Below are 51,627 nucleotides of genomic sequence, written 5' to 3' on the forward strand. Positions count from 1 at the left end.
CGTTCGGCAACTGGCACGTGGAGACCACGGACGTGACGCTCCAGCTACGGGTGACCAAGTCCGGGGAGGCGCAGGTGCACCGGGCCGTCGCCGCCCGGCCGGCCGCCGAGCCAGGCGGGCACGACCGGGCCAAGGAGTGGCTGCTGGACCCGGGCGACGAGATCTTCACCGAGATCGGCGGCTCGGCGGCGAAACGCCGGCAGGTGGACGCGTTCCTGCGGGCGCTGGCGGCGACCCTGCCGGACGACCTCACCGGGCCGCTGCGGGTGGTCGACCTGGGCTGTGGCAACGCGTACCTGACCTTCGCCGCGTACCGGTACCTGTCCCAGCGGGGCCTTCAGGTACAGCTGGTCGGCGTCGACGTGCGGGAGGACCAGCGGCAGCGCAACACCGAGCTGGCCGGGCGGCTGGGCTGGACCGACCGGGTGACCTTCGTGGCCGGCACCATCGCCGACGCGGTGGTCGACCCCGCTCCCGACCTGGTGCTGGCCCTGCACGCGTGCGACACCGCCACCGACGAGGCCCTGGCCCGGGCGGTGCGCTGGGACGCCCGCTGGGTGCTCGCTGCGCCGTGCTGCCACCACGACCTCGCCGCCCAGCTACGCGCCCGGCCGACCCCGGCCCCGTACGACCTGCTGACCCGGCAGGGCATCCTGCGTGAGCGCTTCGCGGACGTGCTGACCGACTCGCTGCGGGCGGCGCTGCTGCGGCTGCACGGGTATCGGACCGAGGTGGTCGAGTTCGTCGACTCCCGGCACACACCCCGGAACCTGCTGATCCGGGCGCGCCGGGCAGGTGGCCCGCCGACGGCCGAGCAGCGGGCGGACTACCGGGCGCTGGTCGACCAGTGGCAGGTCACCCCGCGCCTGGAGACGCTGCTCGCCGCGCCCCCGACCGGCTGACCCGCCCCGGCCATCGCCGCGCCGGTCCCTGCACCGGCCCGGTCGGCGCTGCCCCGGTCGGAGCCGGGTCGCCCAGCATCGGCCCACTCGGCGCTGCCCGGCTCGGTGCCGGGTCACACGCGGCGGGTCGCTCAGCGGCGACGGTCGCCGTTGCCGCCCCGGTCCCGTCCCGGGGCCCGCTCGTTGCCGCCGCTCCGGTCGAACAGCGTGACCCGGTCCCCCCGCCCCCGGCCGGCGGGGCGCTCGGCGTTTGACGTGACCGTCGGGAACGGCACCACCTTGGCCGGGGTCTGCGCGTTTCCGGCGGCGGCGAAGGCGTTCCAGGAGATGTCGACCAACTGCCGCTTGAGCTCGGCGTGCCGCACCGCCGCGTTGCGTTGCAGGGCCAGCCGCGCGCCGAGCACCACGCCGACCAGCGTCGTGGTGGTCGCGCCCGTGGCGGCGAGGACGTGCGCTCCGGTGACCCGAGCGGAGCCGAGCACCAGGACCAGGAGCCAGCCCCAGAAGCCGGCGGCGAGGACGCCGGCCTTGGTCACGAAGAAGAGACTGACCGCACCCGGGCAGTACGGCACCGGACGTCTCGGCTCGGTCATGTTGCTCCTCATCGCGCGTTCGGCGGGTGCGGACGGCCACGGACGGTGGGCGGACGAGCATCGAGCTTAGTTGACGTACGGCAACCACCCGCAGCCCCGATACCCTTCCCGTGGGAACGTTCCCACTCGACGGGAAAGAACGTGAGCCATATTCGCAGGTGGCCGGCCCGAGACTGCGCCGATCGGGACGAACGGGGCGGGTGGGCGCTTGCTTCCGCCGCCGGTGGTACTACCCTCATGGAGCACCGTCCGGGTGCTCCGGCCGGAAGGAAGACCGCGCAGGGATGGCTTCGCCCGAGGTTTCGCCACAGATGGCGTTCGCGCGCTTCGTCCGACGTGCCATCGACGACGCCCGCGAGGAACGGGGCTGGACCGTCAGCGACCTGGCATCGCACACCGGGGTGGGTCGGTCCACCGTCTTCCGCTGGCTCGCCGGCGACTGGCAGGACTACCCCGAGCTCGCGAAGGTGCGCGGCTTCTGCGCGGCGCTCGAACTGCCGGTGGCGGCGGCCTTCCGGGCCCTGGGGCTGCCCGACTCGGGGCCCGTCCCGCGTCGGCGTGGCGACGAGGGGCAGGTCGAGGCCGACGTACGGGTCATCCTCCAGCGGCTCGCCGACCCGGCCGTGCCGGCCGAGGAGAAGCACCACATACGCGACCTGCTCCGTTACCTGGCCCGCCGCCCGATCCGCCGCGCCGGCTGACCGCCCCGGCCCCCTGTTCCGGCCGACCACCCCGGCTTGCTGTCCCGGCGGGCGGCGCGGCAGGGTCAGGGCACGGTCAGGGTGAACTCGGCCGTCCGCACCACGCCCGCCACCTGGAAGTCGAGGTAGAGCCGGTAGCGACCCGGCCCCGGCACGGTCACCTGGAAGCTGACCCCCGCCGTGGCCGGCCCCGCCTCCGGGTGCACGTGCAGGTAACCCAGGTCGCCCTCGCGCAACGCCACCAGGTGCCCATACGCGCCCAGGTAGCGCTCCAGCGTCGGGGCGGTGCCATCGGCGGCGCGCACCTCGAACCGCAGCGGCCGGGTCACGCCGACCCCGGGCTCGCCCGACCAGCTCACCGCGAAGCCGCCCACCGTGGCGGTGCGGGCCGCCGCCGGCAGCGGTCGGGGCGCGTACCGACCCGGGACGGCCAGGTCGGTGCCCAATGTCCGGGCGCTCTGCCCGCCGTCGTCAGTGACCAGCGTGAAGTCGGCGTACGCCCGCCAGACGCCCGGCTCCGGCAGGGTGAGCGGGACAGTCCAGGTGCCGTCCGTCGCCATCGTCGGGTGCAGGTGCTGGTACCCGGTGAGGTCCCGGCGGACCACGATCAGGTGCATCGGCTTGTCGTGCACGACCGCGAACCGGGTCACCGGCCGGCCCTGTGCGTCCCGCACCTGAAATCGGAACTCGCCGGCCCGGCCAGCGGCGAAGTCGGCCGACAGCGGGGCCAGCGTCCAGCCCCCGGAGCTGACCGCGAGGCCGCCGACGTCCGTCCCGTCGCCCCCGTCCGCGGTGCCGCCGTGGTCGTGCGCCCCTACGCCCGGCGCGTGGGTGTGGTCCGCGCCGGCCGGGGTCAGCGCGTACCCGTCGGCCGCCGGGGGCGGGTTGAGCCGCCCGAGGCCGAACCCGAGCAGCACCGCGAGCACCAGCCCGCCGACCACCAGCGCGAGCCGCAACGTGCCCCGGTCGACCAGCACCCCTGGCCGCTGCGGCTCCCCGGCGTCGGGTCGCTGATCGGTCATGGGCCCACGGTACCGCCGAGCCCGGCCGGGCCTGGCCAGCGGCTGCGCGGCGTGGCACCGATCGCAATCCGCCCCGCCTGGGAACTTTGTCAGCAGGGGCCCCCTGTTAACGCATTCTGTTGTACAAGGGGCCCCTGCTAACGCGCGGCGGCGGCCGAACGGCGGGCGCGACGGGTCAGCCGGCGACGGCCAGGGCCAGGGGAAGCACGTCGGGTACGCCGGCCCGGCGCAGCAGCCGGGTCACCATGGTCAGCGTCCAGCCCGTGTCGACCAGGTCGTCGACGAGCAGCACCGGGCCATCCAGCCCGGCGAGCGCGCCGGCCAGCCCGTCCGGCACGGCGAAGGCGTCGTGCAGCGCGCGTACCCGCTGGGCGCTGTTGCCGCGCGGGCCGTCCGCGCCGTCGGGCCCGGCGGGTACCACCTGGCCGAGCAGCGGCAGCCGCCCCACCGCGGCGATTCGCTCCGCGAGCGAGCCGACCAGTTCCGGCCGCCGCCGGGAGCCGACCGCGACCACGCCGACCGGGCGGCGCGGCCACGGGTCGTCGCCGTGGGCCCATGCCTTGAGCACCTCGACGACCGCGCCGGCCACGTCGTCGGGGACCGGCCGGTCCGCCGCGCCGGGGCCGACCAGCTCGCGCAGCCGGCCGCCCCAGCCCAGGTCCGACAGCCGCCCCACGGCCCGACCGGTTAGGGCCTGCTCCGTCGGGGGAATCCGGCCCTTGAGGGGTACGCCCACCGCGTCCAGCCCGGTGGGCCACAGCCTCTTCGGCGCGATCTCCACGCCGGGGCGGCCGAGGAAGCCCTGCGCGGCGCCCAGCGCCGGCCCGGACACCTCTGCGGTGAACATCGGAGCGGCGCACCGGTCACACCGGCCGCAGTCGTCCGCCCCGACGTCGTCGAGGCACTCCCGCAGGTACCGCATGCGGCAGCCGGGCGTGGTCGCGTACTCCCGCATGGCCTGCTGCTCGGCGGTGCGCGCCTGGGCGACGCGGCGCAACCGGGCCTCGTCGTAGACCCAGGGCTCGCCCGTGGCGAGCCAGCCGCCGCGCACCCGGCGGACCGCGCCGTCCACGTCGAGCACCTTGAGCATCAGTTCGAGGCGGGCCCGGCGCAGGTCGACGATCGGCTCCAGGGCCTGTGTCGACAGCGGCCGGTCGGTACGCAGGGCGGCCAGCACCGCGCGCACCTGCTCCTCGGGCGGGAACGCGAGCGAGGCGAAGTACCGCCAGATGGCCGCGTCCTCGACGCCGGGCAGCAGCAGCACCTCGGCGTGCTCGACGGCGCGGCCGGCGCGGCCGACCTGCTGGTAGTACGCGATCGGCGACGGTGGCGCGCCGAGGTGCACCACGAAACCGAGGTCGGGCTTGTCGAAGCCCATGCCGAGCGCACTCGTCGCGACCAGCGCCTTGATCTTGTTGTCGAGCAGGTCCTGCTCGGCGGCCCGCCGGTCGGCGTCCTCGGCCTGCCCCGTGTACGAGGCGACCGGGTACCCCCGGGAGCGCAGGAACTCGGCCGTCTCCCCGGCCGCCGCCACGGTCAGCGTGTAGACGATCCCGGAGCCGGGGAGCCGGTCCAGGTGGTCGGCGAGCCAGCCGAGCCGGTGCGCGGGGCTGGGCAGGTCGAGCACCCCCAGGCGCAGGGACTCCCGGTCCAGGGTCCCGCGCAGCACGAGGGCGTCGCCGAGCTGCTCGGCGACGTCGGCGGTGACCCGGGCGTTCGCGGTGGCCGTGGTGGCGAGCACCGGCGTACGCTCCGGCAGGTTGCCGAGGAACGTGCGCAGCCGCCGGTAGTCGGGCCGGAAGTCGTGCCCCCAGTCGGATACGCAGTGCGCCTCGTCGACGACCAGCAGCCCGGTGGTCGCGGCCAGCCTCGGCAGCACGGCGTCCCGGAAGTCCGGGTTGTTGAGCCGCTCCGGGCTGATCAGCAGGACGTCCACCGCGCCGTCGTGGATCTCGGCGGTGATCGCGTCCCACTCGTCGAGGTTGGCCGAGTTGATGGTGCGGGCCCGGATACCGGCGCGGGCGGCGGACTCGACCTGGTTACGCATGAGCGCCAGCAGCGGCGACACGATCACCGTCGGACCGGCGTCGGCGGGGCCACCGAGCGCGCCGCGCGCGCCCCGCTCGTCGTGTCCGCCCTGCTCGTCGCGGTCCCGCAGCAGCGCGGTGGCCACGAAGTAGACCGCCGACTTGCCCCACCCGGTGCGCTGCACGCAGAGCACCCGACGCCGGTCGACCACCAGCGCCTCGATGGCCCGCCACTGGTCCTCCCGCAGCCGGGCGTGGTCGCCGGCCAGCCGACGCAGCACCGCCTCGGCCCGCTCCCGTACCGCCACCCGCCCCTGCTGATCCACCCACCATTCCTACCAGCACCCCGCCCCCGCCGTGTCGATCAAGAGGTCCGGCGGGTGGGGAGGAGGCGGGCCAGGGGGGTGAGGCGGGAGCGCAGGCTGGCCAGGCCGCCGGGGAAGAAGTAGACGGCCAGGATGAAGACCGTGCCGAGGACGAACAGGGGCTGGGACAGGGGCCGGCTCAGGAACGCCGGCAGGGACTCCACGGCGTCGCTGGCACCGAACGCGGTGAGACGGTGGTCCAGGTACGTGTAGAGGACGCCACCCAGCACCGGGCCCCAGCGGGTGCCGGGGCCGCCGAGCACCACCATGACCAGCAGCGACAGGGTCAGCTCGCTGGAGGTGATGTGCGGGGACGCGCCGCCGACGATCAGGCAGTAGACCACTCCCCCGCCCGCCGCCAGCCCGCCGGCCAGCGTGAACGCGACCAGCTTGAACCGGTACGGGTCGAGCCCGAGCACCCCGACGCGCCGCTCGTCGTCGCGCAGCCCGGCGAGCACCCGCCCGGTCGGCGACCCGGACACCCGGTGCACCACGAGGACCACCAGGGTCAGGTACGCCAGCGCCAGCCAGTACAGGTTTACCGTGTTGGCCACCCCCACCAGCCCGGCGGGCAGCCCGGACACGTCCAGCGGCAGTCCCTCCTCGCCGCCGGTCAGCCCGCCGAAGTCCCGGGCCACCAGGATCGCCCCGACCTGCGCGAAGGCCAGGGTGACCATGGCGAACGCGATCCCGGCGGTGCGCAGCGCCACCGCGCCGAGCAGCCCGGCCAGGATCGTCCCGCCGGTGATCGTGAGCAGCGCGGCCTGCCACAGCGGCAGTCCGGCCCGGGTGACCAGGATGTCGGTGCCGTACACGCCGGCGGCGAAATAGAGGGCGTGCCCGAAGGAGAGCATCCCGGTGCGGCCGAACAGCAGGTCGTAGCCGGCGGCCAGGCCGCCGAAGACGAGGCAGACGGCGAGCAGTTGCAGGGTACCGGGCGAGTTCAGCGGCCCCTCGAAGATCCCGGGCAGTTCCAGGGTCGAGTACGGCAGGACCGCCGCCACCGCCAGCGCCGCCAGCGGCAGGTACGGCCGCAGCCCGTGCCAGCCCCGCCGGTGCGGCGTCAGCTCGTCCGGCACCCGCGCCGCCGGGGCCTCGACCATCGAGTCGGTCATGCGTGAGCCACCTTTCCGGCGATGCCCTGGGGGCGCAGCAGCAGCACCACGGCCAGCAGCGCGACGACGCACAGGTCGCCGACGCCGGACGCGCCGTAGTAGTTGACGAACTGTTGCAGCAGGCCGACGGCGACCGCCGCGTACGCGGAGCCGATTACGGAGCCCATGCCGCCGATCACCACCACGATGAAGGCGAAGATCAGCAGCGAGCCGCCCTGGCCGGGCGAGACGGTGCCGAAGTAGACGCCCCCGAGCGCCCCGGCCAGCGCGGCGGCGGCCCCGCCGATCGCGAAGACCAGGGTGAACGCCTTGCGCACGTCGATGCCCAGCGCGGTGACCATCTCGCGGTTCTCCACGCCGGCCCGGATGATCAGCCCGTACCGGGTCCAGCGCAGGAACGCCAGCAGCGCGCCCAGCACCACGGCCGCGGCGACGATCAGCAGCAGCCCGCCGTTGGGCACCTGCGCGCCGAGGATCCCGGTGACCCCCCGCGACCACTGCGGACGGGGGAACGGCCGGGCGTCCGCGCCCCAGGTGGCCTGGAGCAGCGCCACCCCGGCCAGCGACAGGCCGACGGTGACCAGCACCTGCTCGATGGTGCGCGAGTACAGCGGCCGGATCAGCACCAGCTCGACCAGCACCGCGACGAGGGTGCCGGCGGCCACCCCGAAGGCGACCGCGAGCACGAAGCCGAGCCCCTCCGGGCCGGCCCCGGGCAGGTTGCCCGCCGCCCACCACGTCCCGTACGCGCCGACGCCGAGGAACAGGCCGTGGGCGAAGTTCAGCACGTCGGCGAGGCCGAAGACCAGCGACAGCCCGGACGCGACGAGAAAGTACAGCGCCGCCAGGCCGAGCCCGGTCAGCGCCAGCAGGACGATCGTGTTCACGCGCGCACCTCCGGGGAGCCCACGCCCAGCAGGGACCGGGTCAGCTCCGCCGAGCCCAGCAGCTCGCCCGCGCCACCGGCCCAGGCGACCCGGCCGGCGGAGAGCACCACCGCGTCGGTGGCGAGCCGGCGGACCACGGCGAGGTTCTGCTCGACCAGCAGCACCGGCACCGACTCCGCGACCCGCTCCAGCACCTCGGCCACCTCGGTCACCACCTTCGGCGCCAACCCCTTGGTCGGCTCGTCGACCAGCAGCAGCCGGTTGTCGTTGAGCAGCACCCGGCCGATGGCGAGCATCTGCTGCTGCCCGCCGGAGAGCGAGCCGGCCCGTTGCCGTCCGCGCCGGTCCAGCTCCGGGAAGAGCGCGAAGACCCGGTCGTACGCCGGGGTGGTGCCCCGCCGCTCGGCGAGCCGCAGGTTCTCGGCGACGGTGAGCCCGGCGAACACGTCCCGGTCCTCCGGCACGTAGCCGAGCCCGTCGCGGACCAGCCGGTGGGTGGGGCGGTCGAGCAGGTCCCGCCCGCCCATCCGCACGGTGCCGCGCGCCTCGCCGCCCCGGGGCGTCAGGCCCAGGACGGCGCGCAGGCTGGTGGTCTTGCCGACGCCGTTGCGCCCGAGCAGCACGGTCACGCCGGTCGGCGCGACGGTGAACGACACCCCCTGGAGGATGTGCAGCCCGGCGATGCGCACCGACAGGTCCTCCACCGACAGGATCGGTTCCGTCACAGCGCCGCCTTGCGTTCGCGACTGCGGGGCTCGCAAACCCGGCTCATTCCTCGCGCTCACAGTGCCTCCCCCAGGTACGCCTCCTGGACGGTGGCGTCGGCCATCACGGTCGCCGGGGTGTCGCAGGCCAGCAGCGCGCCGTGGTGCATCACGGCGATCCGATCGGCCAGGTCGAGGATGACGTCCATGTGGTGCTCCACCATGAGCACGGACCGGCCGCTGTCGCCGGTCAGCGACCGGATCACCGCGACCAGTTCGGGCACGTCCTCGGCGCTGACGCCGGCCATCGGCTCGTCGAGCAGCATCACCCGGGGCTCCCCGGCGAGCAGGAGGGCGATTTCCAGCTTGCGCTTCTCGCCGTGGGCGAGGGTGCCGGCGAGCGCCGTACCCCGGTGGCGCAGGCCGACCCGGTCGAGCGCCGCGTCGGCGGCGGCGGCGACCCCACGGTCGGCCGCCGCCCGCCGCCACAGCTTCATCGAGCCACCCCGGTGCGCCTGTACGGCGAGCCGGACGTTCTCCCGCACCGTCAGCGAGCCGAACACCGACGACGACTGGAAGGTACGCCCCAGGCCGCGCCGGGCCCGCCGGTGCGGCGGCAGGGCGGTGACGTCCTCGCCGTCCAGCAGGATCTGACCCCCGGTCGGCGGGCGCAGGCCGGTGATCAGGTTGAACAGGGAAGTCTTGCCGGCGCCGTTCGGCCCGATCACGCCGAGGAACTCGCCGGGCGCCAGGTCGAGGTGCACGTCGTCGACGATGGCGACCTCACCGATCCGCCAGGTCAGGGCGCGGGTGGCGAGCACGGGTCAGCCCTTCATCTGGCCGACCGGCGGCGCGGTCTCGTCGCCGGTCAGGCTCTTCTGGGTGGTCGCCGTGTACGCGCTGCCGCTGCCGGCCAGCTTCGCCTGGAACATCGGCTGGAGCAGGGCGTGGTCCTCGGCGCGGATCGTCATCGGGCCCTTGACGCCCTCGAAGCTCCAGCCCTCCAGCCCGGCGATCATCTTGTCCACGTCGTCGCCGCCCTGCTCGACCGCACGGACGACCATCTGCGCGGCGGCGAAGCCGTCCGGGTGGAACAGGTCGAGGGTGCCGCCGGGGATCTTCGCCTTGGCGGCCTTCGCGGCCTCGGTGTCGGCGGCGCCGTCGAACCAGTGCGACAGGAAGGAGATCTTGGCACCGGCCGCGCCGAACGTGGGCCACGAGGCGCGGATGTCCAGGCCCGTCACGACCGTGGTAGCGGAGAGCACGCCTTGCTGGTCGAGGGTCTGCCACATCGCGGGGGCGGTGGTGCCCGCCCAGGCGACGAAGAGCAGATCGGGCTTGGCGGCGGAGATCTGGCTGGCGAACGGGGTGAACTCGGTGGCGCTGGCCGGCGCGCGGACGCTGCTCACGGTGGCCCCGGCACCGCCGATCACGGCCTTCACGGCGGCCTCGTTGGCGTCGCCGAACGCGCCGTCCTGGGCGAACACGACGACCTTCTTGCCGGTCGGGTCGCCGATGAACGACTTCGCGGTCACCACGTCCTGGTACGACTGCCGCCCCGAGCGGAACGTGTACCGGTTCGCCCCGGTCACGGCGTCGGTGGCGGCCGGGCCGGAGACGAACAGGACCTTGTTCTGGGCGGCGATCGGGGCCACCTGGAGGGCCACGCCCGACGAGGTCGAGCCGGCGATGATCTTCGTGCCCTTGCCGATCAGGTCCTTGGCCGCCGACACCGCCTTCGCCGGATCGCCCGCGTCGTCGACCTCGGTGACCTCGATGGCCCGGTCGCCGACCTTGCCGGTGCCCCTGGTGGCGAAGTCGAGGCCGGCCCTGAACCCCTCGATGTACTGCTTGCCGTAGCTGGCCAGGGCTCCCGACTGGGAGTAGACCAGGCCGACCCTGACCGGGGCGGCGCCGTCGCCGCCACCGGAGGCGGTGTCCTGCGGGCTGCCACAGGCCGTGGCGACGAGCGCCGCGGCCATCATCGTGGCGGCGGAGAGGAACACCCGCCGCGTCGTCCGGACCGTCATTGCGACTCCACGTGAGGACTCGGAGGAAGGGAACGTCATGTGTCGGATCACGCTAGAAGTGACGTCACCCACGAGCCATGTGGTCGAAACACATAAGTATCGATGACGGGGTGTCCCACCAGGACAGCCGCGCCACCGGGGTCGGGCCGTCCCGCATGTGCGGTGGGCCGCGTACCCACGGGGTCGACCCGCCCGTGTGTCGCCGCCCGCCACCGCCGGCGGGCCGGCTGCGCGTCCTCCCGGCTCACCGCACCCCGACACGCGGGGGTCCTTCCGAACAGGGCCGGCAGGCCAGCGCGCCGCCTATGGAGCTGCCCCGTCTGCGCCTCCCCCCGCCCCACTGACACCCCTACCTCCCCGACATGGCGGGCGGGACGGTCCGTTCAACCCAGCGCGGCCCGCCCCCCGTCGGGGGCGGGCCGCACCATGCTGGCTGGGTCAGCGGCGGGGCAGGCCCGCGCGGGCGGCGACGGCGGTGTCCGGCTGGTCGGCGAAGACGCCGTCCAGGCCGAGGCCGTAGAACAGCTCGAACTCGGCGGTGATGTCGCCCCGGGCGTTCGGGTCGGTGCCGATGCGGAAGTCGGCCGGGAGGAACTGGTTCTCGACCCGGAACGTCCAGGCGTGCACGACCAGCTTCAGCCGGTGGGCGTCCCGGATCAGGGTGGTGGGGGCGAGCAGCTTGCCGGCGGCGTCCCGGGGGACGATGAGGTTCTTGTTCGCGCCGACGCCGTCGGCGTACCCGGCGATCCACTCAAGGCCGGCGGCGGTGGCCAGATCGGCGTACGTGCGCGGGTCGCCGGCGAGGGTGAAGTCGTAGGGGCGGCCGGAGGCGTCGAGAAGCTGGGCCAGCTTGACGTCGGTCAGCTTGTCCAGCTTGCGCAGGTTGGCCGTCTCGAACGACTGGATGATCACCGGGTCGCTGCGGTGGGTGAGCTTGTTCGCCTTGAGCACGGCGACGAGGCGCTCCTCCAGGGGCAGCCCGATCGAGGCGAAGTAGCTCGGGTGCTTGGTCTCGGGGTAGATGCCGATCGTGCGGCCCCGGGCCTTGCCCTCGGTGCGGGCCAGGTCGATGACCTCCTGGAGGGTGGGCACCGACAGCTTCCCGTCGAACACGGTGTTGGCGACCCGCACCTGGGGCAGCCGCTCCTTGGCCCGCAGGGTCCTGAGCTCCGCGAGGGTGAAGTCCTCGGTGAACCAGCCGGTCACCGGCACCCCGTCGATGGTCTTGGTGGCCCTGCGCCCGGCGAACTCGGGGTGGGCCGCCACGTCGGTCGTACCGGAGATCTCGTTCTCGTGCCGGGCCACGAGCTGGCCGTCCTTCGTCGGGACCAGGTCCGGCTCGATGTAGTCGGCGCCCATCCGGATCGCCAGCCGGTACGCCTCCAGGGTGTGCTCGGGCCGGTAGCCGCTCGCGCCCCGGTGGCCGATGACGAGCGGCCGGTCGGCGGCCCGGGACCGGTCCGAGGCGGCCTCCGGGGCGGCCTCCGGCTTCGCCGAGGCGCTCATGGCCGGCACCGCCACGGCCGCCGCGAGCAGCGCGCCGGCCAGGCCGAGGGCGGAAAGGGTACGTCGCAACGCCGTCTCCTGTCGTCGAGGGATCGCGCTCAGCAGACCGGGGTCGGTTGACGGACAGATGGCCGTTTCGGCACCGCCGGCCGGCGGGGAACGGAAGATTGTCTGGTGCACCGGTTTCTCCGTCACCCCGTACGGCTGGTGCCGTTCGGGTTCCTGGCGGCGATCCTGCTCGGCACCGTCCTGCTGATGCTGCCTGCCTCGACGAGCGAGCACCGGCTCACCCCGTTCACCACGGCGTTCTTCACGGCCACCTCGGCGGTCTCCGTCACCGGCCTGTCCGTGGTCGACACCCCGACGTACTGGAACGGGTTCGGACTGGTGATGATCACCGTGCTGACCCAGGTCGGCGGGTTCGGCATCCTCAGCGGCGCGACCCTGGTGGTGCTCGTGGTCGCCCGGCAGCTCGGGTTGCGCAACCGGCTGCTGGTGCAGGCCGAGACCGCCGAGTTCGGCATCGGCGACGTACGCGGGCTGCTGCTGCGCATCGCGGGGACCGTCGCCGTCTGCGAGCTGGCGATGACCGCCGTGCTCGCCGGCCGGTTCTGGCTCGGCTACGACTACCCGCCCGGCCGGGCCCTCTGGTACGGCGTATTCCACGCGGTGCAGGGGTTCAACAACGGCGGCTTCGCGCTGTTTTCCGACAGTCTGATCGGGTTCGCCCGGGACCCGTTCGTCTGCCTGCCGATCGCGTTCGGCACGATCGTCGGCGGGCTGGGCTTCCCCGCGCTGTTCGAGGCGGCCCGGGAGTGGCGGTGCCCCGGTCGCTGGGCGATCGCCACCAAGCTCACCATGTGGGGCAGCGCGGTGCTGCTGGCCATCGGCTTCCTCGGCCTGCTCGCCGCCGAGTGGCCCGACGCGCGCACCATAGGCGGGTACGACGTCGCCGGCAAGGTGCTGGCCACCTTCACCCAGAGCGCGGTGATCCGCACCGGCGGGTTCGCCGTCCTCGACCCGGCGGGGCTCGACGAGGAGAGCGTCCCGCTGCTGGTCGCGCTGATGTTCATCGGCGGCGGCAGCGCCAGCACCGCGGGCGGGATCAAGGTCGCCACGTTCTTCCTGCTCGGTTTCGCGATCTGGGCGGAGCTACGCGGCGAGCCGGACGTCTCGGTGGGCCGGCGGCGGGTGTCCACCGCGAGCCTGCGGCAGGCCCTGACCGTCGCCCTGCTCAGCGTCGCGCTGGTGGTCGGCGGCACGGTCGTCCTGCTGCTGCTGACGGAGGGACTGCCCTACCACCGGGCGCTGTTCGAGGTGACCTCCGCGTTCAGCACCACCGGGCTGTCCACGGGCATCGCGTCGGCCGTCGCCGAGCCGGGCCAGCTCGTGCTGACCGCGCTCATGTACGTCGGTCGGGTCGGGCCGCTCACCCTCGGGTCGGCTATCGCGTTGAACACCCGACGACGGCTGTACCGATACCCGGAGGAGCAACCCATTGTCGGCTAGGAGCAGGGACGACGGGGGCATCGCGGTGATCGGGCTGGGACGCTTCGGCTGCCACCTGGCCACCTCGCTGACCCAGCTCGGCCACGAGGTGCTGGCCATCGACCGCAGCGGCGAGCGCGTGCAGCGCTGGTCGCCGTACCTGGACCGGGTGGTGCAGGCGGACGCGACCGAGGAGGGGGCGCTGCGGCAGCTCGGCGTGACGGACTTCCCACGGGTGGTCGTGGCGATCGGCGCGTCGTTGGAGGCCAGCGTGCTGAGCGTCCTGGCGCTGGCCGAGCTGGGCGTGCCGCAGATCTGGGCGCGGGCCAACTCGGAGAAGCACGCGAAGATCCTCGGCTCGGTCGGCGCCCAGCACGTGATCTTCCCGGAGGCGGAGACCGGGGAGCGGGTGGCGCACCTGATCGTCAGCAAGATGCTGGACTTCATCGAGTTCGGCGACGACTTCGCCATCGCCAAGGTGCGGGTGCCGGACGCGCTGGTCGGGCGACCCCTGCGCGAGCTGGCCCCGGAGGGCCGCTACGGGGTGATGGTGGTCGGGGCGAAGCTGCCCGGCGAGCGGTTCCGGTACGCCTCCCCGGGCACCGTCCTCGTCCCGGGCAGCATGCTGATCGTGGAGGGAAGCATCGCCCAGGTGCAACGCTTCTCCGCGCTGAGCTGACCGCCGGGCCGAGCGTCCACCGCAGCGCCCGAGCCGAGCGGCGGCCCAACGCCGAGCCGTACGGCGTCCCAGCGCCCGAGCCGTACGGCGTCCCGAGCAGCGAGCCGAACGTCGGTCACTTCCCCTTGCCCTGCTTGCCGCCCCTGCCGGGCTTCTCGGGCTTGTCCGGCTGAGCCTTCGAGCCACCGCCCGAACCGCTGCCGCCCGAGGAGCCGGCCTTCGCCACCGTCGCCTTCTTCGTGCTGGGCTTCGCCGGGGCCTTGGCCGTCGGCTTGGTGGTGGGCACCGTGCCGGCGACACCGGAGACCCGTACGCGGCACTCGGCGTCGCCGAGACGGAACTCCAGCGGCAACGGGTTCGTGCCGGTGTACCGGCCGGTCAGGGCGACCTTCCGGGCCGCGCCAGGTGCCAGCGCGGGCTGCCCGGCGGCGGGCCGCACCTCGACCGTGCGGCCCTGCTGGCGTACCGCCGGATCGGTCTTCGTCACGGTCTGCTGGCCGGGGAAGGCGAAGCTCATCGTCCAGTCGCGCAACTCCCGCCCGGAGGTGTTGGTGAGGGTCAGCTCGGCGATGAAGTCCTTCCCGGAGTCCTTGCGCAGCGCGTAGTCGACTGCGCAGGGCGGCGGCCCGGTGAGCCCCATCCGGGCCTCGGTGGGCCGGTCGATGCCGCCGCTGGCCGGGCTGCGGGAGGTCACCCCCCACATCGTCGCGATCACCGCGATCAGCCCGGCAGCCGCCACCCCCGCCTCGACCCTGCGCCGCCGCGCCACCGCCCGCCGGCTGCGGGTACGGCCGGGAAAGGGCAACATCCCGGTCTCCGTCGACCAGGGCAGGATCGTGGTGCCGGCGTTGGCGAGCACGGCCGGGTCGAGCTGGGCCGGGTCGACCGCGCCCGGCGCGGAGGGCACCGGCACCGTGGCGTGCATCCCGGCCGCCTCGGCGAGGGTACTGGCCACCTCGGCGGTGGCCGGGCGGTCCTCGGGGCGTTTGGCCAGGCAGCGGCGCACCAGGTCGGCCACCTCGGCGGGCAGCCCGGGTACCTCGGGCATCGGCTCGGGCTCGGCGTACATGTGGGCGCGCAGCATCTGGGTGGTGGTGCTCGCCTGCCAGGGCAGCCGGCCGGTGAGCATCCGGTAGAGCAGCAGGCCGAGGGCGTACACGTCGGTGGCCGGGGAGACCTGGCCGTTGTCCAACCGCTCCGGGGCGAGGTAGGCGGGGGTGCCGAGCAGCGTGCCCTCCGCGCCCTTCTCGCTCTCCCCGGCCAGCGCCGAGATACCGAAGTCGACGACCTTCACGCCGGTGGAGGTGAGCATGACGTTGCCCGGGGTCACGTCGCGGTGCACCACGCCCCGGGCGTGCGCGGTGGCCAGCGCCGAGCTGACCTCCGCGCCGACTGTCACCGCTTCCCGCCAGGACAGCGTCCCGCTGCGGCCGAGCCGGGCGCTGAGCGGGCCGCCGTGGACCAGTTCCATGACGACGTACGGGACGGTCAGCCCGACCTGCTCGGACTCGCCGTAGTCGTACACGTTGGTGATGTTGGGGTGGCAGAGCCGCGCGGCGGCCTGCGCCTCGGCGCGGAGCCGGTGCCGGAACGCCCGGTCGCTGGCCAGCCGGGAGGCGAGCACCTTCACCGCGACCTGCCGGCCCAGCACCTCGTCGTAGCCGCGCCACACGACGGACATGCCGCCCGCGCCGAGTTGCTCGATGAGCCGGTACCGCTCACCGAGCAGCTGCGCGCCGTTACGGACCGCTCCACCCATGGTCGGAGGTTTTGCCCGACGCGACCGGTCCTAACCCCCGGGGGTCGGAATCGGTCAGCGATTCACCCGTTCAGGCGGTCGCGAGCAGTTGGTCCACAGGGGCGTAGTCGTCGGTGAGCACCAGCGCGTCCCCGACGAAGGAGGCCAGCGCCTCTCCGTAGAGCACGATCGCCACCTCGGGCAGGGCGGTGGTCCGCTGCGCCAGCGGGGCCAGCGGAAGCGGCGCGTCGGAGGCGACGATGAGGAAGTTGGCCCCGGTCCGGCCGGCGACCGCGTCGGGCGGGGCGACCAGGGCGACATGCCGGAACGCGGCGGCGACGGTGGCCACCTCGCTGCGGACGAACCGGCCGGGCGGGTAGTCGATGACGTTCTGCACGTAGATCCCGCCGGGGCGGAGCACCCGGTTGATCTCGACGGCCATCTCCCGGGTGGCGAGGTGCCACGGCACGACGAGGTGCCCGAACGCGTCGCCGACCACCAGGTCCCGGCTGTCGGTTGCCTCCGCGCCGAGCAGCACCCGGGCGTCGCCGACCTCGACACGCAGGTCCGGCCCCGGGCGTACGCCCAGCTCCCGGCGGTCCAGCTCGACGAGGCCGCCGTCGATCTCGAAGACGGCGTTGTCGGTGCCCGGCCGGGTGGCGGTCAGGTAGCGCGGCACGGTGAACCCGCCGCCGCCCAGGTGCAGGGCGTCCAGGCGCTGCCCGGCGGGGGCGGCCACGTCGGCCGCCGCGCCGATCCACTGGGTGTACGCGTACTCCAGATGGGTGGGATCGGCCAGGTCGACGTACGAGTGCTGGGCGGAGTTGAGCAGCAGCGTCCGCCCGGACGGCCGGTCGGAATCGGTCTCCACCGACGCGCAGTGGTACGCCGTCTCCACGTCGCACGGGTTCGGGGCGACGGTCGTCAGCCCCGCCCCGGCCAGCCCGAGCACCGCGAGGACGGCCTTCGCCCGGCCCGGACCGGGCAGTCCCGCCCGCCCGTGCCGGTGCAGGTACGCGCCGAGCCCCAGCCCGGTGCCACCGAGCAGCACCGCCAGGGCGAGCAGGATGAGGCTGCTGGGCAGCGCGGCGACGAGCACGAAGCCGGTCAGCAGGGTGGCCGTGATGCCGCCCAGCGTGCCGATGCCGGAGAGCCGGCCGACGATCTGCCCGGTGCGGCGCAGGTCGGCGAGCTGAAGCTTGACGACCAGCGGGGTGACCGCCGCGAGCAGCGCCGCCGGCACGAACACGGCGAGCGCGGTGAGCAGCAGGACGGCGCTGGCCGCCCCGCCGCGCAGCACCTCGCCCGCGTACCGGACGACCGGGAGGGTGATCGCGGTGGCGATGCCGGCCAGCACCAGCGCCGGGGCGATCAGGGTGCGCGGGTCCCGCCGGTCGGCCAGCCAGCCGCCGGTCCACGCCCCGTACGCGATGGCGCCCAGCGCGATGCCGATGACGGAGCTGGTCACCTCAAGGGTGACCCCGACGTACGGGCCGACGAGGCGCAGCGAGACGGTCTCCAGCACGAGCACCGCCCCGCTGGAGAAGAAGACCAGGAACGCGGCCAGACCGTTGGGCAGGGCACCGGCGGGCGTTGGCGCGGGCCGCGCCTGCTCCACGGTGACGGGCGACGATGAGCTGCTCACCGTCGCGATGGTACGCAGCGAACCTGGCCCCCGGGTCAGTACATCGAGAGATGAACGTGGTTCGTGTGGTCGGCGGCGGGGCTGCCACTGCCGCTGTACGCCCGCCAACCGGTGTTCGGCATCCAGATCTGCCGATACCAGATCACGTAGAGCACGCCGAGCCGGCTCGCGTTGTTCTTCAGGTAGTTGGCCAGGCTGTCGCCGTACGCCTTGTCCCCGCCGGTGGCCGTCTCGTCCTTGAAGCCGCTGGTGGCGGCGGAGAAGTCGCAGGCCCGCCCCTTGGGGTGCTCGCCGCTGCCGCCGCTGCGGTAGCAGGAGACGTACCGCTTGTAGCCGGCGGCCTTGGCCTGCTGAAGGGCGTGCAGGGTGCGCGGGGTGATGCAGCCGGAGGTGGTCGGGTCGTCGACCGAGCAGGACTCGGACGGCCAGCTACCGTCGGGGTTGCGCGGGGCCGGCTTGGCCGAGGCGGAGCCGCCACCGAACCCGGAGCCGCTGCCCGAGCTGACCGCCGCGAGCGCCGTCTCGGCCTCCCGCTTCTTCTTGGCCAGCGCCGCGAGCTGTTTCTGCTGCTCCCGAACCTCGGCGTCGATGGCGATCTTGGCCCGGTTCGCCTCCTCCCGGGTCGCGACCATCTCGCGCAACCGGCGGCTGTCCCGCTGGGCCATCACGTCCAGCTCGCCCGCGCGTTGCAGGAACGCCTCCGGGGAGACCGACTGGATGAGCAGCGCCGGTGCGGTCATCCGCCCCAACCGGTACGACTGCGCGGCCACCTCGCCGACCTGCGCGGTCAGCCCCGCCAGCCGGGACTCGACGGTCTTGAGCTCGGTGGTGAGCAACTGTTGCCGGCGCTTGGAGTTGTCCAGCTTCGCCTTGGCCTCGATGTGCCCCTTGGCGGCGGACTCCAGCGCCTCGCGGAGCTTCTTCGTCCCGCCCTCGTTGGGTTCGGCGGCGGCGGGCACGGCCCCGACGCCGAGCAGCAGCGCCACGGCCACGAGCAGCGCGGTCAACGGCCCCCGGCCGCGACGCCGGATGAGGCTGGTCCTGGACACGGCGGCGTCCCTTCCCTCGACCACCGGCTTCCGGTGGTACGCGGCGCGGCGGCCCCCGCCGGCGCCGGGCGGCGGCCTGCTGGCGGAGACCGCCGGTCAGGATACCGGACCGGGGGCGACGGACAAGGCCCGCGACCTGGCTACGCGTCAATGTCGACGATGCGTCACCGGACGGTCGCGCACCGGCCCGGCGGCGCGGCGGTCAGCCGTGGATCAGGGCCTCACGGGCCTCGGCCCACACCTGCTCGTTCGCGGCGACCAGCAGCCCCGGCCCCTGGTCGGCGGGGTGGTACTCACCGCCGTCGAACCGGCGGGCCACGCCGCCGGCCTCCCGGACCAGCAGCACCCCCGGGGCGTGATCCCAGGGCAGGGTACGCCAGAACAGCACGAACTCCTGGGCACCGACGAGCAGGTCGAGGTACTCCCGGCCGGCGCAGTGTTGGCCGGGCAGCAGCTCGCCGATCCGCTCCCCGCCGGCCTCGGCACGCCGCCGGTGCTCCGGCGGCAGGAACTGGGTCATCGCGGTGCCGCGCAGCGCGCCGAGCGGCGGTGCCTCCTCGGCGGTGCGCACCGGGTCGCCGTTCACGGCGGTCCCACGGCCCGCGCGGGCGACGGCGAGCGTCCCGGCGAGCGGGTCGAGCACCCACGCGCCGACCTGTTCCCCGTCGGTGAGCAGCGCCACCATCAGCGCGAACGGGCGCTTCCCGGCGGCGAAGTTGGCGGTGCCGTCGACTGGGTCGACCAGCCACACGTCCCCGCCGCCGCGCAGGTGCCCGAGCAGGGCCGGGTCGTCGGCGACGGCCTCTTCGCCGACCACCACGGAGCCGGGGCGCAACCGGCGCAGCCCGGCGCTGATCAGCTCCTCGGCCCGCCGGTCGGCGACGGTCACCAGCTCACCGGGGGCCTTCTCCGTCACGTCGGCGTCGTCGAGCGTCTGGAACAGGGGCAGCACGACGTCCGTCGCGGCGCGGTGGAGCAGCTCGGCGACGTCGTCGGCCAGGGTGTCGGTCATGTCAGCCACGCGGCGGCAACTTCACCACGCTGACGAAGAACTCGTCGATCTGCCGGACCACCGAGATGAACCGCTCGAAGTCGACCGGCTTGGTCACGTACGCGTTCGCGTGCAGCTGGTAGCTGCGCAGGATGTCCTCGTCGGCCTGGGAGGTGGTGAGCACCACCACCGGAATGCGGCAGAGCTGCTCGTCCTGCTTGATCTCCTCCAGCACCTCCCGGCCGTCGCGCCGGGGAAGGTTCAGGTCGAGCAGGATCAGGTCCGGCGTCACGGCGTCCGTGTACTGGCCCTCCCGACGCAGGTACGCCAGCGCCTCCGCGCCGTCGGAGACGACGGTCAGCCGGTTGCGGAGCTTGTGCTCCTCGAACGCCTCCTGGGTCATCAACACGTCACCCGGGTCGTCCTCGACCAGCAGGACCTCGATCGGACTATTGCCGTCCGCTGGCGCGGTCATCCCACCGTCTCCTTCGCGCTGTCGCTGTCCGGGGTGTCGCCGGGCCCCTCCGCCCGCACGCCGGCCTGCCGGGGCAGCCCGACCCGGGTCGCGCTGTCGTCGGCCGGAGGCGTCCCGTCGGCCGGCTCACCGCCCCCGGCCGAGTCGCCCTCCTCGTCGGCCGCCACCTCGTCGTCAGCCGCCTCGTCGGCCGCTGGCTGCTCGGCGGCCCGCGCTGCGGCCTCGACGTCCTCGGGCAGTGCCGGGAGGGTGAACCGGATCACGGTGCCCTCGGCGGTGTCGGTGTCCACCCAGACCCGGCCACCGTGGTACTCGACGATCTTCTTCACGATCGCCAGCCCGATGCCGGTGCCCGGGTACGCGTCCTTGGAGTGCAGCCGCTGGAAGATCACGAAGATCTTGTCGGCGAACTCCGGCTCGATCCCGATCCCGTTGTCCTGGCAGCTGATCTCCCACTCGTCGCCCACCAGCCGCGCCCAGATGTGCACCTTCGGCGGCACGTCCGGGCGGCGGAACTTGATCGAGTTGCTGACCAGGTTGGCCAGCAGGTTGGTCAGCAGCGGCTCCTCGCCGCGGATCGTTGGCAACTCATCCCAGGTCAGCTCGCCGTCGGCGTACTGCCGGGCGGCCTCGGTCTGCCCCGACACGTCGCCCATCACCTTGTTGAGGTCGACCTCCGTGAAGCCGGTGGTGAGCCGGCCGATCCGGGAGAATGCCAGCAGGTCGTTGATGAGCCGCTGCATCCGCTGCGCGCCGTCCACGGCGAACGCGATGTACTGGTCGGCGCGCTCGTCGAGCTGCCCCGCGTACCGGCGTTGCAGAAGCTGGCAGAAGCTGGCCACCTTGCGCAGCGGCTCCTGTAGGTCGTGCGAGGCGACGTACGCGAACTGCTCCAGGTCCCGGTTGGACCGGACCAGTTCCTCGGCCTGCTTCTGGAGCTGGCTGTTGACCCACTCGATGCGTTCCCGGGCCTCCCGGACCTCGGCGAGGTCCTTGGCGATCTTCTGGCGCATCGCGTCCACGTCCTCGGCGAGCCGCTGGAACTCCGGCGGGCCGGACCGGGCGATGCGGTGCTGGAAGTCGCCCTCGGCGACCTCGCGGACCTGCTCGGCCAGGCCCGTCAGCGGCCGAACCACGATCCGCTCCAGCGAGACGAGCAGCACCACGCCGACCCCCGCCACCACCAGCGCCACCACGATCAGCAGCAGCACCAGCATGCTGCTGGTGCGGTAGATGTTGTCGGCGCCCTTGTCGCGCTCGGCGCGGATGCCCTCCTGGAGCTGGGCGACGGAGCTGCGGATGACGTCGAAGCGCTGCCGGGACTCGTCCGTGATCAACGCCCGCCCGGCAGTGGTGCCCTCCTCCTCGGTGGCCCGGATCACCGGCTCGGCAACTGTGCTGCGCCACTGACCGGCCTGCGCCTCGACCGTGTGCAGCTGGCGGCCCAGCGCCGGGTAGACGCCGATCAGGCCGCGCATGCTCCGGTAGAGCTGCTGCTCGCGCTCGCCGCCCTGGACGTACGGTTCGAGGTCCCGGCGGTCGCCGGTGAGCGCGTACCCCCGGATCGCGGTCTCCTGGTCGACCAGCACGCTGAGCAGCTCCTGCGACTGGGCGCGCAGCGGGCCGGTGCGGTCGAGCACCGAGCGGGTGTATTCGCGGTTCTTCGCGGCCACGGCGATCTCGACCGCCACCAACGCGCCGAGCAGCACGCCCACGACGGCGAGCAGCGCGACCGCCCGGCGGCGCAGGGTCCAGCCGGCGGTCCGCGCCGTCACCGGCCACCGCCCCGGGTGACCAGGAGCATTGCGACGTCGTCGGCGAGCGGACCACCGTTGAGCTGCTCGGCCCGCCCGACCAGCCACGCTGGCAGCTCGGCCAGCGGCACGGCGAGATTGTCCGGGTCACCGAGCAGCGTGGTCAGGCCGGTGACGTCGAGCCGTTCGTCGCTGCCGTCGACCCGCCCCTCGATCAGGCCGTCGGTGTACATCAACAGGGACCAGTCATCGGTGTCGAACTCCAGGTCGAAGGCCACGGGCCGGCGGGGACGGACGCCGAGCAGCAGGCCACCCGGTGCCGGCACGGGCGCGACCTTGCCGCCGGACAGCAGCAGCGGCGGCGGATGCCCCGCGAGTCGCACCGTGGCGGCGTTGCGGGCCAGGTCGAGCCGGGCGGTTGCCACGGTGGCGAAGATCTCCTGGAGCCGGCGCTCGCTCATCAGCACCTGTTCCAGGGCCGGCAGCACCTCGTCGTCGGGCACGCCGGCCAGCACGAGCGCCCGCCAGGCCACCCGGAGCTCCACCCCGAGCGCCGCCTCGTCCACGCCGTGCCCGCAGACGTCGCCCACGATCAGGTCGACCCGGTCCGGCCGGGTCTGCACCACGTCGTAGAAGTCGCCGCCGATCAGCGCCGCGTGCCGGCCGGGCCGGTAGAAGGTGTGCACCGCGACCTGGTCGGTCGACATCAGCGGCTGGGGCAGCAGGCCGCGTTCGAGCCGGGCCGACTCGGCCTGACGCAGCTCCACCTCGCGCAGCCGCCGCGCGTTCACGTCGGCCCGCTTGCGCTCCACCGCGTAGCGCAGCGCCCGGGCCAGCAGCACGCCGTCGACCTGGCCCTTGACCAGGTAGTCCTGCGCGCCCTCGGCGACCGCGACGATGCCCAGGTGCTCGTCGGAGCGCCCGGTCAGCACGCAGACCGCGGCGCCGCTGGACATCTCCAGCACCTGGCGCAGCCCGTCCAGCCCCTGTGCGTCGGGCAGGCCGAGGTCGAGCAGGACACAGTCGACGCCCATCACCCGCTGCCGGGCCTCGCTCAGGCTGGTGGCGACCAGCAGGTCGATCGACGAGTTGGTCTCGGCGAGCAACTCGCCGACCAGGAACGCGTCGCCCTCGTCGTCCTCGACCAGCAGCACCCGCAGCCGCTCACCGGGCGGCAGCACCGGGTGGTGCCCCAGACCGCCACCGGCCGGAAACGCCCGGGGCACGACGGGGGGACCGGCAAGGCCGGCCCCCCGGGGCGGCCGGGTCACCGCACCGAGACGCGGGAGATCGCTGGTGATGTCGAGCTCCTTCCGAGTGCCCTGCTGATCCTGTATTAGACAACGCTCCCACACAACACGACCGGTCCGGCAAGGACGGGATGCCGCCGGTAGCCGCACCATGCAAACAACGATCGCCGCCCCCATGCGGACAGACGGGACAAGTACCACGGGGAGTCCCGCTCCGGGCTCCGGCGGTGCAGGATAGTGCCACCCTGGCCCACCCCCAGGCCCAGCCCGGCCCCACGCCCGAGCCGAGGCCCGGCCCGGCCCACCCCGAGGAGTCCCCGTGGGCGCACCGCCCCCCACTCGCGCCGCCGACCGGGCGCTGGCCCGGCCCCGCCCGCCGTCGCCTCGCCGCCCTCGCCGCGCTCACCGCGCTGCTCGCCGTCGGCGGCACCGTCGCCTACGACCTGGACACCCCCGCCCCGCGCCCCGCCGACGCCCCGGCCGACGAGTTCAGCGCCGGCCGGGCGTACCGGAACGTGACGACGATCGCGGCCCGGCCACACCCGGCCGGCAGCGAGGCCAACGACCAGGTCCGCGCGCACCTGGAGGGCGTGCTGCGCGGCCTCGGCCTGGAAACCACGGTGCAGGACACCGTCGGCCGAGCGGCCGGCCAGCTCAGCGGGGCCGCCGCCGGGACGACCCTCGCGCGGGTCCGCAACGTCGTCGCCCGGCTGCCCGGTACCGACCCGACCGGGAAGGTGTTCCTGGTCGCCCACTACGACTCGGTGCAGTCCGGCCCCGGCGGCAACGACGACGCCGCCGGCACCGCCACCATCCTGGAGGTGGCCCGCGCGCTGACCGCCGGCCCCCGGCCGCGCAACGACGTCGTCTTCGTGCTCACCGACGCCGAGGAGGCGTGCCTCTGCGGGGCGTCCGCGTTCGCCGCCGACCACCCGCTCGCCGCCGACGGCGGGGTGGTGCTCAACCTGGAGGCCCGCGGCTCCACCGGCCCGGTGATCATGTTCGAGACATCCCGGGACAACGCGAGGCTGGTCGACGTGTTCGGCCGGGCCGCCCCGCACCCGGTCGGCACCTCCTTCGCGGTGGAGATCTACCGGGCGATGCCCAACAACACCGACTTCACCGCTTTCCTCGACCGGGCCGGCTTCGTCGGGCTCAACTCCGCGTACATCGACGGCGGGGCGATCTACCACACGCCCCTGGACACCCCGGCCGCAATGGACCAGGCCAGCCTCCAGCAGCACGGCGACAACGCGCTGGGCCTGGCCCGCGAGTTCGGCCGCGCCGACCTCGATGCGCTGGACGCCGGGCACGACGCCACGTACTTCCCGGTCCCCGGCGGGCTGGCCCGCTACCCCGGCTGGCTGGTCCTGCCACTGGCCGTGGCCGCCCTCGTGGCCGTGCTCGCACTCGGCTGGTGGGCCCGGCGGCGGGGCCGGAGCACGTACGGGCGGCTCGCCGCCGGGTTCGCGCTGGGCCTGGTGCCGATCGTCGCCGCACCGCTGGGCGCGCAGCTGCTCTGGGCGGGCGTCACCGCCGTCCGGCCCGGCTACGCCGAGCTGCTCGACCCGTACCGCCCCACCTGGTACCGGCTCGCCGTGGTAGCCCTCGCCGCCACGACCCTGTTCACCTGGTACGCGCTGAGCCGCCGCCGGGTCGGCCCCGCCGCCCTCGCGATCGGCGCGCTGGGCTGGCTGGCCGTATTCGGCGTCGTGCTCGCGGTGCTGGTGCCCGGCGGGGCGTACCTGACGACGTGGCCGGCCCTGGCCGGCGCGGCGGCCGGGCTGATCGCGCTCGGCGCGCGGATCGACGGCCCCTGGCCCGTGGTCGCGGCGACCGCAGCCGGCGCGGTCGCCGTGGTGCTCCTGCTGCCGACCGTGGTGCTGCTCTTCCCGGCGCTCGGCATGGCGATGGGCGGCGTCGCCGCGCTGTTCGCGGTGCTGCTCGGGCTGGCCGCGCTGCCGGTGGTGGACCTGCTGCACCCCGAGGCCGGCGGGCAACGCGGCCTGGTCGCGGCCCGGGCCCGCCGGGCCGGCGCGCTCCCGGCCGTCGCCGCCGGGCTCGCGGCGGCGGTGTTCGCCGGGGTCGGGCTCGCCGTCGACCGGTTCGACGCCGCCCACCCCGTGCCCACCCACCTGATGTACGCCCTCGACGCCGGCACCGGTCAGGCCCGCTGGCTCAGCCACGAGACCGACCCACGGCCCTGGACCGACGGATACGTCGACGCGACCACGACCGTCGCCGACTTCCCCGGGCTCGGCGACACCGAGCTGCGGGCCGGGCCGGCGCAGGCGGCGAACCTGCCCGCGCCGAAGCTGGAGGTCCTCGCCGACACCCGTTCCTCCGAGCAGCGGACCGTGCGGGTGCGGATCATCCCGCAGCGCCCGGTGCGGCTGCTCACCCTGCACGTCGACGGCGCGACCGAAGTCGAGTCGGCGGTGGTTGCCGGCCGGCCGGTGCCGGGCGGCCGGGCCACCGGCGGAACCTGGGGCTTCGGGATCGTCTTCCACGCCCCGCCACCGGAGGGGGTCGAGGTCACCCTCGTGCTGGCGGCCGGCACCCGGCCGCCGGCACTGCGCGCGATGGACGCCAGCGACGGCCTGGACGGCATACCCGGGTTCCGATCCCGCCCGCCGGACGTCGGGGTGGTCGGCTCGCACAGCTCGGAGATGCTGGCGGTCGCCCGCACGTACCCGCTGTAGAGCCTGTCCGGACGAGCCCACGAGGTCGTCCTCGATCAGGGAGAGCGTGGCCTCTATGTGGCTTGGAGGCCACGCTCTCCGGCATCGAGCACGACCTTGCGCGCCCGAGCGACCGGAAGACGCGCCCGAGCGACCGGAAGACCAAGTCAGCGGGCCATGTCGGCGCTACTTCCAGCGGAAGTGGACGAAAAGTCGGCCGAAGTTCTTCGAGTCCTTCTCCACCCGGTGGTAGAGCTGCTTGACGTCCTTCTGGTCGAGGAAACGCAGCACCCGCTTCTTGAGCTGGCCGGAGCCCTTGCCGGGAATGATCTCGACGAGGGTGGCCTTCTTCGCCACCGCCTCGTCCATGATCCCGCGCAGCGCGCGGTCGATGTCCTGGCCCCGGTTGAAGATGTCGTGGAGGTCCAGTTTGAGCTTCATCCCGCCCCCACCACCTGCGCAGCTCCCATGGCAGCCCATGGTAGGCCGGCAGCCGCGGGGCGGGATCTCAGGCGTCGTCGTCCAGGTGGGGCTCGACACGCCCCGCCAGGAGAGGCCCTAGTGGGGAGAGTCGCGCGAAAGGTGCCTGGCCTGGACGGATCGGGGCCGGCGTCAGGGGGAGGGCGAGTCCCCTCCCCCTGACGGGCGCGGTCAGTGACCGCCGCTGACCCGGCTCTCCACCCGGCGCAGCGCGGTCGCGTAGTCGGCGTTCGTCGAGTACATCGCGGCGGCGATGCGCAGGTGCCGCAGCGCATCCGCCGGACGGTTCATCCGCTCCAGCGTCCGGCCCAGCACGTGGTGCGCGTAGTGGTCGCTCGGGTCACGGTCGACCAGCTCGCGTAGCTGCTCCTCGGCGCGGTTGAGCTGCGCCGTCTGGAAGTAGGCCCGGGCCAGCAGCTGCCGCACCGCGGAGTTGCCGGGCTCGGCCTCGACGATCGGCTCCAGCAGCCGAACCGCCCCGGACGCGTCACCCATCTCGAAGAACATGGTCGCCCGTCGGTACTCCGCCAGAAGGTCCATCGACCCACCTCCTCGTCTCGCGCCGCCACCTGATCCGACGCTGGCACAACACCGGCCGGACCGCGAGTGTTCCGCCGCCGGAACTTGCGGGCGGACGGGGTGTTAGGAAGGGGCCCTTCCTATACAAAAAGCGTTAATAAGGTGCCCTTCCTTACACCAGGTCCCAGGCGCGGACGCCGCCGACTATGCCGGCCGTGTTGGGCACCACCACCACATCGTCGCCCATCCGGGCGAGCTGCTCGGGGCGAATCAGCCGGGAGTTGCCGCCGCCCAGGTAGAGCCGGTCCCAGCGGAACACCGGGCGCAGCCCGTCCACCACCTGTCGGATCCGGCGGGACCAGAACGCGTCGCCGAGGCGGCGGCGCTCCACCTCCCCCACGTACGTGTCGTAGGTGGTGCCCCAGCGCACCGGGGCGTGCGACAGCTCCAGGTGCGGGGCGAGCGTGCCGCCGTCGAACAGGGCGCTGCCCAGCCCGGTGCCGAGCGTCAGCACCAGCTCGAGCCCCGTCCCGGCGACCACGCCCGCGCCGTGCACCTCGGCGTCGTTGAGCACCAGCGCGGGCACCCCGAACGCGTCGGCGAGCGCCGTCCGCGCGTCGAAGCCGGACCACTCGGCGAGCAGGTCGGGGTCGATCTTCGAGCGGGGGCCCGCCCGGGTCACGTAGTGCGGGGTGGCCACCACCACGCCGCGCCGGAGCATGCCGGGCATCCCGACGGTCACCCGGTCGGCCGTGGGCAGCCGGGCCCCGAGGTCCAGCAGCGTCTTCACGAACAGCGCCGGCGGCAGCGGGTACGGGGTGGGCATCCGCAGCGGCCGGGCCCGCATGGTCCCCGCTCCGTCGAGCACCGAAGCCTTGATCCCGCCGCCCCCGCAGTCGATTGCCAGGGTGGTCACCACACCGTGAGTGTGCCTCGTGTCCCGGGGCCGGGCGCGACCGGCGGCGCAATCCGGTCGACGCGGCCGATAGGCTCGTCTCCTGATGAGCGCGACTTTGGTGGTGAAGGACCTCGCGGCCGGGCACGGGGAGCGGCTGCTCTTCTCCGGGCTGGACCTGGTGGTCGCCCCGGGCGACGTGATCGGCCTGGTGGGAGTGAACGGGGCGGGCAAGTCGACGCTGCTGCGTACCCTCGCCGGGTTGCTGCCGGTCGAGTCCGGCAGCGTCACGCTGAGCCCGCCCACCGCGACCGTGGGGCACCTTCCGCAGGAGCCTGAGCGCCGACCCGGGGAGACGGTCCGGGATTTCCTGGCCCGGCGGACCGGGGTGACGGCTGCCCAGGCGGCCCTGGACGCCGCGGCCGAGGCGCTGACCGCCGGGGCGGCCGGGGCCGACGACGCGTACGCCGAGGCGCTGGAGCGCTGGTTGGGCCTGGGCGGGGCGGACCTGGAGGAGCGGGCCGAGCAGGTGGCCGCCGAGTTGGGGCTCACCGTCGACCTGGACCATCCGACGACGGCCCTCTCCGGTGGCCAGGCGGCCCGGGCCGGGCTGGCGTCGCTGCTGCTCAGCCGCTACGACGTGTTCCTGCTCGACGAGCCCACCAACGACCTGGACCTGGCCGGGCTGGACCGGCTGGAGGGGTTCGTCACCGGGCTGCGCGCCGGCACGGTGCTGGTCAGCCACGACCGGGAGTTCCTCGCCCGCACGGTGACCCGGGTGCTGGAGCTGGACCTGCACCAGCAGCTCGTCCGGCACTACGGCGGCGGCTACGCGGCGTACCTGGAGGAGCGGGAGGTGGCCCGCCGGCACGCCCGCGCCGAGTACGAGGAGTACGCCGACACCCGGGCCTCGCTGGAGGCCCGCGCCCGCACCCAACGGGCGTGGATGGAGAAGGGCGTGCGCAACGCCCGCCGCAAGGCCACCGACCCGGACAAGCACGTGAAGCACTTCCGGGGCGAGACGTCGGAGAAGCAGGCGGCGAAGGCCCGGCAGACGGACCGGCTGATCGAGCGGCTGGAGGTGGTCGAGGAGCCGCGCAGGGAGTGGGAGCTGCGGATGGAGATCGCCGCCGCGCCCCGCGCCGGCGCCGTCGTGGCCGCGCTGCGCGATGCCGTGGTACGCCGGGGAGGCTTCACCCTCGGCCCGGTGAACCTTCAGATCGACTGGGCCGACCGGGTGGCGATCACCGGGGCGAACGGGTCCGGCAAGACCACCCTGCTCGGCGCGCTGCTGGGCCGGCTGCCGCTGGACGCCGGGCACGCCTCGCTCGGCCCGGGGGTGGTGGTCGGCGAGGTCGACCAGGCCCGGGGGCTGTTCCTCGGCGACCAGCCGCTGCTGGACGCGTTCCGGCTGGCCGTACCGGAGCTGTCGCCGGCGGACGCGCGGACGCTGCTGGCCAAGTTCGGCCTGCGGGCCGATCACGTGCTGCGCACGGCGGCGTCGCTGTCGCCGGGCGAGCGGACCCGGGCGGCGCTGGCGCTGTTGCAGGGGCGCGGGGTGAACCTGCTGGTGCTCGACGAGCCGACGAACCACCTGGATCTGGCGGCGATCGAGCAGTTGGAGTCGGCGCTGGCCGGCTACCCGGGGACGCTGCTGCTGGTGACGCACGACCGGCGGATGCTGGACGCGGTGGCCGTCAACCGCCGGGTACGGGTGGACGGCGGGCGGATCGCCGAGTTCTGACGGCGTGCCGACGGCGGCCGGCGGGGTGACAATGACTCCATGCTCAAGTGGGAGTACGCGCTGTTGGTCCGGCGCCGCCAGGCGGCCAGCACGGACATCGGCTGGGAGGTCGTGTTCGTCTGGTACGGCCCGGACGGCTCGATGATCGACGTCACCCCGTACGGCGACACGGCGCTGGCCCACCTGAACCGGGCCGGTGACCAGGGCTGGGAGCTGGTCGGGATGAGCGAGGACCCGTCGCAGCCGGGCAGCAGCGAGCTGCACCGGTACCACCTCAAGCGGCCCAAGACGGCGGTCGCGCCGCCCCGGCAGCGGATCCGGGGCGCGGGCCGCGCCGCCCGGCGCACCACCGGCTGACCGGGCCCGATCCCGATCCCGCTCGTTCGTTCGGGGGACGTGGCCGGAGGCGGGGCATATCGCCGGCCCAGCTGGGTATCGGGCGCACCGGAGGTGGCCCATGGTCGCGATGGCCCTGACCGTGCCCTCGGCCGAACGGCTGCGGGCGGTCGACGAGTTCCTCGCCGAGGCGTGGGCCGATCAGGTGGCACACGACCGGCGGCTGCGGGAGCTGGCGGTGCGGGTGCGCTTCGACCGGGGGGTGGCCCACCTGACCGGCGAGGTCGCCGACGCCGCGCAGTTGCGCCTGCTCCGGGACCTGGTCGGCCGGCTCGCCGGGGTGTTCGGCGTCTGGTGCCGGGTACGGGTCGCCGGCCGCGACCCGGTCGTGGTCGATTTGGGCTGCGGCAGCACCAAGCAGTACCCGCTGAACCTGGGGCTGGACATCTACCCCGCCCCGGGGGTGGACGCGGTGGCCGACCTGTCCGGGTCGCTGCCGCTGGCCGACGACTCGGTGGACGTGCTGTTCGCGGTGCACATCCTGGAGCACCTGATCGACTTCCTGCCGCTGGTGGACGAGTGCCACCGGGTGTTGCGCCCAGGCGGGGTGCTGCACGTGATGAGCCCCTGGTGGGGGCACGTGAACGCGGTAGCCGACCCGACCCACGTCCGGCTGCTCGACGTGCAGACGGTCAAGGGGATCTGCCTGCAACGCCCGCCGGGCACCCCGCGCTGGTATCCCCTGCACGTGGGCTGCGACGGGGCCAGCATCTTCGCCGACCTGACGCCGTTGCCTGCGGACGCTCCGGCTCCCGCCGCCGCCCACCTGTCCCGCTTCTTCAGCTGACGGTGGGGGTGTCAGCGGGCGGGGTGGTGCTCTCGCGGGGGGTCAGGCGGTAGGGGGCGTGGGCGTCCCTCGGCGGGGTGCGCCGGTCGCCATCGACGCGGTTGGCGAGGAGTTCCACCGCCAGCCGCGCGATGCGTTCCTTGTCGGGCGCGATGGTGGTGAGGGTGGGGATGGAGAAGCGGCCGTCCTCGATGTCGTCGAAGCCGGCGACCGCCACGTCGCCGGGGACCCGCAGGCCCGCCTCGTGCAGCGCCCGCAGGGCACCGAGGGCGAGGGTGTCGTCGCAGCAGAAGACGGCGTCGGGGCGTACCCCCGAGGTGAGCAGGTGGCGCATGGCGGCCGCGCCGTTCGCGCGGTGCCAGGCCGGCGCGGGCGCGACGAGCCGCTCGTCGTACGCGATGCCGGCCTCGTCGAGCGCGGCGGCGTAGCCGGCGAGGCGGAGCCGGGCGGTGGCCCCCTCCGGGGTGCGCTGCGCGCCGATCGCGGCGATCCGGCGGCGGCCGAGGGAGATCAGGTGGGCGGTGGCCTTCCGGGCGGCGGCCAGGTTGTCGATCACCACGTGGTCGGCGGGGCCGTGGTCGACGCGCTCGCCGAGCAGCACCAGCGGGGTGCCGTCCAGGCCGGCGAGGTCCTCGGCGGTCAGCGCCAGCGGGCTGAAGATCAGGCCGTCGATGAGGTGGTCGCCGATGCCGGCGGCGACCCGCTCCCGTTCCGAGCCGCCGCCGGTCTGGTCGATCAGGACCGCCCAGCCCCGCTCGGCGGCGGCGGTGACCACGTGCCGGGCCAGCTCGGCGAAGTACGGGATGTCCAGCCCCGGCACCGCCAGGGCGATCACCCCGGTGCGCCCCTTGCGCAGGTTGCGCGCCGAGAGGTTGGGTCGGTAGTTGAGGTCGGCGACGGCCTGCTCGACCCGGGCCCGGGTGTCCGGCCGCACGTGCTGGTAGCCGTTGACGACGTTGGAGACGGTCTTGACCGACACGCCCGCCCGCTCTGCCACGTCCTTCAGCCTGTGTCGCACTGACGCCTCCCGCTGGTACTGCCGGCACCCTACCGGCGCCCGTGCCCTTTACAACGTTGAGTACAACGATATAGAACCAACGGAACGACGAAAGGTGGACTCCTTGGTGACCGCGCAGCTGACCATTGACCCGGCCTTCACGATCGGACCGGTCGACCGCCGGATCTTCGGCTCCTTCGTCGAACACCTGGGACGCTGCGTGTACGGCGGGGTCTACGAGCCGGGCCACCCCACCGCCGACCCGCGCGGCCTGCGCGGCGACGTGCTGGAGCTGACCCGCGAGCTCGGCGTCTCCGTGGTCCGCTACCCCGGCGGCAACTTCGTCTCCGGCTACCGCTGGGAGGACGGCGTCGGCCCGGTCGCCGACCGGCCCCGCCGGCTCGACCTCGCCTGGAAGACGATCGAGACCAACGCGTTCGGCCTCGACGAGTTCGTGACCTGGGCGGCGACGGCCGGTGTCGAGCCGATGATGGCCGTCAACCTCGGCACGCGGGGCGTGCAGGAGGCGTGCGACCTGCTGGAGTACGCCAACCACCCGGGCGGCACCCGGCTGTCGGACCTGCGCCGGGAGCACGGCGCGAAGGAGCCGTACGGGGTGAAGCTGTGGTGCCTCGGCAACGAACTGGACGGCCCGTGGCAGATCGGGCACAAGACCGCCGACGAGTACGGCCGGCTCGCCGCCGAGACCGCCCGCGCGATGAAGATGATCGACCCCTCGGTTAGCCTGGTCGCCTGCGGCAGTTCCGGCCGGGGCATGCCGACGTTCGCCTCCTGGGAGGCGACCGTGCTGGAGCACACCTACGAGCACGTGGACTACATCTCCGCGCACACCTACTACGACCCGTCCGACGGCGACCGGGCCAGCCTCCTCGCCTCGGCCGTGGACATGGACCACTTCATCGCGGAGGTGGTGGCGACGGCCGACCACGTGGCGGCGAAGCAGCGGCACCGGCGCAAGCTGAAGATCTCGTTCGACGAGTGGAACGTCTGGTACCAGTCCCGCCTCCAGGCCGACCTGGACCGGCGCGGCTGGGTCGAGGCCCCCGCCCTGATCGAGGACGACTACACCGCCGTCGACGCGGTGGTCGTCGGCGACCTGCTGATCACCCTGCTCCGGCACGCCGACCGGGTCGGGGTGGCCTGCCAGGCGCAGCTCGCCAACGTGATCGCCCCGATCCGCACCCGCACCGGCGGTCCGGCCTGGCGGCAGAGCATCTTCCACCCGTTCGCCCTCACCGCCCGGCATGCCCGGGGCACCGTGCTGCGCACCGAGCCGGCCTGCCCGACGTACGCCACCAAGCGGTACGGCGACGTCCCGGTGCTGGACACCGTGGCGCTGCACGACGAGGAGACCGGCGAGTTGGCCGTCCTCGCGGTCAACCGGGGCTCCGCCGACCTCCCCCTCGACCTGGACCTGCGCGGCCTGCCGGGCCTGTCCGGGGCGGCCCACCTGACCCTCGCCGCCGGGGCCGACCCGGACGCCACCAACACCGAGGCCGAGCCCGACCGGGTCACGCCCCGGGAGCTGCCCATCCCCACCCCGGACGGGGGGCGCTGCTCGGTGCTCCTGCCGGCGGTCTCCTGGAACCTGCTGCGCTTCGCCCCCACCGGCGGGTAGCGGGCCGGGTGAGAAGGGCTCCCTTCTCTACCTCAGGCGTTAACAGGGGGCCCTTCCTTACGGCACGGAATCAGGTCGGCGGTCTTGCGCCACCCCCGTCCGGTGTGAAAATTTCCTACCAACGGTATATTCACTACGGCGTTTCTTGCCGCAGCAGGCATCCCGCCCCGCCGAGCCCCAGCGAAGGGACGCACCGGATGAAGGCAACTCGGCTCAGCGCCGCCGGACTGGCCGTGGCCCTGCTCGGCGCGCTCGCCGCCGCCTCCCCCGCCGCCGCCACGGCGCAACCGGGCGCGACCGGCACCGTCACCTCCTGCCCCACCGACCCGGCCGCCCCGAAGCGGCAGTTCCGGGCCATGTGGATCTCCTCGGTGGTGAACATCGACTGGCCGACCAAGGCGTCGCAGACCGCCCCGGACCGCATCGCCGCCCAGCGGGCCGAGTACCTGGGCTGGCTCGACCTGGCGCAGCGGCTGCACCACAACGCGGTGGTGGTGCAGGTCCGGCCCACCGCCGACGCGCTCTGGCCATCGCCGCACGAGCCGTGGTCGGAGTACCTGACCGGGGTGCGTGGGCAGGACCCGGGCTGGGACCCGCTGGCCTTCCTCGTCGACGAGGCGCACAAGCGGAACCTGGAGTTCCACGCCTGGTTCAACCCGTACCGGATCTCCATGCCGGCTCCCGGCGGCGCGGGCGCGGACCTCGCGCAGCTCGCGCCGGACCACCCGGCCCGACAGCACCCGGAGTGGACCTTCGCGTACCCACCGGCCGGCGTCGCCGGCAGCCGGCTCTACTACAACCCCGGCATCCCGGCGGTGCGCGAGTTCGTCCAGACCGCCATGATGGACGCCGTCACGCGGTACGACGTCGACGGCGTGCACTTCGACGACTACTTCTACCCGTACCCGAGCGGCACCTACCAGGTGCCCGACGACGCGACGTTCGCCGAGTTCAACCGGGGCTTCACCGACCGGGCAGACTGGCGGCGGGACAACATCAACCTGCTGATCCGGGAGATGAACGACAGAATCAAGGCCGCGAAGCCGTGGGTGAAGTTCGGGGTCAGCCCGTTCGGCATCTGGCGCAACGCCTCGGTCGACCCGCTCGGCTCGGACACCACCGGCAGCCAGTCGTACGACATCATCTCCGCCGACACCCGCAAGTGGGTCAAGCAGGAGTGGATCGACTACATCGTGCCGCAGCTGTACTGGTACATCGGCCAGTACCCGGCGGCCGACTACGCCCGGCTGGTGCCGTGGTGGGCCGAGACGGTGCGCGGGACCCGCGTGCAGCTCTACATCGGCCAGGCCGACTACAAGAGCGGCGACCCGGCGTACGGCTCGTACTGGCAGAACCCGCGCGAGCTGTCCGACCACCTGACGCTCAACCGGTCGTACCCGGAGGTGCTCGGCAACGTGCACTTCTCGGCCGTCCAGGTGCGGGCGAACCGGCTCGGGGCGACCGATCTCTACGCCGCCGAGCACTACTCGCGCCCCGCCCTGGTGCCGGCAATGCCGCACCTGCCGGCGAAGCCGCTGCTGCCCCCGGTGGTCACCGGCGCGCAGCGGCAGGCCGACGGCGTCCGGCTGAGCTGGCGGCAGCCGGCCGACGGCGTGGGCCCGCTCGGCCGGGCCAGGTCGTACGCGATCTACCGGTTCGACGGCATCGGCCCGGTCGACCCGTGCGGCTTCGCCGACGCGTCCCACCTGGTCGGCATCGTCCGGGCCGCCCCCGGCGGGACGCAGTCCTGGGTGGACGGCACCGCGGAGGCCGACCGGCGGTACACGTACCACGTGACGACGCTGGACCGACTGTCGAACGAGAGCCCCGTCAGTCCACCGCGTTTCGTGCGCTGACGGTACGGACGAATGCCCCGGGCGACCCAGCGTCCGGGGCATTCGTCTGTTTCAACTCATGTCACCAGATGTTGGCTTATGACATACTCGACCACCCGGGATTCGATCGACACTTGTCGAATCCGGTGACCCGCCGGTAACCACCCGACCGCACACCCCCGCGGAGGTCCCCGGTGCCCAGACGCCTCGCCACCCTCCTCGCCTCCGGCGCGTTCGCCCTGCTCGCCGCGCTGTGGGTCGCCTCCCCCGCCACCGCCGACGTCAGCACCAGCCAGAAGCTCAGCGTGCTGTCGAGCTGGACGCAGACCAGCGCCAGCAGCTACAACACCTGGAACTCGGCCCGGCAGAACCAGTCCGCCTGGACCGAGTACGCCTTCGACTGGTCGACCGACTACTGCTCGTCCAGCCCGGACAACCCGCTCGGGTTCAACTTCAAGCTCTCCTGCCACCGGCACGACTTCGGCTACCGCAACTACAAGGAGATGGGCCAGTTCTCGGCCAACAAGTCCCGGCTGGACAGCGCCTTCTACGAGGACCTGAAGCGGGTCTGCGCCACGTACAGCTCGGTGGTCCGCCCCGCCTGCTACAGCCTCGCGTGGGCCTACTACGAGGCGGTCAGCATCTTCGGCTCGCTCGCGGCCGTCCAGCAGGCCGACATCGACCGCGCCGCCCGCATCAAGGCCGCCGCCGAGCGCTGAGGCGCAGGGAGGGGCCTTGTCGACGCCTTCGGCATAGCGGGCCCCTCCTAACCACCACCTTCGGCGGGACGCACGGGGGTGGGGTGCGCGGGAGCAGGGGACACGGGGGCGGGGTGCACCGGGGCGGGCAGGCCGGTGGCGGCGAACCGGGTCGAGTCCACCCCGAGATCGGGATGCTCCACCGCCAACGCCAGGGCCGCCGCCTCCTCCAGCCCCAGCTCGCTCCCCTCGCCGTACGCGTCGTCGAAGGCCCCGTCGCCCATCATCCGGCGCAGCGCGGCCTGCCGTTCCAGCCAGTACCCGCCGTAGATGCCCGGGGTCGACCGCAGGCTCTCCCGGATCGCCTGGGCCGCGCCGAAGAGCCGGGCTGCGGTCAGCGGGTCGCCACCGGCCGCGCAGCGCACCGCGATGGCGTTCAGGGTGTCACAGGCCCGGCGATGGAAGCCGTGGCTCATCCGCGACCGCAACGCGACCAGCAGGTGCTCGTGCGCGGCCACCAGGTCACCCCGGGCCAGCGCCACCATGCCGAGCAGCATGTCCACCGACCGACGCCCCCGGTCGGCCGGGCGAACCGCCTCGACCGGTCGGGCCGCGCCGAGCAGCTCCGCGGCCTCCGCCAGCGCGCCCCGCCGCCAGAGCAGCTCGGCGAGGCTGAGCACCGCCAGGAGCGCGTCCCCCGCCACATCCCGCTCGTGTGCCCAGGCGATGACCTCCCGGCAGGCCCGCTCGGCCTCGGCGAACTGCCCCATGTCGACCAGCGGGGCGGCCCGCCCGGCCAGCACCCGGGCCAGCAGGCCGGCGTCGCCGGCCCGCCGGGCCGCCGCCTCGGCCTGCTGGAAGTAGCGCAGCTCCTCGGCGAACTCACCGTCCGCGCCGGCGTGCAGCGAGTGCATGTAGTACGCCGCCGCCAGCTCGGCGTCCGGGACGTGCTCCCCGGTCTCGGCCATTCGGCCGTAGAGCCGGAACAGCCAGAGCCGCCCCTCCCGGGCCAGCCCGCGCTCCCGCCACCACTGGTCCAGGCCCCCGGCCAGGCGCAGCCCGGCCCGGGCGCTGCCACCGGTCGCGCACCAGCGCAGCGCGGCGCGCAGCTCGCCGGCGAGCGGGTCGAGGGCGTACAGGGAAAGGGTCGTCGGCCGACCGTCCGGCCCGAGGCGGGCCTGCCGCAACGCGCGCGTCGACCAGGCCAGGTGCCGGTCCCGGGCGGCCCGTTCCTCGCCGGCCTGGGCAAGCCGCCGGGCCGCGTACGCCCGGATCGGGTCGAGCATCCGGTACGTGCTTCCCGTCGCGTGCGGCTCGGCCAGGATCATCGACTTGTCCACCAGCACCGACAGCGGGTCGAGCGGGTCGTCGTCGAGCAGCCACTCCACCGTCGGCAGGTCCACCGGGCCGGCGAAGACCGCGAGCCAGCGCAGCAGCCGGGCCGCCCGGGGCCCGAGCGTCCGGTACGACCACGTGACGGTGGCCTGCATGGTGAGGTGCCGCTCGGCGGCCGAACGCTGTACGGCACGGGTAGCCGGGGTGGGCGGGGCTTTGCCCCGGGAGGCCGCCGCCAGGTCGACGGTGTCCTGCTGGTTGCCCGTCCAGCCGCGCTCGTCCCGGACCGGCTGCGGAGCGTCCCGCCCGGCGTCGAGGGTCCCGAGCACGTCGTCGAGGCGCTCGGCGAGCTGCCCGGCGGAGAGCACCCGCAGCCGGGCGGCGGCCAGCTCGATGGCGAGCGGCAGCCCGTCCAGCCGTTGCGCCACCCGCCGCAGGTCGGCCGACTCGATCGAGGCCGGTTCCCGACCGCCCCGGGCGGCCGCCGTACGGGCCAGCAGCAGCGCCACCGCGTCGCTCTCCCCACCGTCCGGCCGGGGCTTCACGGACAGCGGCGGAATCCGCCACACCACCTCGCCGGGCAGGCCGAAGGACTCGCGACTGGTGGCCAGCACCCGGATCCCGCCCCCGCCGGCGAGCAGCCGGGAGATCAGCTCGGCGCAGGCGGCCGGCTGGGCGTCGCAGGTGTCCAGCAGGATCAGCATCCGGCGGCCGGCCGCGTACTCGACGAGGGTGTCCACCATCCGACGGCCGGGCTCCGGACGCAGCCCGAGCACGGCGGCGACCGCGAAGGCGACCAGCCCCGGATCGGTCACGGTGGCGATGTCGACGAACCAGACGCCGTCTGGATACTCCTCCACCACGCCGGCCGCCAGCTCGACGGCGAGCCGGGTCTTGCCGGCCCCGCCCGCGCCGAGCACGGTCACCAGCCGGTACACCGCCGTCAGCCGGCTCAACTCGGCCCGCTCCGCCTCCCGGCCGACGAAGGAGGTGACCTGGGTCGGCAGGTTGTGCGCCACCGCGTCGGCGGTCCGCGGCCGGGGGAACTGCCGCTCCAGGCCGGGCGCGATCAGTTGGAACAGCCGCTCCCGGTCGTCGAAGCCGCGCAGCCGGTGCAAACCGAGGTCGAGCAGGGACGCGCCCGCCGGCAGCGGGGAGGCGTGCCGGGCGGTCGCCGCCGAGCAGAGCACCTGCCCGCCGTGGGCGGCGGCGGCGACTCGGGCCGCCCGATGCACCTCGTGGCTGGCGTACTCGCCGTCGCGGGGCTCCGCCCAGCCGGTGTGCAGGCCCATCCGCACCCGGGGCGCGGCCTCCGGCGTAGGCCAGTCGTGCGCCGCGAGCGCGCGCTGCGCGGTGAGGCAGGCGGTGAGCGCGGCGCCGGCGTCGGGGAACGCGATGAAGAACGAGTCGCCCTCGGTCAGCAGCTCCGCGCCGTCGGTGGCGGCCAGGGTGTCGCGCAGCAGCCGGCGGTGCTCACGCAGCACCGGGCGGTACCCCGGGCCGAGCAGCTGGGCCAGGCGCGTCGAACCCTCGATGTCGGTGAACACGAAGGTCACCCATCCGCTCGGGAGGTGGATCCCTGGCGACATGCGTCGAACCTCCGCCCCCGTTACGACGCGTTCATGCTGCCCTATGGTCGTGCCGTCACGCATCGTGAGAACGGACGGGCGAAATCCACCCCAAGGTGCCAACGAGGGCCGGAACCGGCAGGGCCCGAACCGGTACGGCCCCGTGGGACCGGGTTGCGCGGGGCGGGGTCAGCAGCCGCAACCGCCGCCGCAGCACCCCCCGCCGGAGGGGGCCGGCGCGGAAGACCCGCCGCCGCCTCGGCCGGTCACGGCCACGGTGGACAGCAGCTTGACGGTATCGGCGTGCCCGCTCGGGCAGGACGCCGGCTCGCCGGCTTGCGCCATCGGACGGTTGACCTCGAAGGTGGCGCCGCACGCGCGGCAGCGGAACTCGTACCGGGGCATGCCCCAAGGGTACGACCGGGCCTGACTCCGGGCGGGACATGGGTGATACTCGACGGGTGGTGGACGGCGAGGACAGATCGACGGTTCAACCCCTACGACCAGCCGCACCGCCCGAGGACGCGGGCGGCGTGCCGCCGCGCGTCCGGCTGCCCCGCCCCCGCCGCCCCTGGCTGCGGGGAGAGCCCCCCGCCGACGCCGCGCCACCGACCGCCGGCCTGGCCGCCGATCGCGAGGCGGCGAAACCGGCTCCGGCCGAGCCGGAAACGCTGAAGCCGGAGCAGGCGGAACCCGAGCGGGCGAAGCCGGAGACGCTGAAACCCGAGCAGGCGAAACCCGAGCAGGCGAAGGCGGAAAACGACCCAGTTCGGAGCCGCAGAAGCCCCGAGCCTGTGGACGGTGGCACCGAGTCGTGGCGGCTCCACGGCAGCGGCCGAGGCGCCGGAACCGGCCGACGCCGAGAAGGCCGGGGGCGAGGTCGGGAAGCCGACCGGGCTGGCCCGCCGGCGCCGGGTGCCGTTCGCCCACGCCGTACGCATGCCTCCGGCCCGGCAGGCCGCGATCGCCACCGCCCGCGCCACCCGGGCCTGGTCCCGCCGCCCGAGCGGGCGGCTCACCCTGCCCGGCCTGTTCCTGCTCGCCCTGGTCGCCGGGACCGTCGCGGCCGGCGCGCTGCTGGTGCCGGCGTCCGCGCCGGAGTCCCGGCCGGTGGCGGTGGACGCCACGGGCGGCGCGTCCGGCACGGCGGCACCGCAGGGCGGGTTGCTGCCCGGCGGGTCGGTCACCCCGCTGCCGTCCGGCGCGAGCGCGGGCCCGGTGGTACCGGCGCCGACCGGCCGGCCGGCGGACGCGCTCGCCGCGTGGGCCCAGCAGACCGGGGCGAAAGTCGGCATCTCGCCGGTGGCCATGCAGGCGTACGGCTATGCCGAGTTGGCGCTCGCCCAGACCAACCGGAGCTGCCAGCTCAGCTGGACGACCCTCGCCGCCATCGGGTATGTCGAGTCGCGCCACGGCCAGGCCAACGGCGCCGCCCTCGGCCAGGACGGGCGGGCCCTCCCGGAGATCATCGGTGATCCGCTCGACGGCAACGGCGGCCGGCAGCGGATCACCGACACCGACCGGGGGCAGTACGACAAGGACACCGTCTACGACCGGGCGATCGGGCCGATGCAGTTCATCCCGACCACCTGGCAGGAGATCGGCGCGGACGCCGACAACGACGGCCGTAGGGATCCGCACGACCTGGACGACGCGGCCCTGGCCGCCGGCAACTACCTCTGCAAGGGCGGCCGGAACATGACCGTTCCGGGCGACTGGTGGGGGGCCATCCTGTCGTACAACGACGTGCGCCGGTACGCCCAGGCCGTCTTCGACAAGGCCAACGCGTATGGGCTGGCCAGCCGCACGTGAGGTGATCGTCCGGGCATATCGGAGAATCCGGGCCCATCGGAGAACTGGACACTTCCGTCAAGCTGCCGTAAGCGGCAAGCTAGACGAGTGATGGTGCGCGAGTGGGACCCCCGGACCGCGTCGTCCGCCGAGATAGCGTCGCTGGTGGACATGCTGAACGCGGTGCTGGTGGCCGACCTCCCGCAGGACCCGCCCTGGCGGGAGAACTTCCTGCGGGAATACCTCTCCGAGGTGATGCCCGGCGAGCGGCGGATCTCCTGGGTGGCCCAGGCCGACCCGGCCACCGGGGGCGGGTCCGGCCCGATCCTCGGCCACGTCCACGTGCTGCTGCTCGGCGACATCGGGGTGCTGGAGGTGCTGGTGCATCCGTCGGTGCGCCGCGCCGGCCTGGGCCGGGACCTGGTCCGCCTGGCGGCCCGCCGGGTCTACCAGGAGGGCTTCCAGTCGATCGGGGTCGAGGTCGTCGGCGACACCCCGTCCGTGGCGTTCTACCAGGCGCTGGGCTTCTCCCGGGAGTACGTGGAGACCCGCAGCGTGCTCGACCTGTCCGCGGTGGACTGGTCGGCGCTGGCCGACATGGCCGCCGGCGTCGGCGTGGGATACCAGGTCCAGTTCTGCCCGGGCGGTCCCCCGGACGATCTGATCGAGGCGTACGCGCGGGCCAAGGCCGAAGTGCGCGACGTGGACGACGGCGAGCTTCGTCCCAGCTCGTACGACCCGCAGCGGCTACGCGACAGCCTGGACACGCTGCACCGCCGGGGCATGAAGCCCTACATCGTGCTCGCCACGAACGAACGGACCGGCGAGGTCGCCGGGCTGACCGAGGTGGTGGTGCCGGCGCAGCACCCGACCCGCGCCGATCAGTACGACACGATCGTGGTGCAGGAGCACCGGGGCTACGGCATCGACCGGGCGATCAAGGCCCGGATGCTGCTGGAGCTGCGCTCGGCCGAGCCGGAGCTGACCGAGGTGCAGACCTGGAACGCCCAGGCAAACGAGGCGATGTTGAAGGTCAACGCCGAGCTGGGGTACCGCCCGGACCGGGAGTGGTGCGAGTACAGCGTGGACGTGGCCCAACTGGTGCACCGGCTCGACGCCCCCCGCTGAGCCCTGTTCACCAGAGCCGTTGGCCCGGTTCTCCATTTCTTGAGTCGGCTATTCACCAAAGCGCCCCGCGGGGGATGGACGGCGGACAGCGCCGCCGCCTAACGTGCGTTCGTTCACGTCCACCCATCGTGGAGGCCCCATGCGCCCGCGCCGCAGATATGCCGCGCTCGCGACCGCCGTAGCCGTCACCATTCCGGTCATCGGCGTCGCACCCACCGCGGCCAGCGCCGCGCCCACCGACCTGTTCATCTCGGAGTACGTCGAAGGTTCGTCGAACAACAAGGCGATCGAGCTGTACAACGGCACCGGTGCCCCCGTCGACCTCACCGCCGGCGGGTACCAGCTCCAGCTCTACTTCAACGGCAACACCACGGCCACCACCCTGGCGCTCACCGGGACCGTGGCCGCGGGCGACACGTTCGTGTTCGCCGCCGCCTCGGCCGCGCCGGCGGTCCTCGCGCAGGCCGACCAGACGACCGGTGCCAGCCTGTTCAACGGCGACGACGCGATCGTGCTGCGCCGGGGCGACGTCGTCCTCGACTCGATCGGCCAGGTCGGCGTCGATCCGGGCACCGAGTGGGGCACCGGCGTCACCAGCACCGCCGACAACACGCTGCGCCGGCTGCCCACGGTCACCTCCGGCGACACCGACCCGTCGGGCGCCTTCGACCCGGCTGCCCAGTGGGCCGGCTTCGCCACCGACACCTTCGACGGACTCGGCACCCACACCGTCGACGGCGGCGGCCCGGTCGACCAGCCCGCCACCGTCACCTGCGGGGGCGCGCTGACCACGGCCGCCGGCACCGCCGCCAGCCGCGAGGTCACCGCCACCGACCCGGACGACAGGGTCGTCGACCTGGCGGTCACCTCGGTCAACCCGAACCCGGCCACCGGCACGATCAGCCGGACCGGGTTCACCCCGGCCGACGCCGTCGGCGGCACGGCCCGCGCCACGGTCGCCACCAGCGCCGACCTTGCCGCCGGGGGGTACACGGTGACCCTGACCGCGACCGACGCGGACGGCACCACCGCCACCTGCGCGCTGGCCGTGACGGTGACCCGGGAGCTGACCGTCGGCGAGGTGCAGGGCCCGACCACCGACGCCGAGTCCGGCCCGGCCGACCGGTCGCCGCTCGCGCCGGCCTCGGGCAACGGCACCAGCAGCACCCTGTACGACGTGCGGGGCGTGATCACCCAGCTCACCCTGGCCCGGACCTCGGCCGGCGCCGACCAGCGCGGTTTCTTCCTACAGAGCCGCGCCGACGCCACCGACGGCGATCCGGGGTCCTCGGATGGCATCTTCGTCTTCATGGGCTCGTTCACGTCGCTGATCGGCGGCTACGTGCCGACGGTGGGCGACGAGGTGGTGCTGCGGGCCCGGGTGTCCGAGTACTACAACCTCACCCAGCTCTCCGGGGCCTCGCTGGTCCGCAAGCTCGCCTCCGGGCTCGACGTGAACGCCGTCGTCGCCGTCGACGACGCTGTGCCCCCGGCAGACCTGGCCACCGCCGAGCGGTTCTGGGAGCGGCACGAGGGCGCCCGGCTGAAGGTCCGGGCCGGCAGCGGCGCGGTGAGCGGCCGGGACGTGTTCTCGTCCACCGCAGACTCCGAGGTCTGGGTGGTCGACCGGGACGACCCGCTGCTGGGCCGCTCCGACGTGTACGCCCGCCGGGTCTTCCGGGACGCGCACCCGCTGGACAACGACCCGACCCGCCGCTTCGACGACGGCAACGGTCAGCGGATCATGCTGGGCACCATGGGCGTCAAGGCCACCGCCGGGGACAGCACCGCCCTGCTGCCGCCGGCGCGGACCTTCGACACCCTCACCGAGGACGCGTACGGCGCGCTCTACTACTCCTTCGAGAAGTACGGCGTCCAGGTCGAGCGGGCCGCCTTCGCCACCGGGGCCGACCCGTCGCGGAACAACCCGCCGCAGCCGGCCGACCGGTCGCGGGAGATCGCGGTCGCGACCTACAACGTGGAGAACCTGTACGACCACCGGGACGACCCGTTCGACGGCTGCGACTTCACCGGCAACGCCGGGTGCACCGGGGTCAGCCCGCCGTTCGACTACGTGCCGGCCAGCGAGGCCGACTACCGGGAGCACCTGACCTCGCTCGCCGACCAGATCCGCACCGACCTGCACGCGCCGGACCTGATCCTGGTGCAGGAGGCCGAGGACCAGGACATCTGCTCCGTCTCCGGGGGCGCGCTGGTCTGCGGCGAGACGAACGACGCCGACGGCGCGCCGGACACCCTTCAGGAGCTGACCCTGGCCGTCGCCGCCGCCGGCGGGCCGGCGTACGCCGCCGCGTACGACCGGACCGGCGCGGACGCCCGGGGCATCACCGCCGGGTTCCTGTACCGCACCGACCGGCTGTCGCTGGCCGAGGCGACTGCCACCGACCCGCTGCTCGGCTCCGCACCGGTGGTGCCGTACCGGTCGGAGGGGCTGCCGTCCAACGCGGACGTGCAGAACCCGAAGGCGCTCAACGCGGTGCTGCCGGCCGACACCGACACCTCCACCGGCAAGGACGGCAACAACGTCTACACCCGCGCCCCGCAGCTCGGCAGGTTCTGGGTCAGGGCGACCCCGGGCGGGTCCGAGGGATACCACCTGTGGGCGCTGAGCAACCACTTCTCGTCCGGGCCGGACAGCCGGGTCGGGCAGCGCACCGAGCAGGCGCGGTACGGGGCCGCGCTGGTCACCGCGATCCACAACGCGGACCGGAACTCCCGGGTGGTGTACGGCGGGGACCTGAACGTCTTCCCCCGCCCCGACGATCCGATCGCCACCGGGGCCGACCCGACCCCGTCGGACCAGCTCGCCGCGCTGTACGACGCGGGCCTGCACAGCCTCTGGGACGACCTGGTCGCCGACGTGCCGTCGTCGGCGTACTCGTACAGCTTCCAGGGGCAGGCGCAGACGCTGGACCACCTGTTCGTCAACGACGCGCTGCGCGACGAACTGGTCCAGGTGCGGGCGGCGCACGTCAACGCCGACTGGCCGGCGGAGTTCACCGGGGACGGGTCGCGCGGTTCCAGCGACCACGACCCGCAGGTGGCCCGGTTCCGGTCCCGCGCGTCGCTGAGCGTCGCCGACGCGACGGTGGCCGAGGGGGACAAGGGCACCCGCCCGCTCACCTTCACCGTCACCGTGTCCCGGCCGCTGTCCCAGCCCGCCCTGATCTGCGCCGCCACGTACGGCACCACGGCGCAGGCCGGGTCGGACTACGACCCGTACGTCGGCTGCAAGCGCCTCCCGGCCGGGCAGACCTCGCTGGCCTTCGCGGTCACGGTGCGGGGTGACCGCAAGCGGGAGGCCGACGAGAAGGTGAACCTGCTGGTGGCCGGGGTTCCGGGCGTGCACCTGGCCGATCCGCTCGCGACCGGCACCATCGCGAACGACGACTGATCCTCCGGCGTCTCCCCCGCGGCCCGTCACCCGGCTCCTGGCCGGGTGACGGGCCGTCGGCCGTACGGGAGTGGCCGGCGCGCGGGCGGTGGTGGCAGGCGCCTTCAGTAACGCTGGCGGAGCAGGCGGGCGGCCTCGACGGCCCAGTAGGTGAGGATGATCTGCGCCCCGGCGCGCCGGATCGAGGTCAGCGTCTCCAGCATCACCCGCTCCCGGTCGATCCAGCCGTTCGCGGCGGCGGCCTCGACCATCGCGTACTCGCCGGAGACCTGGTAGGCGGCGACCGGGACGTCGACCGCGGCCCGGACCGCCGCCACCACGTCGAGGTAGGGCAGGGCCGGCTTGACCATCACCAGGTCCGCGCCCTCGGCGACGTCCAGGGCGACCTCGCGCAGCGACTCCCGCAGGTTCGCCGGGTCCTGCTGGTAGGTGCGCCGGTCCCCGTCGAGGCACGACTCCACCGCGTCGCGGAACGGGCCGTAGAAGGCGGAGGCGTACTTCACCGCGTACGCGAGCACCGCCACGTCGGTGTGGCCGGCGGCGTCCAGGGCCCGGCGGACCACGCCCACCTGGCCGTCCATCATCCCGGACGGGCCGACCATCCCGACCCCGGCGGCGGCCTGGGCCACCGCCATCTCCGCGTACGCGGCGAGGGTGGCGTCGTTGTCCACCTCGCCGTCGGGGGTGAGCAGGCCGCAGTGCCCGTGCGAGGTGAACTCGTCCAGGCACAGGTCGCTCATCACCACCGTGGCGTCGCCGACCTCGGCGACCACGTCGGCGATGGCGAGGTTGAGGATGCCGCCCGGGTCGATCCCGCCGGAGCCGGTCGGGTCGCGCCGCTCGGGCACCCCGAAGAGCATGATCCCGCCCACGCCGGCCCGGACCGCCTCGGCGGCGGCCTTGCGCAGCGAGTCCCGGGAGTGCTGGAGCACCCCCGGGAGCGACGCGATCTGCCGCGGCTCGGTCAGCCCCTCCTTGACGAACATCGGCACGACCAGCTCGGCCGGGTCGACGCGGGTCTCGGAGACGAGCCGCCGCACGGCCGCGTTGCGACGCAGCCGGCGGGGCCGGATCTCGGGGTACGGCATGAGGGGCCTCCCTGTACGACCTGGTGTGTTCGGTACGACTAGCGGAACCGCAGGGCGGTCGGCCCCTGCACCTTCGAGCCCCGGCGCTGCTTGGCCGGCATGGCGGCAAGCTTCTCGCGCAGCTCGACGGCGTAGGCGGCGAGCGCCTCCACAAGGTCGGGCACCGAGGCGTGCTGAGGCTGGACGTCGACCCGCAGACCGAACTCCGTCGCGGTCTCCGCCGTCTTGGGCCCGATTACGGCGACAACGGTACGCGCGTGCGGCTTTCCGGCGATGCCGACGAGGTTCCGCACCGTGGAGGACGAGGTGAACAGCACCGCGTCGAACCCGCCCGACTTGATCGCGTCCCGGATCTCGGCGGGCGGCGGGGCGGCCCGGACCGTGCGGTACGCGGTCACGTCGTCGACCTCCCAGCCGCGCTCGGTGAGCCCGGCCGCGAGGGTCTCGGTGGCGATGTCGGCGCGCGGCAGCAGCACCCGGCCCACCGGGTCGAGGATCTCGTCGTGCGGCGAGAACTCGGCGAGCAGCCCCTCGGAGGACTGCTCCCCGGCGGGGACCAGCTCCGGCTGGATGCCGAACGCGCGGACGGCGTCCGCGGTGGCCTCGCCGATACAGGCGATCTTGACGCCGCCGAAGTGCCGGGCGTCCAGGCCGTGCTCGGCGAACTTCTCCCAGACCGCGCGGACGGCGTTGACCGAGGTGAAGACCACCCAGGCGTACCGGCCGTCGACCAGGCCCTTGACCGCCCGCTCCATCTGGGCGGGGGTACGCGGCGGCTCGACCGCGATGGTCGGCACCTCGCACGGGATCGCCCCGTACGCGCGCAGCCGCGCGCTCATCGCGCCGGCCTGCTCCTTGGTGCGGGGGACGAGCACCTTCCAGCCGTACAGCGGGCGGTTCTCCCACCAGCTCATCTTGTCGCGCTGGCCCACGCCCTCGCCGATGGTGAGCACGACCCGGCCGGTGAAGCCGAGCGCCGCCGCGACGAACGAGTCCACGGTCGACGTGGTCGTGTACTGGGTCTCCCCGGTTCCGTCGCCGGTCACCCCGACGCCGGTGGTGCCGTCGACCCCGGCGGCGAGCAGGCCGTCGCGGATCGCGGCCAGGTCACCGGCGTCCACGGCGAGCGCCAGCGAGCCCCGGCCGACGGCGGCGGCGAGGGCGTCGAAGTCCAGCGTGGTGACGTCCTCGACGTCGGCGGCGGTGCGCACACCCGGCAGCGGCACGCCCGCGTACGTGGCGACGCCCTCGGCCTGCCCGACACCCGGCACCACCTCGAAGTGCGCGGCGGTCCGGGCGACGGCCTGCACCTCCTTGACCACCGAGTCGTGGCCGAACGGATCACCGGCGACCAGGTGGACCGCGTTCAGGCCGGACCTCGCGGCCGAGATCAGCACCTTCGCCACGTCACCGGGCACGCCCTCGGCCGGGGAGAACTGGGCGTCGGACTTGGCCTGGGCACGGACGGCGTCGAGCAGCGACTCGGGGACACCCCGGTCGTACACCACCTGGTCGGCGTCGACCAGGGCGTCGTGCGCCCGGCGGGTCAGCAGGCCCGGGTCGCCGGGGCCGGCCCCGACGAACGCGATGCGGCCTACGGGCTTACGGGTGCGGGTCATTCTGTGCTCCCAAATTGCTGGGTCCCCGGACCGGCGTTTCCTTCGTGGCCGAGGATCGAGTCGGCGCCGAGTTCGAGGAGTTCGGCGGCGAGTGCCTTGCCGATCTCCGCCGCGTCGGCGGGCGTTCCGGTGCGGGACAGCCGGAGGTCTCGCGTGCCGTCCGAGCTGATCACCGCCCCGCGCAGGTAGATCTCATCGCCGACGTCACCTTCGGCGAGTTCCGCATAGGCGGCGACGGGTGCGCTGCACCCGGCCTCCAGGGTGGCCAGCAGCGCCCGTTCCGCGGTGACCGCGGCCCGGGACGGTGCGTGGTCGAGCACCGCGAGCAGCTCGACCAGGTCGGGGTCGTCGGCCCGGCACTCCACGGCCAGCGCGCCCTGGGCGGGCGCGGGCAGCATGAGCATCGGGTCGAGCGTCTCGGTGATCACGTCGGTCCGGCCGAGCCGGGCCAGCCCGGCCCGGGCCAGGACGACCGCGTCGAGGTCGGCGTCCGGGCCGAGGACCCGCGCCAGGCGGGTGTCCACGTTGCCGCGGATCGGGGTGACCTCCAGCTGAAGCCCGAGCGCGTGTAGCTGGGCGATGCGGCGCAGCGCGCCCGTACCGACCACGGCGCCGGGCGGCAGCTCGGCGAGGGTGCGCCCGCCCTTGGCGACCAGCGCGTCGCGCGGGTCCTGGCGGGGCGGCACCGCCGCGATGTGCAGCCCGGAAGCCGCCGCGGTGGGCAGATCCTTGTAGGAGTGCACCGCGAGGTCGATGGTGCGGGCGACCAGGGCATCGCGCAGGGCGGAGACGAAGACACCGACGCCGAGCCGGTGCACGGGGGCGGACGAGCGGTCGCCGGCGGTGACCACCTCGACGAGTTCGACCTCGCGGCCGGTCGCCGCGGTGAGCGCCGCGGCGACCTGGCCGGACTGGGCTATCGCCAGCGCGCTGCCCCGGGTGCCGAGGCGCAGGGGGGCGGTCATCTCTCGCCTCCGGGGTACGGGGTGGGGTCGGTTTCGACCACGTCGGGAACGGTGTCGACGGGCGAGGTCTGCGGGACCTGGAGGTCGAACAGCTCGCGCAGCAGCGCGGCGTACTGGTCGCCGCCGGGCTCGGCCGCGAGTTGGCGGACCCGCACGGTGGGCTGGTGCAGCAGCCGCTGCACCACCCGGTGCACCGTCCGGGCCACCTCGGCGCGCTGGTCGTCGCTGAGGTCGGGGCGGCGCTGGCCCAGCCGGCGCAGCTCGGCGGTGACCACGTCCTCGGCCCGGCCGCGCAGGGCGGCCACGGTCGGGGCCACGTCGGCGCCGCGCAGCCAGGTGAGGAAGGACTCGACCTCGGCGGCGACGATCCGTTCGACGGCGGCGGATTGGGCGGGGGCGGGGCCGCCGGCCAGGGTCGTCGCCATCCGGAGAAGACGATCACCTCGACGCCGGGCAGCCCGGCCACGCCGGCCTCGACGTCGCGGGGAACGGCGAGGTCGAGCAGCACGAGCGGGCCCCGGTCGGGGTTGCGGCCGGCGAGCGCCCGGGTGACCACCTCGCGGGTGAGGACCGGTTCGGTGGCGGCGGTGGCGGCCACTACGATGTCCACTGTGGAGAGCACGTCGGTCAGCCCGGCCATGGGCGCGGCGCTGGCCCCGTACGACTCGGCCAGCCGGACGGCCCGGTCGGCCCCCCGGTTGGTCACGGTGAGCGGCCCCGCGCCGAGCCGGGAGAGCGTCGCCACGCCCAGCGCGCCCATCGCGCCGGCCCCGACCACGAGGGCGGGGCGGCCGGCGAGCGCGCCGTCGAGGTACCCGGCGGCCAGGTCGAGCGCGGCGCTGACGACGCTCTGGCCGGCCCGGTCGATCCCGGTCTCGGCGTGCGCCCGCTTGCCCACCCGCAGCGCCTGCTGCATCAGCTCATGCAGCAGCCGGCCGGCGGAGTCGGCCCCGCTGGCCCAGTGGTACGCGTCGCGTAGCTGGCCGAGGATCTGCGCCTCGCCGACGACCATCGAGTCCAGCCCGGCGGCGACCCGGAAGACGTGGTCGACGGCGGCGGCGTCGTAGTGGACGTAGAGGTGGTTGGCCAGGCTCGCGGGCGGGGCACCGGCCCGCTCGGCGAGGACGGCGCAGATGTCGCCCAGGCCGCCGTGGAAACCGGACACGACGGCGTAGACCTCCACCCGGTTGCAGGTGGAGACCAGCACCGCCTCGCTCACGTACGGCTGGGCGAGCAGGTGGTCCAGGGTCCGGGTGAGGTCGGCCGGGCCGACCGCCAGCTGCTCCAGGGTGGCGACGGGGGCGGTGCGGTAGGACGCGCCGACGACGAGCAGTTTCACGTGCCGATCGCCTCCTGGGGGTCGGTGGCCGCGAGCCCGCCGGGCAGGGCCGTGAGGGCGGTCCCGCCAGCGGCGGGCAGCGCGGTCAGCGACGCCTTGCGGTGCTCGTGGAAGGACAGGATCTGCAACTCGATGGCGAGGTCGACCTTGCGCACGTCGACCCCCTCCGGGACCGAGAGTACGCACGGCGCGAAGTTGAGGATGCTCGTCACGCCGACGGCGACCAGTTGGTCGGCGACCGCCTGGGCGGCGCGGGCCGGGGTGGCGATCACGCCGATCGCGATCGACTCCTCGGCGGCGACGCGGGGCAGTTCGTCAACGTGCTGTACGACCAGGCCGTTGATCTCCTCGCCGACCCGTCCCGGGTCGGCGTCCAGCAGCGCGGCGATGCGGAAGCCTCGGCTGGCGAAGCCGTCGTAGCCGGCGAGGGCGTGACCGAGATTACCCACTCCGACCAGGGCGACGGCCCGCCGCTGGGTGAGCCCGAGCACGAACTCGATCTGCTCGACCAGCAGGGCGACGTCGTAACCGACCCCCCGGGTGCCGTAGGAGCCGAGGTGGGACAGGTCCTTGCGGAGTTTGGCGGAGTTGACCCCGGCGGCGCTGGCCAGGCCCTCGCTGGAGACGGTCTCGTTGCCGGACTCGGCGAGGTTGTGCAGGGCGCGAAGGTACTCGGGAAGCCGCGCGACGGTCGCCTCGGGCAGGTCCGGGAGCGCCGGTACGGCACCGGTGCGACCGGACGCGCCAGGGTGACGGTGCTGCTGACTCATGAGACTCCGTGCGGTGCGATCCTCGGCCGGCTCCAGCGGCCGGTCGTATCGGGACTCCCGCTGGCGACCGAGATTGCCGGCTGTGCTAGCAGGACGCGTCGGAACTACAGAGTAGGCGCTTGTGAAGACACGCACAAATCGCGATCTTGAAGATCCGCGACCCGCCCCCACCTGCCCCTCCGCCCTCCAAGATCGATCCGGCGCTCCGCGCGGCCCGCGCCGATTATTGCTCATTCCCGACTTCCTTCACCAATCGCGCGAACGCGCGCCCGCCACCGGCGCGCCCGCCCAACGGGAACGCCGCCGGTTTCCACGACGCGCCCCCACTGCGCCCCGCCGCGCGGTAGGGCTGGCACCACCGGAAACAGGACAGGCGGCGGGATGGGACGACCGGGCCGGCGTCCCTAGCCTCGAACCATGACCGTCACCGGGGCCGAACCGGCCGCCCCACCGCCCAGCCTCCCCCGTCAGCTCCTACGCGACTCCGGGTACGTGCTGCTCGGCCTGCCCCTCGCGGTGGCCAGCTTCGTCGTCCTGGTGGTGGGGCTGGCGCTGGGCGTGGGGCTGGCGGTGACGGTGATCGGCCTGCCCGTCCTCGCCGGCACCCTCTACGCCGCACGCGGCCTCGCCGACGTGGAGCGGCTGCGGCTGCCCGCCGTGCTCCGCCAGCTCCGGGTCCGCCCCGACTACCGCCGGGCCGAGGCGGGGGCCGGCGCGTGGCGGCGGATCCTCGTGCCGATCCGGGACGTGCAGTCCTGGCTCGACCTGGCCCACGGCATCCTCAAGCTGGCGGTGGCCGTCGTCACCTTCGTGGTGACCGTCACCTGGTGGGCCGGAACGCTCGTCGGCACCCTCTACTCGATCTACGACTGGACGTTGCCGCACCCACCCGACGTTCGAGCCCCTCAGCGAGCTGCTCGGCCTGGGCGACTCCGCCGCCGCCCGGAATCGGGCTGAACACCGCCGCCCGGGCTGTTTCTTCCTGATCACCCTGCCGCTCGTGGTCCGGGGGTGCGC

General features: G+C 73.9%; 40 protein-coding genes and 2 pseudogenes. 15 read left to right on the top strand and 27 right to left on the bottom strand.

Translation table 11 applies throughout. From position 1 onward, the window contains the following. On the top strand, positions 1 to 902 hold a 902-nt coding region (locus MCAG_RS11380; protein WP_036373119.1), incomplete at its 5' end, for an SAM-dependent methyltransferase. 131 nt (positions 903 to 1,033) lie between these two features. Here MCAG_RS11380 and MCAG_RS11385 read toward each other — a convergent pair. After that, a complete protein-coding gene (locus tag MCAG_RS11385) occupies positions 1,034 to 1,495 on the bottom strand; it encodes a hypothetical protein (protein ID WP_036373121.1) in 462 nt (153 codons plus the stop codon). A 284-nt stretch (positions 1,496 to 1,779) separates the two neighbouring features. On the opposite strand from MCAG_RS11385, the gene MCAG_RS11390 reads away from it, so the two are divergent. Continuing rightward, complete coding sequence (locus MCAG_RS11390; protein ID WP_007073118.1) at positions 1,780 to 2,196, top strand: helix-turn-helix transcriptional regulator; 417 nt, start codon at positions 1,780 to 1,782, stop codon at positions 2,194 to 2,196. Between the two features lie 65 nt (positions 2,197 to 2,261). Here the strand turns inward: MCAG_RS11390 and MCAG_RS11395 are convergent, their stop codons facing one another. The 8 genes from MCAG_RS11395 to MCAG_RS11430 all read right to left on the bottom strand — a co-directional run bounded on the left by MCAG_RS11395 (position 2,262) and on the right by MCAG_RS11430 (position 11,921). Further along, on the bottom strand, positions 2,262 to 3,218 hold the full coding sequence (locus MCAG_RS11395) for a hypothetical protein (RefSeq protein WP_007073119.1): 957 nt from the start codon (positions 3,216 to 3,218) through the stop codon (positions 2,262 to 2,264). A gap of 175 nt (positions 3,219 to 3,393) precedes the next feature. Then, the gene (locus tag MCAG_RS11400) at positions 3,394 to 5,553 is read right to left on the bottom strand and encodes a RecQ family ATP-dependent DNA helicase (RefSeq protein WP_036376887.1); all 2,160 of its coding nucleotides are present in this window, start codon (positions 5,551 to 5,553) and stop codon (positions 3,394 to 3,396) included. Positions 5,554 to 5,609: 56 nt separating this feature from the next. Continuing rightward, on the bottom strand, positions 5,610 to 6,725 hold the full coding sequence (locus tag MCAG_RS11405; RefSeq protein ID WP_007073121.1) for a branched-chain amino acid ABC transporter permease: 1,116 nt from the start codon (positions 6,723 to 6,725) through the stop codon (positions 5,610 to 5,612). After that, positions 6,722 to 7,612, bottom strand: coding sequence for a branched-chain amino acid ABC transporter permease (locus MCAG_RS11410; protein WP_007073122.1), 891 nt, complete (start codon positions 7,610 to 7,612; stop codon positions 6,722 to 6,724). The genes MCAG_RS11405 and MCAG_RS11410 overlap by 4 nt, the downstream gene beginning before the upstream one ends. Further along, a complete protein-coding gene (locus MCAG_RS11415) occupies positions 7,609 to 8,337 on the bottom strand; it encodes an ABC transporter ATP-binding protein (RefSeq protein WP_036373123.1) in 729 nt (242 codons plus the stop codon). Before MCAG_RS11415 ends, MCAG_RS11410 begins: the two co-directional genes overlap by 4 nt. A gap of 56 nt (positions 8,338 to 8,393) precedes the next feature. After that, complete coding sequence (locus MCAG_RS11420) at positions 8,394 to 9,137, bottom strand: ABC transporter ATP-binding protein (RefSeq protein ID WP_007073124.1); 744 nt, start codon at positions 9,135 to 9,137, stop codon at positions 8,394 to 8,396. Positions 9,138 to 9,140: 3 nt separating this feature from the next. Next, entirely contained in the window at positions 9,141 to 10,346 is a 1,206-nt protein-coding gene (locus tag MCAG_RS11425; RefSeq protein WP_036373125.1) for a substrate-binding domain-containing protein, read from the bottom strand. A gap of 438 nt (positions 10,347 to 10,784) precedes the next feature. Next, complete coding sequence (locus MCAG_RS11430) at positions 10,785 to 11,921, bottom strand: glycerophosphodiester phosphodiesterase (protein WP_007073126.1); 1,137 nt, start codon at positions 11,919 to 11,921, stop codon at positions 10,785 to 10,787. 105 nt (positions 11,922 to 12,026) lie between these two features. On the opposite strand from MCAG_RS11430, the gene MCAG_RS11435 reads away from it, so the two are divergent. Together MCAG_RS11435 and MCAG_RS11440 are read left to right on the top strand one after the other, a co-directional pair. Next, positions 12,027 to 13,361 (top strand): TrkH family potassium uptake protein, encoded by a 1,335-nt coding sequence (locus tag MCAG_RS11435; RefSeq protein WP_007073127.1) that lies wholly within the window; start codon positions 12,027 to 12,029, stop codon positions 13,359 to 13,361. Between the two features lie 25 nt (positions 13,362 to 13,386). Next, the gene (locus tag MCAG_RS11440) at positions 13,387 to 14,019 is read left to right on the top strand and encodes a TrkA family potassium uptake protein (RefSeq protein WP_198141735.1); all 633 of its coding nucleotides are present in this window, start codon (positions 13,387 to 13,389) and stop codon (positions 14,017 to 14,019) included. 115 nt (positions 14,020 to 14,134) lie between these two features. On the opposite strand, the gene MCAG_RS11445 is transcribed toward MCAG_RS11440, so the two are convergent. The 7 genes from MCAG_RS11445 to MCAG_RS11475 all read right to left on the bottom strand — a co-directional run bounded on the left by MCAG_RS11445 (position 14,135) and on the right by MCAG_RS11475 (position 22,897). Next, on the bottom strand, positions 14,135 to 15,778 hold the full coding sequence (locus MCAG_RS11445; RefSeq protein ID WP_007073129.1) for a serine/threonine-protein kinase: 1,644 nt from the start codon (positions 15,776 to 15,778) through the stop codon (positions 14,135 to 14,137). Positions 15,779 to 15,848: 70 nt separating this feature from the next. Continuing rightward, positions 15,849 to 17,402: a fused MFS/spermidine synthase gene (locus tag MCAG_RS11450; protein WP_007073130.1), complete on the bottom strand. Its 1,554-nt coding sequence runs from the start codon at positions 17,400 to 17,402 to the stop codon at positions 15,849 to 15,851. 35 nt (positions 17,403 to 17,437) lie between these two features. Continuing rightward, entirely contained in the window at positions 17,438 to 18,451 is a 1,014-nt protein-coding gene (locus tag MCAG_RS11455) for a hypothetical protein (protein ID WP_007073131.1), read from the bottom strand. Positions 18,452 to 18,653: 202 nt separating this feature from the next. Then, complete coding sequence (locus MCAG_RS11460) at positions 18,654 to 19,463, bottom strand: inositol monophosphatase (protein ID WP_007073132.1); 810 nt, start codon at positions 19,461 to 19,463, stop codon at positions 18,654 to 18,656. A gap of 1 nt (position 19,464) precedes the next feature. Next, a complete protein-coding gene (locus tag MCAG_RS11465; RefSeq protein WP_007073133.1) occupies positions 19,465 to 19,917 on the bottom strand; it encodes a response regulator in 453 nt (150 codons plus the stop codon). Beyond that, complete coding sequence (locus MCAG_RS11470) at positions 19,914 to 21,692, bottom strand: ATP-binding protein (protein ID WP_157547994.1); 1,779 nt, start codon at positions 21,690 to 21,692, stop codon at positions 19,914 to 19,916. Before MCAG_RS11470 ends, MCAG_RS11465 begins: the two co-directional genes overlap by 4 nt. Beyond that, the gene (locus tag MCAG_RS11475) at positions 21,689 to 22,897 is read right to left on the bottom strand and encodes a PP2C family protein-serine/threonine phosphatase (protein WP_085986151.1); all 1,209 of its coding nucleotides are present in this window, start codon (positions 22,895 to 22,897) and stop codon (positions 21,689 to 21,691) included. Before MCAG_RS11475 ends, MCAG_RS11470 begins: the two co-directional genes overlap by 4 nt. A gap of 251 nt (positions 22,898 to 23,148) precedes the next feature. On the opposite strand from MCAG_RS11475, the gene MCAG_RS11480 reads away from it, so the two are divergent. Beyond that, complete coding sequence (locus tag MCAG_RS11480; protein ID WP_007073136.1) at positions 23,149 to 25,623, top strand: M28 family peptidase; 2,475 nt, start codon at positions 23,149 to 23,151, stop codon at positions 25,621 to 25,623. Positions 25,624 to 25,788: 165 nt separating this feature from the next. Here the strand turns inward: MCAG_RS11480 and MCAG_RS11485 are convergent, their stop codons facing one another. From MCAG_RS11485 to MCAG_RS11495, 3 genes are all read right to left on the bottom strand, one after another. After that, the gene (locus MCAG_RS11485; protein WP_007073137.1) at positions 25,789 to 26,043 is read right to left on the bottom strand and encodes a Smr/MutS family protein; all 255 of its coding nucleotides are present in this window, start codon (positions 26,041 to 26,043) and stop codon (positions 25,789 to 25,791) included. Between the two features lie 210 nt (positions 26,044 to 26,253). After that, positions 26,254 to 26,622 (bottom strand): M48 family metallopeptidase, encoded by a 369-nt coding sequence (locus MCAG_RS11490; RefSeq protein WP_007073138.1) that lies wholly within the window; start codon positions 26,620 to 26,622, stop codon positions 26,254 to 26,256. Positions 26,623 to 26,773: 151 nt separating this feature from the next. Then, entirely contained in the window at positions 26,774 to 27,520 is a 747-nt protein-coding gene (locus MCAG_RS11495; RefSeq protein ID WP_007073139.1) for an ROK family protein, read from the bottom strand. Between the two features lie 82 nt (positions 27,521 to 27,602). Here MCAG_RS11495 and MCAG_RS11500 point away from each other — a divergent pair, with 82 nt between their 5' ends. From MCAG_RS11500 to MCAG_RS11510, 3 genes are all read left to right on the top strand, one after another. Continuing rightward, complete coding sequence (locus MCAG_RS11500) at positions 27,603 to 29,240, top strand: ABC-F family ATP-binding cassette domain-containing protein (protein ID WP_036373128.1); 1,638 nt, start codon at positions 27,603 to 27,605, stop codon at positions 29,238 to 29,240. A 39-nt stretch (positions 29,241 to 29,279) separates the two neighbouring features. Beyond that, the gene (locus MCAG_RS11505; RefSeq protein ID WP_007073141.1) at positions 29,280 to 29,597 is read left to right on the top strand and encodes a hypothetical protein; all 318 of its coding nucleotides are present in this window, start codon (positions 29,280 to 29,282) and stop codon (positions 29,595 to 29,597) included. Between the two features lie 100 nt (positions 29,598 to 29,697). Beyond that, positions 29,698 to 30,423 (top strand): methyltransferase domain-containing protein, encoded by a 726-nt coding sequence (locus MCAG_RS11510; protein WP_007073142.1) that lies wholly within the window; start codon positions 29,698 to 29,700, stop codon positions 30,421 to 30,423. On the opposite strand, the gene MCAG_RS11515 is transcribed toward MCAG_RS11510, so the two are convergent. Continuing rightward, the gene (locus MCAG_RS11515; RefSeq protein WP_007073144.1) at positions 30,416 to 31,441 is read right to left on the bottom strand and encodes a LacI family DNA-binding transcriptional regulator; all 1,026 of its coding nucleotides are present in this window, start codon (positions 31,439 to 31,441) and stop codon (positions 30,416 to 30,418) included. The genes MCAG_RS11510 and MCAG_RS11515 overlap by 8 nt on opposite strands. Positions 31,442 to 31,544: 103 nt before the next feature. On the opposite strand from MCAG_RS11515, the gene MCAG_RS11520 reads away from it, so the two are divergent. The 3 genes from MCAG_RS11520 (at position 31,545) to MCAG_RS11530 (ending at position 35,613) form a co-directional block, all read left to right on the top strand. Continuing rightward, entirely contained in the window at positions 31,545 to 33,059 is a 1,515-nt protein-coding gene (locus tag MCAG_RS11520; RefSeq protein WP_036376895.1) for an alpha-N-arabinofuranosidase, read from the top strand. A 197-nt stretch (positions 33,060 to 33,256) separates the two neighbouring features. After that, a complete protein-coding gene (locus MCAG_RS11525; protein ID WP_036373130.1) occupies positions 33,257 to 34,915 on the top strand; it encodes a glycoside hydrolase family 10 protein in 1,659 nt (552 codons plus the stop codon). A 173-nt stretch (positions 34,916 to 35,088) separates the two neighbouring features. Continuing rightward, a complete protein-coding gene (locus MCAG_RS11530) occupies positions 35,089 to 35,613 on the top strand; it encodes a phospholipase (protein WP_036373133.1) in 525 nt (174 codons plus the stop codon). 47 nt (positions 35,614 to 35,660) lie between these two features. Here the strand turns inward: MCAG_RS11530 and MCAG_RS11535 are convergent, their stop codons facing one another. Beyond that, positions 35,661 to 38,516: an adenylate/guanylate cyclase domain-containing protein gene (locus MCAG_RS11535; RefSeq protein WP_036373135.1), complete on the bottom strand. Its 2,856-nt coding sequence runs from the start codon at positions 38,514 to 38,516 to the stop codon at positions 35,661 to 35,663. Positions 38,517 to 38,684: 168 nt separating this feature from the next. Next, positions 38,685 to 38,900, bottom strand: a complete 216-nt coding sequence (locus MCAG_RS11540; RefSeq protein ID WP_007073148.1) for a zinc ribbon domain-containing protein — start codon at positions 38,898 to 38,900, stop codon at positions 38,685 to 38,687. A gap of 56 nt (positions 38,901 to 38,956) precedes the next feature. Here MCAG_RS11540 and MCAG_RS11545 point away from each other — a divergent pair. The 3 genes and pseudogenes from MCAG_RS11545 (at position 38,957) to MCAG_RS11555 (ending at position 44,829) form a co-directional block, all read left to right on the top strand. Next, positions 38,957 to 40,307, top strand: a pseudogene (locus MCAG_RS11545) (lytic transglycosylase domain-containing protein). Between the two features lie 90 nt (positions 40,308 to 40,397). Beyond that, positions 40,398 to 41,414 carry a GNAT family N-acetyltransferase gene (locus MCAG_RS11550; RefSeq protein ID WP_007073150.1) on the top strand — a complete coding sequence of 339 codons (1,017 nt, stop codon included), beginning with the start codon at positions 40,398 to 40,400 and terminating at the stop codon, positions 41,412 to 41,414. A gap of 139 nt (positions 41,415 to 41,553) precedes the next feature. After that, positions 41,554 to 44,829, top strand: a complete 3,276-nt coding sequence (locus MCAG_RS11555; protein WP_007073151.1) for a lamin tail domain-containing protein — start codon at positions 41,554 to 41,556, stop codon at positions 44,827 to 44,829. 104 nt (positions 44,830 to 44,933) lie between these two features. Here the strand turns inward: MCAG_RS11555 and hemB are convergent, their stop codons facing one another. The 5 genes and pseudogenes from hemB to MCAG_RS11580 form a co-directional block, all read right to left on the bottom strand. Beyond that, the gene (gene hemB, locus MCAG_RS11560; RefSeq protein WP_007073152.1) at positions 44,934 to 45,917 is read right to left on the bottom strand and encodes a porphobilinogen synthase; all 984 of its coding nucleotides are present in this window, start codon (positions 45,915 to 45,917) and stop codon (positions 44,934 to 44,936) included. A gap of 38 nt (positions 45,918 to 45,955) precedes the next feature. Then, on the bottom strand, positions 45,956 to 47,536 hold the full coding sequence (locus MCAG_RS11565) for a uroporphyrinogen-III synthase (RefSeq protein ID WP_007073153.1): 1,581 nt from the start codon (positions 47,534 to 47,536) through the stop codon (positions 45,956 to 45,958). Beyond that, positions 47,533 to 48,501: a hydroxymethylbilane synthase gene (gene hemC, locus MCAG_RS11570; RefSeq protein WP_007073154.1), complete on the bottom strand. Its 969-nt coding sequence runs from the start codon at positions 48,499 to 48,501 to the stop codon at positions 47,533 to 47,535. The genes MCAG_RS11565 and hemC overlap by 4 nt, the downstream gene beginning before the upstream one ends. Continuing rightward, positions 48,498 to 49,840 (bottom strand): annotated as a pseudogene (locus tag MCAG_RS11575) (glutamyl-tRNA reductase). Before MCAG_RS11575 ends, hemC begins: the two are co-directional and overlap by 4 nt. Then, complete coding sequence (locus MCAG_RS11580) at positions 49,837 to 50,610, bottom strand: redox-sensing transcriptional repressor Rex (protein ID WP_036373138.1); 774 nt, start codon at positions 50,608 to 50,610, stop codon at positions 49,837 to 49,839. The pseudogene MCAG_RS11575 and the gene MCAG_RS11580 overlap by 4 nt, the downstream one beginning before the upstream one ends. Before the next feature lie 417 nt (positions 50,611 to 51,027). Here MCAG_RS11580 and MCAG_RS11585 point away from each other — a divergent pair, with 417 nt between their 5' ends. Then, on the top strand, positions 51,028 to 51,567 hold the full coding sequence (locus MCAG_RS11585; protein ID WP_007073157.1) for a sensor domain-containing protein: 540 nt from the start codon (positions 51,028 to 51,030) through the stop codon (positions 51,565 to 51,567). Positions 51,568 to 51,627: the final 60 nt, after the last annotated feature.

This window comes from Micromonospora sp. ATCC 39149 (genome assembly GCF_000158815.1).
Classification (GTDB): domain Bacteria; phylum Actinomycetota; class Actinomycetes; order Mycobacteriales; family Micromonosporaceae; genus Micromonospora.

Excerpts from the sequence above, each read along its gene's own strand:
- MCAG_RS11385 (WP_036373121.1), bottom strand. The coding sequence starts at position 1,495 with ATGACCGAGCCGAGACGTCCGGTGCCGTACTGCCCGGGTGCGGTCAGT.
- MCAG_RS11390 (WP_007073118.1), top strand. The coding sequence starts at position 1,780 with ATGGCTTCGCCCGAGGTTTCGCCACAGATGGCGTTCGCGCGCTTCGTC.
- MCAG_RS11395 (WP_007073119.1), bottom strand. The coding sequence starts at position 3,218 with ATGACCGATCAGCGACCCGACGCCGGGGAGCCGCAGCGGCCAGGGGTG.
- MCAG_RS11405 (WP_007073121.1), bottom strand. The coding sequence starts at position 6,725 with ATGACCGACTCGATGGTCGAGGCCCCGGCGGCGCGGGTGCCGGACGAG.
- MCAG_RS11425 (WP_036373125.1), bottom strand. The coding sequence starts at position 10,346 with ATGACGGTCCGGACGACGCGGCGGGTGTTCCTCTCCGCCGCCACGATG.
- MCAG_RS11445 (WP_007073129.1), bottom strand. The coding sequence starts at position 15,778 with ATGGGTGGAGCGGTCCGTAACGGCGCGCAGCTGCTCGGTGAGCGGTAC.
- MCAG_RS11460 (WP_007073132.1), bottom strand. The coding sequence starts at position 19,463 with ATGACCGACACCCTGGCCGACGACGTCGCCGAGCTGCTCCACCGCGCC.
- MCAG_RS11465 (WP_007073133.1), bottom strand. The coding sequence starts at position 19,917 with ATGACCGCGCCAGCGGACGGCAATAGTCCGATCGAGGTCCTGCTGGTC.
- MCAG_RS11485 (WP_007073137.1), bottom strand. The coding sequence starts at position 26,043 with ATGAAGCTCAAACTGGACCTCCACGACATCTTCAACCGGGGCCAGGAC.
- MCAG_RS11490 (WP_007073138.1), bottom strand. The coding sequence starts at position 26,622 with ATGGACCTTCTGGCGGAGTACCGACGGGCGACCATGTTCTTCGAGATG.
- MCAG_RS11500 (WP_036373128.1), top strand. The coding sequence starts at position 27,603 with ATGAGCGCGACTTTGGTGGTGAAGGACCTCGCGGCCGGGCACGGGGAG.
- MCAG_RS11505 (WP_007073141.1), top strand. The coding sequence starts at position 29,280 with ATGCTCAAGTGGGAGTACGCGCTGTTGGTCCGGCGCCGCCAGGCGGCC.
- MCAG_RS11510 (WP_007073142.1), top strand. The coding sequence starts at position 29,698 with ATGGTCGCGATGGCCCTGACCGTGCCCTCGGCCGAACGGCTGCGGGCG.
- MCAG_RS11525 (WP_036373130.1), top strand. The coding sequence starts at position 33,257 with ATGAAGGCAACTCGGCTCAGCGCCGCCGGACTGGCCGTGGCCCTGCTC.
- MCAG_RS11535 (WP_036373135.1), bottom strand. The coding sequence starts at position 38,516 with ATGTCGCCAGGGATCCACCTCCCGAGCGGATGGGTGACCTTCGTGTTC.
- MCAG_RS11540 (WP_007073148.1), bottom strand. The coding sequence starts at position 38,900 with ATGCCCCGGTACGAGTTCCGCTGCCGCGCGTGCGGCGCCACCTTCGAG.
- MCAG_RS11550 (WP_007073150.1), top strand. The coding sequence starts at position 40,398 with ATGGTGCGCGAGTGGGACCCCCGGACCGCGTCGTCCGCCGAGATAGCG.
- MCAG_RS11555 (WP_007073151.1), top strand. The coding sequence starts at position 41,554 with ATGCGCCCGCGCCGCAGATATGCCGCGCTCGCGACCGCCGTAGCCGTC.
- hemB (WP_007073152.1), bottom strand. The coding sequence starts at position 45,917 with ATGCCGTACCCCGAGATCCGGCCCCGCCGGCTGCGTCGCAACGCGGCC.
- MCAG_RS11565 (WP_007073153.1), bottom strand. The coding sequence starts at position 47,536 with ATGACCCGCACCCGTAAGCCCGTAGGCCGCATCGCGTTCGTCGGGGCC.
- hemC (WP_007073154.1), bottom strand. The coding sequence starts at position 48,501 with ATGACCGCCCCCCTGCGCCTCGGCACCCGGGGCAGCGCGCTGGCGATA.
- MCAG_RS11580 (WP_036373138.1), bottom strand. The coding sequence starts at position 50,610 with ATGAGTCAGCAGCACCGTCACCCTGGCGCGTCCGGTCGCACCGGTGCC.
- MCAG_RS11585 (WP_007073157.1), top strand. The coding sequence starts at position 51,028 with ATGACCGTCACCGGGGCCGAACCGGCCGCCCCACCGCCCAGCCTCCCC.